Here is a 52,265-nt window from a genome sequence, read left to right as displayed (position 1 = left end):
CTGCCGCCAGCGTTCAATCTGAGCCATGATCAAACTCTTCAATTAAATTTTTTGTAAATCGTTTTTTGTTGTCGACACTCTTAATGAGTGCCCACACAGATTGTCTTGTTTTATATTGTTAAAGAACGTGCTGGCTTCTTTCTATTTCACCAGCGGCTTGAAAGTCACGTTTCGTGCCGTCTCAAGCGGGATGCGTATACTACCTACATCCAATTTATTGTCAAGCCATTTTGCAAATTTATTTGAATTTATTTTTGACCGAAGTCGATGTAAAACCCAACACAAATTGTAAATACACTTGCCGCTTCAACTTAGCTCTAAACTTGCGTTTGGATGTCTCCGTTGAAGTGGCGCGCATTCTACAGGTATTAGTATTGGGGTCAAGCCTCTTTAGCAAAATAAATGCACTTTTAGCGTTGATCGCTCGAGAATCATGCTAAAGGCTTATATTTCGTACTTTTATTCACAAAATAGTTACAATATTGCCTAGTTAAGTACTATAAACGAGAAAGCTATATGCCTGACATTGCAGTCTTGATGGTATTCATTCCAACCTTTCTATTCATTTCAATAACACCCGGTATGTGTATGACTTTAGCAATGACTCTGGGCATGACAATTGGAATACGACGCACGCTTTGGATGATGTTGGGTGAGGTAATTGGTGTAGCAAGCGTTGCAGTGATGGCAGTAGTGGGTATTGCTAGCCTGATGCTGAACTATCCAACTATTTTTTCTATATTTAAGTGGGTCGGCGGTATTTATCTTGCCTATTTGGGTATGCGAATGTGGATGAGTAAAGCTAGCATTGAGTCTTTAGAGGGCAGCACAGCTATTGCTTCTAACTTTCAACTAATATCACAGGGTTTTGTAACGGCTATTGCCAATCCAAAAGGTTGGGCTTTCATGGTCTCAATACTTCCCCCCTTCATCAATATAGAAAAGACCCTGAGTACACAGTTGTTAGTGCTAGTAAGTATTATCATGCTAAGTGAGTTTTTATGCATGATGATTTATGCAAGTGGTGGTAAGGGGCTCAGATTAGCATTAAGTAAGGGTGATAGAATCAAGTGGCTAAACAGAATTGCGGGTTCTCTGCTCAGCTTGGTTGGAGTTTGGCTTATCATGTCATGAATTGATAGCCGAATTCATTGGTGTCTTAACTAACGTTTCACTTGGCTTCAGCTCATCCTCTTCATATTTTCTGCTCATACTACAAACGAGAGCTTAAGTTTCTTATTTAACGCTAAACTGGCTTAACGCTGAACTGGGGTTTTCTGATGCAAGAAAGCTATTAATATATGTTAATATTGTTCAACTCTCACCGCTTAGGAATGAATATGACCATCAGAGCGTATAAAACTATTACTCCTTCTTTTCCCAGCTCAGTTTATATCGACGATAGCGCCATACTCGTTGGGGATATCCAACTTGGCGAAGAGAGTAGCGTTTGGCCTCTTGTTGCGGCGAGGGGCGATGTAAATATTATTCGCATAGGCAAGCGAAGTAATATTCAAGATGGTAGCGTGTTACATGTGAGCAGAAAGTCAGACAAAAACCCAAACGGCTACCCGTTGATTATTGGTGACGATGTTACTGTTGGCCACAAGTGTATGCTGCATGGCTGTACATTGGGCAATCGCATTTTAGTCGGTATGGGGGCTATCGTGATGGATGGCGCAATTGTGGAAGATGATGTTTTTATTGCTGCTGGTGCACTAATCGCACCCAATAAAGTGCTAGAGAGTGGTTTTTTATACGTGGGGAACCCTGCCAAAAAAGCCCGCCCCCTTAAAGATAGTGAATTGGCCTTTTTGAAACAAAGTGCAGTCAACTACGTTAAATTAGGCGCAGAATATTTAACTGAGCGTGCGCTACCTGAGTAAGCAACAATGATTAGTTGCCTGCTCGTAATTCTTCACGCAGGTAACTCAGTACAGGTTCAACATTAGGGCGACGTCCGAACCATAAATAAAAGCTTTCAGCAGCTTGCCCGACCAACATGCCCAAGCCGTCTATCGCATTCTTACAGCCTAACTTTTTTGCGTGGGCAACAAAAACCGTATCTTGACTTTGATACACCATATCGTAAACGTCAGTATGTTTCGCAAATAAGCTATCGTCCAGATTAGGTAAAGCTTGTTGTAAGCTGAGAGATGTAGCGTTAACGATAAGATCATATTGATGTTTGCTGCAGTCACTTTCTGCAATTGCCATCACTCTTTCATCAACAAAAGCATCGACCAAACGTTGCGCATTTGCTTTGGTTCGATTAGTAATGTGAATACACCTAGGCTGCTCCTGCAGTAAAGCCGATATGGCTCCTCGAGCTGCACCACCGGCACCAATAAGCAAGATAGTTTTATTCCTCAACTGCATTTCATTACGCAGTAAATCAGATACTAATCCCTTTCCGTCAGTCGTTTGCGCGAAGAACTCCCTCCCGACTTTTACTAATGTATTTGCAGCACTTGCCTGCTGCACTTCTTTTGATTGATGCTGTGCCCAATTTGCTGCAAGTTCTTTAAATGGCATAGTGACATTTGCACCAATCGCTGTTTCTTGAGCAAAAAAGTTGTCGAGTTGAGCAAGAAAGGTTGATGGTTCACCATGGATTTTTTCATAGGAAATCGTAATATCAAACTGCTCGGCAAACATTTGATGAATAATGGGCGACTTACTCTGCTCTATAGGTTTTCCATATACGGCAAGCTTAGCTATTCTCCCAGACGTAGCGAGGGCTATATTTTGCTCTGCAGTTTTCGTTAGCTTGTGGGTGAGATCATTGGTGTGTATTTGATTTATTGACATTGAATATAGTTATATTGGCTGCGCAGTAATGATGCATAGAGATTACTATAAACTGTCATGAAATGGCGATATGTTCTGTGTATTTTGTAGAAATTTTGATTTTCTATGCGAATAAAAAAGCCCCTACGAATAGAGGCTGAACACACAAATGAATACGCGATAACTAGTGCTTAGCTAGAAAGTGTAGCCAACTGAGACAGTAAATACGATGGGGTCTATTTGAATATCGTTTACTGCACCGTCCGCCTCACCTACTTTAAATGACGCTTCAGTATCAATATCTATCCAACGTAAAGACGCATTAACATGCCATTGATCATCAATAATATAATCAGCACCTACTTGAGCAGTTAGGCCAAACGAACTATCAAGCTCTAAGTCAGACAAACCTGCAGCTCTGTTTGCAGAAGTAAATTCTTCATCAAAAAAAATGGTGAAGTTAAGTCCGGCCCCTACGTAAGGTTGAAATGCAGAAGAAGCATCAGCAAAATAATAGTTAGCGGTAACTGAAGGCGGCAAATGAGTCACTTCGCCCAAAGCATCTCCAGTACCTAATGGATCAGACGCACCAAAATTAACATCGTGAGTGAATGGCGTTGCTGCGAGCACTTCCACATTAACGTTATCACTTAGAAAATAAGCGAAGTTCAAGCCTAATTGCGCATTACTATCAACAGTGATGCCTAAGCCAAGGTCTGCACCACCGGCAAGAATATTAGAAGAATCATCATTTGGTGCAACATTAGTGATACCGCCACGAATAACAAAGTCGCCTTTCTCATGAGCCATTGCTGATGTCGCAAAACCAAGACCTACTAATACAGCTGCACCGACTATTGTTTTTGTTAGAGCATTTTTCATTTATTTTCTCTCTTGAGTGATTATTAAAACTAAAAGCTGATGGCCACGGCCACTTAATGTTAGTAATCCTAATATGAGGGACAACAAAGAAAGTTGATCTGGATTAACTTTGGAGCTTTGCTCGGCTTTTACGAAGAAAGAATTGATCTAACGCAAGTTTTTCATGCATTGAAGCTTGTAGGGAATGAAAAAAGCTGGCTATTCAGCCAGCCAATCTCTAGGTTTAAGGAAAGCTTGAATTTTTCCTTCCGGTGAATCCGCGTTGGGATGATAATTGTATTCCCACCTAGCTAATGGTGGCATCGACATCAAAATAGACTCGGTTCGACCACCTGTTTGCAAGCCAAACAGTGTGCCTCGATCGTAAACTAGATTAAATTCAACATAGCGACCACGTCGATAGAGTTGAAAGTCACGCTCTCGCTGAGTAAACGGCGTATTTTTTCGAGTTTCGAGAATGGGTACATATGCATCTAAAAAGCCATTCCCAACGTCTTTCATAAAACTGAAGCTTTGTTCGAAACCGGCTTCATTTAAGTCATCGAAGAATAAGCCACCTACACCTCGCGTTTCATCACGGTGTTTTAAATAAAAATAATCGTCACACCACTTCTTGTATTTTGGATATACATCGTCGCCATAGGGATCGCATATTGTTTTTGCCACGCTATGCCAATGCACGCAGTCTTCTTTAAATGGAAATGACGGGGTTAAGTCAAAGCCACCACCAAACCACCAGATGGGTTCAGCACCTTCTTTTTCGGCGATGAAGAAGCGGACGTTAGCATGCGATGTGGGCACATAAGGGTTGTGCGGATGAATAACCAGCGACACGCCCATTGCTTGAAAGCGCCGCCCGGCTAACTCGGGTCGTGAAGCCGTTGCAGATGCTGGCATTTGATCGCCAAATACATGTGAGAAATTTACGCCACCTTGTTCAATGGAATGCCCATTTGTAAGCACCCTTGAACGGCCACCTCCCCCCTCTTCACGATGCCATTCGTCTTGGTGAAAAGAACCTCTAGAGTCAGATAGCTCAAGGGTCTGGCAAATATTATCTTGAAGCTTCATTAAAAAAGCTTTTACTTCATCAATTTGTTGCTGACTTACCATGCTGCCTCTTTAAAAGTAGAAGTGTTGCTCTTTAAAGTATCAAAGAGATAACCAAGTTATTCTATGGATGTCCTATGATCGCAATGTTTCTAATGTGAGTCCATTAATAATCGTACTTGGTTGTTGTTGCTCACCTAATGCGCCTTCAACAACAAGCAGTTCAGAACCGAAATAGTCAACAACTTGCTGCTCTGTTCTTGCCGGCTCTTTACCTGCCGGATTAGCACTTGTCGACACCATAGGGCTGTTCACGGCAGCGCACATCTCCTTAACTAAAGGATGATTGGTCACTCGTACTGCAACAAGATCCGAATTACCACTGACCCATGATGGCGTTTTCGCCGACTTAGGCAATAGCCACGTAAAAGGCCCAGGCCACGAGGCAAAGATTTTTTCCTGGTTTGCCTCTGCTATCTTGTCGAGTTCAATAAATGAATCTAATTGCTCAACACTTCCTGCGATCAAAATCACGCCTTTTTCTACTGGTCGAGATTTAAGACTCAGGATATCCATCATTGCTTTTTCAGATAGAGGGTCACAGCCTAAGCCAAAAACGGCTTCGGTAGGATAAGAAAAGCATTGTTGGTGATGGAAAGCGTCGATAAATAACTGCATATTACTGCCCTACTAATAAAATAATGTGAATGTGTATCGGATAGAAGGTATATGGATAACCTGTCTGTTGAACTAATTATAGTGTTTGAATATGCTGACAGTTCACTTGAGGGCAAACTAATTTTTTACTATTGTTCTGACTCTCTACTTTGGTCATCACTTTCCACCCGCAGGCTTCACAGGGCATAGCTTCGGGCTCGGCGTTCAGCATATACTTACACTTTGGGTAGGCATTACAGGCATAAAAGTGCTTTCCAAACTTATTTTGTCGCTTAACTAATTCACCCTTTTCACACTTTGGGCAAGTAACTGCGGCATGTTCACTCTGTTGAGAAAGGCCATCTTTACTTGCAATATAATGGCATTCAGGAAAACCAGTACAGCCGATGAACATGCCATAGCGGCCCTTTTTAACAGCCAGTTCTTGGCCACATTCAGGACAAGAAGACCCCGCCATCACTTTCAGTATGCTGACATCATTCTTATGCAGTTGTTGAGTATGCTTGCAGTCTGGGTAGTTTTGGCACGCAAGAAAAGAAGACTTGTTTGCATGTTTAATTACCAGCTTCGCACTGCATTCGGGGCACTCACCGTAAGCTTGGTCCAACGCATGTTGGTTTGCACTAAACAGCTTGTGATCAATTTTTGCCATGGTCGATATTTACCAAAATGATTGTGCTAGCAATGACACAAGCTAATGCAAGGGCCCTTCCTGCTCTTCAAACAGAAGATCTTCCATTTGCTCGTATGCCCACTCTTTGCCAGGCACGTTAAACAGCACCATCAGCACCACCCATTTTAGGTCTTGTAGGCAAAACTCGTTTGACTCAATTTCCATAGTGCGGTCGATAACCATTTCTCTGGTGCTAATATCCAGCACTTTGACTTGCTCTAAAAACATCAAAAAGCCGCGGCACTGTGTATCAAGGCGAGTATGTTCTTCAGGGGTATAAACGCGAGTACTGCTTGGTACCGCCACACGAGACAGATAGGGTTTTGCCTCTGTTTCTTGCAGTTGAGCAAGCTTTTCGACCCAGGCGAGGGCCTTGTATATCTCGTCGAGATGAAAACCCGCTCTCAATAACTCATCGGTTAACTCATCGTGGTCAACTCGAAATTCACTCTCACTGTGTACTAAGTTTTCAAATAAGTACATGAGGATATCAAACATTGCTAAGCCCTCAATTTAAGGTAACCTCCTGAAGTGGAGGCCACAATTCCGCGCAACTCATATTCTAATAATTTTGTAAGCAAGTTAGGTATACACTCGCCGCTACGCTTCGCAATATCGTCGATAGAAGTAAGGTCGTAATCAATCGCTTGAAGGATTGGGTCGGCAGCCTCGCTTATCATTGCATCGACAGACTCTTTCAGGTCTGTAGATACAGTATCTAACAACGGCGCCATTGCCAAGCTTTGTTTTTGATTAATCGGTAACTCATCTAGAATATCCTGCGCGCATTCTGCAAGCTTCGCGCCTTGTTTGATAAGCCAGTGACAACCTTTAGCTTGAGAGTTGTGAATGTGGCTTGGCATCGCAAACACCTCTCTATTTTGCTCAGATGCATACTTAGCAGTTACCAGTGAACCACTTTTAATTTTTGCCTCGGCAACTAAGGTTCCGCAACTCATTCCACTAATAATTCTATTACGCCGAGGAAAGTGTTTTGGACTGGGTAATACACTTGGTGGAAACTCACTCAATAGCAAGCCTGAGCGTTGGACTTTTGCATATAGCGATTTATGCCGTTGTGGATAAATACGGTCAATACCACAACCCAGAACGCCTATTGTTTTACCTGAGTTCGATAAGCAAGTCTGATGGCATTGAGCATCAATCCCAAGAGCAAGCCCACTGGTAATGACGATATTCGACGTTCTTACTAACTCGGCAACAATGGTGTTTATTGCATTAATACCACCGGCGCTTGGGTGACGTGTACCAACTACGGCAAGTTGTTGCTCAGCAAGCAAATTGATATTGCCGTCTGCGAATAATAGGATCGGAGGCTGAGATATTTCTCTTAGTAATGGGGGATATTCGAGGCAATCATAGCTGATGATAAAACGCCCCTGTGCATCACTCGTCTCAGATAAAGATGAGGTATCGATGTCGTGTAACCAATTATAGGCTTTTTGGGTAAAAGGATTCTGTTCGCTTAAGCAAGCAATTTGCTCATCGGTCCACCCGTAGGCTTGCAAAGACGAGCCAGAAATGTCACCAAGTGCTGCAATGTTTGTTTTAAAGTGGCGTGCAGTTGAAAGCAGACCAGCAATGCCAATTTTAGGTATTGCTGTTAACGCTAGCCAATAGTTAATATCGGCGTTAGATGTGATCATTTTGCCCTTCCTTGGTCAAAAATCAGTGTATAAATATTGCTGCAAGCAGCGCTGAAACCATGCCTATACTAAAGCTCAGTGAGTCAACCCTGCTGCAGCATAAGGGGTTTATGGTTTACCCACAAACTCCCCGCCCATCATGTGCTTATTAGATTTTGTAACCCAAGCGTAACTTGCGTTATCAAAGGTCTTAAATACAACGAGCTCGCCAATCTTGAATGCTGGTTGCTCAATTCTTTCTTCTAAATCGAGAAGTTCTTTCAGTTTACTTCTTGATACTTCATATTTTGGTTGCTCACCATCTATGATAACTGGACCTTGCTTGTAAACCCCCATCACCATGCCTGGACTCACTTCGTCTGAACCTAGGTTGATGACAACAACATCACGCTTACCGATAAGACGACGCTCTTCAATATTTGCGATTAAAACGCCAACTTGATCGGTTGCTGCTGAAAGCACTAAATCAGATGTATCGAATTCCTCAATAGGACTTAACTTGTCGCCGCGGCGAGCTTCACTGTTGCTTTTCACAAGGCGAACTATCTGCTGCTCACCGCCGCCTGCCATAACTTCAACACGGCCTACGTTGCGAACTTGAAAACCAATTAATTCACCATTGAGATCCATAAGCGCTTTTTCTTTGCGAACTATCTCATACTCAGCGTTTTCGTCCGGTAGGCGATGACTCAATACAAAGTCTTTTTCAACATAAGCGGTAACACCGTCATTATCACCTAATAAGTGAGGTAGTTTGTTGTAAGCCATAGCCGACATTATTCTATCGTTTCGAATATATGGGCTAAGTACCTTCCAAGGTAACACACCGATAGGCGAAGGCTTCACTTTTGTAGATGAATCTGGTGTTAGCGAAATAGAGGTTTTGTCGCGCACCAACTCTATTACCGGCTCACCATCGATATAACGCAAACGTAATTCATCCCCCGGATAGATAAGGTGGGGATTTTCTATTTGCGTATTATTTCGCCATAATTCTGGCCATAGCCAAGGCTGATCAAGGAACAAGTTAGAGATATCCCAAAGAGTATCTCCCTTTTTAACCACATAGGTTTGTGGTGCATCCGTCTTAATATTGATGATATCTGCCAATGCTGATTTCATATTCACTAATAAGGTGCCACAAACGATGAGTGCCAGCATTGATAGTTTTTTTATCATAGTCATTCTTATACTACTCTTGATATTCCTGTTGGTCGCCTGTACTTCGGGCTGGTTTTGCCACAGACCATTAAATTAAATGCCCGTAGTAGTTATCGGTTTATTTTTGATAAGATTAACCTATATCTAGACCACAGACTATGCCTTATGCGTTAGAATAGACAATTAAAGCAAGCTTTAAATAACTATTCTACACGAATAGTATATTTTTCAATACTGACAATAAGAGTAAATTTAACAATGGCAGTAAAAACAGTACTTACATTTCCAGACGAGAGACTACGCACAGTCGCGGCTCCCGTAAAGGAAGTTAACGATGAAATACGCAATTTAGTTGACGACATGTTTGATACCATGAAGGACGAGAAAGGTATTGGATTAGCAGCAACACAAATAAATGTGCATCAACGTGTTGTCGTAATGGATGTTTCTGAAGAGCAAGACGAGCCGAAAGTATTCATAAACCCAGAGATCATTGCTCGCGAAGGTTCAACCATTAGCGAAGAAGGCTGCTTGTCAGTACCAAATAACTACGCAAAAGTTGATCGTGCAGAAAAAGTGACGGTAAAAGCACTGGATCGCAATGGTGAGAGCTTTGAGCTGGAGGCAGAAGGCCTACTTGCAGTTTGCATTCAGCACGAACTTGACCATTTAGAGGGTAAGCTCTTCGTGGATTATTTGTCTCCGCTGAAGCGCAATAGAATCAAAAAGAAATTAGAAAAAGAAGCTCGCTTAGCATCTAAAGCATAAACTTAACTACTAATAGGGTTGTGAATAAGCATTGGCCACTTCATTGAAAATCATTTTTGCCGGCACACCTGATTTTGCAGCAAAGCATCTTCAGGCGCTACTAGACTCTGAACATGAGGTTGTTGCGGTGTATTCTCAACCTGACCGCCCCGCTGGGCGCGGCAAAAAACTCAGTCCGAGCGCGGTCAAGGTCTTAGCACAACAGGCCGGCTGCCCCATATACCAACCAGAGAGCCTCAAGACTCAAGCGGCACAGGAAGAATTGGCTGCAATTCAGGCTGATATTATGATCGTGGTAGCCTATGGCCTCATTCTCCCAGCGGCGGTACTGCACACCCCCAGATTAGGTTGTTTGAATGTGCATGGTTCGCTACTCCCCAAATGGCGAGGTGCGGCCCCAATACAACGTGCAATATGGGCCGGTGATAAATTCACTGGGGTAAGTGTAATGCAGATGGATGAAGGCTTAGACACAGGGCCTGTATTACTCGAAAAAAGCATGGTTATTCCTCCATTAGCAACCAGTGCAAGTTTATACGACGATCTCGCTGAACTTGGTCCAGAAGCTTTGATAGAGGCCATCGACAACATTGAAAACCTGACACCGGTAGTCCAAGATGACAGCCTCGCTAGCTATGCAAATAAGCTGTCAAAAGAAGAGGCTAAGGTTAACTGGCAAGAAAGTGCGGCGCAATTAGCTAGAAACGTGCGCGCTTTCAATCCATGGCCAATGGTATGGTTTGAACACAAAGAGCTGGCACTGAAAGTGCACGCAGCACAAGTAGTAGAAGCTTTTGAAGAGTATCCAGTAGGGACCATTGTTTCGGTGAGTAAAGAAGGTATTGAAGTTGCGGCAAGAGAGCACAATCTACTTCTCACTTGTATTCAAATACCCGGTAAAAAGGCACAAGAAGCCAGTGATATCATTAATGGTAAGCCCGATCTTTTCATTGAAGGTGAGCTTATCAGCTCTGCACATCAACCAATATGAAGCCGCATAGACATCAAAAATCAAAACGCCAAGGGCAAAATCTTTACCAGTTAAGCCACAGAGCAAATTTACGAGCAGATGCCGCCTGGGTGTTATTTCAAATATTGGAGCATGGAAAGTCCTCCCGTGACGTGATGCCTAAAGTATTTGCTAGGCATGAGACTAATAATAAAGCTTGGTTGCAGGAAATGGTGTTTGGCTGCTTACGTGAATTACCTAAGTTGCAGTATTGGCTACGTCAGTTACTCGACAAACCATTAAAGGGCGACCATAAGCTCATTGAGCATTTAATTATGCTTGGTTTTTATCAACTACATTTCAGTCGTACATTAGAACACGCTGCCGTTTCTGAAACCGTTGAAGCTAGTACTGTACTTGGCCATCATGGCCTCAAAGGCTTAGTAAACGCTAACTTGCGCAACTTTCAGCGCAAGGACATTGCGTCACAAGCAATCGATCAGCCACACGTGAATATTGGGCTACCGAAATGGCTTTATAAACAACTTCTCGCTCAATACCCCGAGCAAGTGGAGAGTATTGCGACGAATATGAATGAACGTCCGCCACTATGGCTACGGATTAATCATAGAGTAGAAAGCAAAACTAGTTTTTGTGACAAACTTAATAGTGAGGAAATTGACTACGCTGAACCCAACTTTGAGAATTGTGGCTGGGACTTGCACAGCGCCTTCAATGCCAGCGCCGCTATTCGCTTAGAAAGGCGCAGCGACGTTACCCAACTTCCGGGTTTCGACGACGGCGCCTTTGCAGTTCAAGACCTTGCAGCCCAACTTGCAAGTGAGCTACTGAATGTTCAGCCTGGCGACACGGTACTTGATTGCTGCGCTGCACCAGGAGGTAAAACGGCTCATTTACTAGAGAGCCAAAATCAATTAGCACGGCTCGATGCAATTGATAGCGATGGTGAGCGCTTAGAACGTATTGATGAGAATATGACGCGTTTGGGGCACAAAACGCATTTTGGTGATCGCCTTAATTTATACGTCGCTGATGCATCAAGCGAAGAAGTGTTAAAGCGAGTGCTTGGCAATACGACTTACGATAAAATCTTACTTGATGCACCATGCTCAGCCACCGGCGTTATTCGTCGCCACCCTGATATTCGTTGGTTAAGAAAATCAGCCGACATTGAAAACACAGTAGAATTGCAGAAAAAAATCTTGGCCGTAATCTGGGGCCGATTAAAGCCAGGCGGCACTTTGTTATATGCAACATGCTCCATACTCAAGCAAGAAAACACAGAACAAATAGCGAACTTCCTAACAAACAATAAAGATGCCAAGCTTGTGCCTTTGCACAAAAACGAAAGCCCAACTCAACCCGGCTTACAAATTTTACCCGGCGATGCACAAATGGATGGTTTCTATTATGCAAGACTGCTAAAGTCTGAATAGAATTTAGGGAAATACGTAATGAAAATCATCATCATAGGTGCGGGGCAAGTTGGTGGCACATTAGCTGAAAACTTAGTTGGCGAGAAGAACGAAATTACTATTATCGATAACGATATGGACACCCTTCGCAACCTTCAAGACCGGTTAGACCTGCAAGTGGTATGTGGTGTTGGCTCACACCCTGATATTTTGAAAAAGGCAGGTGCCGAAGACGCCGACATGCTCATTGCGGTAACTAACAGCGACGAAAGCAATATGATGGCCTGTCAAGTTGCCCACAGCCTTTATAAAACCCCAACTAAAATAGCGCGCGTTCGCTCCGAACAGTACATTATTTATCAAGACAGTTTATTCAAAAGCCAAGACATTCCGATCGACCACTTGATCGCACCCGAGCAACTAGTTACCAAAGCAATCAAACGCTTAATTGACTACCCAGGGGCACTTCAAGTTGTAGAATTTGCTGACGGAAAGGCCAGTTTGGTTGCTGTTAAGGCCTATTATGGCGGGTTGTTAGTAGGCCATGCCTTGTCGGCATTGAAAGAACATATGCCGAATGTAGATACACGGGTGGCCGCCATCTATCGACGCGGACAACCGATCAGGCCACTAGGGTCAACTGTGATCGAGGCCGATGATGAAGTGTTCTTCATAGCCGACACTAAGCACATTCGCGCAGTGATGAGCGAACTGCAAAAATTGGAATCAAGTTATAAACGGATCATGATCGCGGGTGGCGGTTTGATTGGCGCAGGCCTAGCAAAACGTTTGGAAAACAAACATAACGTCAAGCTCATAGAGTACAGCCAAGAACGCGCCAAACAGTTATCGAGCATGCTAAATAAAACCATCGTGTTCCACGGCGACGCCTCCGACTCTAGCTTGCTCAGCGAAGAAAATGTGGAGCAGGTTGATGCCTTTATTGCTGTAACAAACGATGATGAAGCAAACATTATGTCGGCCATGTTGGCAAAACGCATGGGCGCAGCCAAAGCAATGGTACTGATTCAGCGCAGTGCCTATGTTGATTTAGTGCAAGGCGGCGAAATCGATATCGCCTTCTCTCCTCAACAGGCTACGATATCAGCCCTGTTAACCCACGTACGACGCGGTGACATCGTAAACGTCTATTCTCTTCGTCGCGGTGCGGCTGAGGCAATAGAAGCGATTGCCCATGGTGATGAAAACACATCAAAAGTGGTTGGTAAACAAATCCAAGACATTAAGCTACCGCCGGGAACAACAATTGGAGCAATCGTGCGTGAAGATGAAGTGATCATTGCGCACAGCGATACCACGATTAAGGCAAATGACCACGTCATCTTGTTTTTAGTTGATAAGAAATTCATAAACGACGTTGAAAAGCTGTTCCAGCCTTCAGCCTTGTTCTTTGGCTAACAAAGTAGAATAGGCTTAGCTGCGCCAAAAAGTGGGAGAAAATAGAACCAAAAGCGAAAACACTTCTAATCGCCCGAACAGCATGGCGATAACCAGCAGCCATTTCCCCATATCTGTGACATCCGCGTAAGTACCTGCGACTGAACCCAGGCCAGGGCCTAAGTTATTCAGCGTGGCGGCAGTTGCTGTGAAGGCTGTGATATCGTCCATGCCGGTGGCTATTAAGGCAATCATGATCACTACAAACACTATAGCGTAGGCAGAAAAGAAGCCCCAAACAGCTTCAACAACACGGTCGGGCATTGAGCGGTCGCCAAGTTTAACTGAATACACAGCTTTTGGATGAATCAGTCTATCAACCTCCCGCTTACCTTGTAAAAAAAGTAAGAAGATTCGAATGACTTTTAAACCACCTCCCGTTGAACCAGCACAACCACCAATGAAACTAGAAAATATTAGAATGATTGGTAAAAATGCAGGCCAAGAACTAAAGTCGGTGGTTGCAAATCCGGCGGTGGTGCTGATGGAAACCGCTTGTATAAGTGCTTGGTCGAGCGCCATCTCGGCAGTTTCATATACCGAATGATACACTAAGACACCAAAACACAGAGTTACCAAACTTAGCTGTATGGTAAAAAAGGCCTTACACTCAGGATCACGGAAATAATTGCGAATATTACGCCCCGATACCGCAGCATAATGCAATGAAAAGTTGAGCGCAGCTATCCATAAAAAGATAACGCACACTACGTTCACAGCAACGCTATTAAAATGTCCTAAGCTCGCATCATAAGTAGAAAAGCCACCAATCGCGATAGTCGAGAACGCATGACAAACTGCATCAAACAAATTCATACCAGCTACCCAATAAGCAGCTGAACAAGCAATCGTTAACGACAAATATATATACCAAAGATGCTTTGCTGTGTCGGCAATACGCGGTGTCATTTTAGAATCTTTCACCGGGCCAGGGGTTTCAGCACGATATAACTGCATACCACCTACCCCTAAAATAGGCAGTATCGCCACCGCTAATACAATGATCCCCATACCACCCAACCACTGCAACTGCTGACGGTAATACTGTACGGCCTTAGGTAGGTACTCGATTCCTTCTATCACAGTCGCACCCGTTGTTGTTAGCCCTGAGAAGGATTCAAAAATAGCGTCGGTTATGCTCATTTGTGGCTGTTCTAATAACGCGAAAGGGAGCGCACCAAAACTGGCAAGTACCGTCCAAAACAGGACAACAATCAAGAAACCTTCCTTGGCCCGAAGGTCTGCTTTTTGTCTGCGATTCGGGTACCAAAAAGCCAAGCCAGTAAGGATAGATAATACGAAGGCAAGAATAAAAGCCAAGCCACTGCCGTCACCATAAATAAGCGAAATTAAGGCAGGCGGAATCATCGTCACACTAAACAGTGCAACTAATAAACCTAGAATACGAATAATGGCGCGGTATTGCATTTCCACTATGCCTTTTTTATTGTGGCAAGATATACATAAGCCTTAGTGACAAAAATGGGTGCCCACAGCTCTAAATCAAGGGCAAATGGCATGGTCTTTTTGCTAGGCTGATATGAATTAGTAGAATGGTAAATTGAATTAGCTTGATATTCTACGTATTTCTCTAAAAACATAACTTATTGTTCCCCTTAGAGAAAAAAAATAAGCAAAAATAAAGCTTGGATCTTAGAAAATTTGTGCTAAATTTTAGTGGATAAGTAGAGCAGAGTTTGACGTCGTTCTACTTCTTAATCAGCGATCACTTGGCAAGCTTTTACCAATGCCAATTCTCACAGTGCACGCTGAGCAATAAAATGGAAATAATAAAAATAATATCGGGATTCAGTTTTTCCTCAAACATTATTCTACACATTCCAATATACAATACCTTTCATCAGCGTGGACAGGTACATTTTGTCGTGCCTATCAATAAGTTAATCACAAAGTTATCCACAGGCATGATTGCCTCATTTCCTAGCTACACACCAATAAATATGGCATTCTTAACGCAATTATCGAATACACCGAGCAAATGATGGAAAAACAATCAACAAGCCCTCTCGTCCTAGTTGACGGCTCATCTTATTTATTCAGGGCCTTTCACGGCTTACCCCCATTAACCAATTCCAAAGGACAAGATACTGGGGCAATTTATGGCGTCGTTAATATGTTACGCAGCCTAATGAGCACCTATCAACCCAGTCATATTGCTGTTGTATTTGACGCCAAAGGAAAAACCTTTCGCGACGATATTTACAAAGAATATAAAGCTAACCGTCCACCTATGCCTGATGAGCTTCGTTCACAAATAAAGCCTTTGCATGAAATCATTAAAGCAATGGGCTTTCCCATTATTGTTGAAGACGGTGTTGAAGCCGACGATGTCATAGGTACATTGGCACGCCAAGCCTCAGCACAAGGTATTGATTGCGTGATCAGCACGGGTGACAAAGACATGGCTCAGCTTGTTGATAAACACGTAACACTCATCAATACAATGACGAACACCACCATGGATGTAGCCGGTGTTGTAGAGAAATTTGGGGTTCCTGCTAATTTGATCATCGACTACCTAGCCATGAAAGGCGATAAAGTCGACAACATTCCTGGTATTCCAGGGGTGGGCGATAAAAGCGCTGTTGCGATGTTAAATGGAATTGGCGGAGTCGCTGAGATTTATGACAATCTCGATAAGATAGCAACGCTGGAATTTCGTGGTGCAAAAACCATGGCAGCGAAAATTGAGCAATATAAAGAACAAGCCTTCTTATCATACGAACTTGCCACCATTGTTTGCGACCTTAAGTTAGCATACGAACCCACTACGCTAACCATGGGCGAGCTTGATAAAGCTGCATTAAAAACCTTATTTGCTGAATATGAGTTTAAGCGCTGGTTGGCAGAAGTGAGTGATGATAAAGATGCAGCTAAGAACAAAGCTAGTGACGCTGAAAGTGACCTTACGCCAAGTGAGGGTTCTGGCATTGAATTGGACCGCCAAAAATACGAAGTTGTATATACTGAGGAGGCACTCGATGCTTGGATTAACAAGCTCAACAACGCAAGTTATTATGCCTTTGATACCGAAACCACCAGTATAGATTATATGCAAGCAGAGCTAGTAGGCCTCTCTTTTGCCATTGCCGACAACGACGCATGTTACATTCCACTTGCGCATGACTATCCTGACGCGCCAGATCAACTCGACCGCGATGTCGCACTAAGCAAGCTGAAGGCAATATTTGAAGATGATACTGCGAAGAAAATTGGTCAAAATGTGAAGTATGACAAAAATGTATTGGCCAATTATGACATTCAGGTAAAGGGAATTTTATCCGATACCATGCTTGCTTCATACGTTCTTAATAGTGTAGCGACAAAACACAACATGGATAACTTATCTTTGAAATACCTTGGTCACAAGACCATACACTTCGAAGAAATAGCGGGTAAAGGTGCTAAGCAGCTTACCTTTAATCAAATAGCGATGGATGAAGCTGCGCCATATGCTGCTGAAGACGCCGACGTGACTTTGCGTTTACATAAAGCGCTTGATGAATTAATTCGTTTTAAAGGTGACCTACCCTACATACTCAACGACATCGAAGTGCCATTGGCTTCTGTGCTTGCAAAGATGGAACAAAACGGTGTGCTCATCGACAGTCAACTGCTTAACCAACAAAGCCAGACCTTAGCAGCTCGCATACTCGAGCTAGAAACCGACGTACACGAGCTTGCAGGTGAGAGCTTTAATTTAGGTTCAACCAAGCAGTTGCAACATATCCTTTTTGAAAAAATGGACCTTCCGGTAGTAAAGAAAACACCAAAAGGCGCCCCATCAACCTCCGAAGAAGTGCTGCAAGAGTTAGCATTGGAATATGAACTACCGAAAAAAATCATGGCTTATAGAGGCTTAACTAAGCTCAAGAATACCTACACCGATAAACTACCAAAGATGATTCATCATCGCACTGGACGCGTGCATACTTCCTATCATCAAGCGGTGACAGCCACTGGTAGATTATCGTCCACAGATCCTAATCTACAGAACATTCCGATCAGAACAGCCGAAGGTAGGCAAGTAAGGCAGGCTTTTGTGGCTCGCCCAGGCTACAAGGTGGTAGCAGCTGATTACAGCCAAATAGAACTCAGGATCATGGCACATTTAAGCAAAGACCCTGGCTTAGTTAGCGCCTTTTCATCTGGCAAAGATATCCATAGCGCAACCGCCGCTGAAGTTTTTGACGTCACGCTAGATGCAGTATCGGTGAATGAGCGTAGAAGCGCTAAGGCAATTAACTTTGGGCTAATATACGGTATGTCGGCGTTCGGTTTGTCGAAGCAACTCAATATTCCAAGGCACGATGCGCAAAAGTACATGGACTTATACTTTGAACGCTACCCAGGTGTTTTGACCTACATGGAATCAACTCGTGAGGGAGCTAAACAAACAGGCTATGTAAGCACCGTATTTGGTCGCCGTTTGTATTTGCCTGATATTAAAGCAAGCAATGCCATGCGCCGAAAAGGAGCCGAGCGTGCGGCTATTAACGCCCCCATGCAGGGCACTGCGGCAGACATTATCAAAAAAGCAATGATCGATGTAGATGCTTGGATAAATGACATTAACGATGAAGACATCTTAATGATCATGCAGGTTCACGATGAACTTGTATTTGAAATAAAGGCCGAACGTGTTGATGAATACATTGCCAAGATAAAGGCGCTGATGGAAGATACGGTTGAGCTTGATGTACCCTTGGTTGTCGACGTTGGTATTGGTGATAACTGGGACGAAGCGCACTAGTTTATCGCATGTGCCCGTAAGCCCCCGCAGCACTCGTCGCGCTAAAAGGTAGTTCGGGCTTTTTTGGCCTAAATTACCGCACATCATCGCATCAGTGCATACAAATTGCCTTTGCTGTCATGTAATTAACACATCCTCATTAAGAGGAAGTTAATTAACAGCAAAGGTAACTATGATGAAAAATGCTACTACTAAAGCCACGACGACAAACAGCACATTTACGAAAATCACAACAAATCAAAGCGCCACTATAAAAAGAGTAATCCAAGTCTCTATTGGTTTTATTGGCAGCTTTGCTATTGTCGCCAGCCTACAAGCAAGCCCTACTCCTGTTGACTATATTTCTCCAAGCTTAGAGCGCAAGTTAGTTAAAATTTGTGAAGCAATTCAGTCAAATAATCGTTTTAAACTTAAACTTGCCCTTAAAAAGACTCACATAAAAATACGAGATGTGAAAAAAGGTCTTGTTTGCAACGGCATGAGCGCTCTGGATTTCGCTCTTTCTGAAAATGCATTTGTTGTAGCAAAACACCTTTCGCCGAGTTTGAGTGAAGAATACTTGGCAAAGCTTATGGATAACCAGAGTGACACGAGGAAATAAGGCATCAAACTTTTGTGTTTTTCGCTTGAGTAAACGCAAGCGACTCCCTTGCACAATAAGAGCCTACGGGCTCTTTTTTTATAGTTTGCGTTATAGCTATGCAGACTTAATCAGTGTATGCGCCAAGCATTCAATCGCATTAATACGTTATTCGTCGATAAGCGCTGTTGTTTGAAACAACATGAGTTACTCTTATTATTCAGCATCATTGGAAGGAAAGTAATGCACAGTATTGATAACAAGGCCAACAAAAAGCCCAATTTTTGGACCCTGCACTTGTCGGGTTGGCTTGCATACATCGTGATTTTTTCCTTTGACAATATCCTCTTTACTCACGAAACAGATGCTAGTTGGGCAGTTATTTTTCCATTGTTTTTGAGTGCTTCGATGGCACTCTTACTAACCTTGCCTTTACGTCATATTTACCGCGACTGCTGGAGTTCAACACCAAGCAATCTCATTTTAATTATTGCGTGTGCAAGCCTAGTTGTTGCGCTGATTTGGACACCAAGTAAAAACCTCACTATGTGGTATTTCAACAAAGACATGAGCATTGTGGATTGGTTTGCAGCATTTAATAATGAAGAGCAAAACCCCTGGGCGATACTGACAGGTTTAAGCTACTCATTTTTTATGATTTTAGTGTGGAGCTCATTATATTTTGGCATCAACTATCATTATCGGCTTATGCAAGAAAAGCAACTACACATCGACGCAGTCAGACTGTCGCATCAAGCTCAAATAAAAATGTTGCGCTACCAGATTAACCCACACTTTCTGTTTAATACACTAAACGCAATATCTACACTGGTGCTCAGCGAACATACAGCTAAAGCTAATGGCATGCTCATACGCCTTTCTACCTTCCTACGCTTTTCCTTAGATAACGACCCCGAAAAAAAGGTAGCCCTGTATGAAGAGATAAAAGCAAGCATGCTCTATTTGGAAATTGAAAAAACACGTTTTGAAGAACGTTTAAAGGTTGATATCAGGATCAGTGAAGAAGCAGAGAATGTGCTTGTTCCAAGCCTAATTTTGCAACCCCTCATAGAAAACTCAATTAAATATGCCATCGCAAAGATGACTTCTGATGGGCTAATATGTATCGAGGCGGCGACCAAGCAAGGGCTATTGCATCTGAGTGTTTTTGATAATGGTCCTGGCCAAACTCCGATACCTACAACGACAACAACGACAAGCCCAGAACAAACGAAGCATAAGGGAGTCGGCATCAACAATATAAAAGACAGGCTCAATGTACTTTATCCAGGAGAGCATAAATTTACAATTCATGCAGCACCTGAACAAGGTTTTAAAGTGCACATAATCATTCCGGTAGAACATGCATGAACAACATTCTTACATCAATAATTGTTGACGACGAGGCCCTTGCGAGAGAAGGTCTGCTGCTACGCTTGCAGCACAATGATAAAATAAAGGTGCTCGGCTCTTTCGCCTCAGCCACCGAAGCAAAACTCTCCTTCGATGAACTGCAGCCCGACCTCATTTTTCTAGACATCGAAATGCCCGGTATATCAGGCCTGCAATTCGCACAATGGTTAAAACAGAATAAATATTCTACACGCATCGTTTTTGTGACGGCATTTAAGGAGTTTGCGCTAGACGCGTTTGACTTTGAAGCCTTTGATTACCTGTTGAAGCCCTACGCCGATGATAGGCTTGAATCATGCATAAACAAACTTCACGCAGAGAATGAAAAGCAGCGTTTAGCGCAACAACAACAAGAGCTTAATTCAATGCTAATAAACAAGACCGGGGATTCCCTAAACACCTTTATGGCGAACTTACAACATGCCGAACCTGGTAAGTTAAATGAAGTAAAGAATCATGTTTCTTTTAAAAGTGGCACTGAGTGGATAAAGCTGCAATTAGCCAGCATTTATTGGATTGAGGCAGCCGGCGATTACATGTGTGTGCACACTCAAGATGGCACTCATATTATTAGAAAGACAATGAAAGAGTTGCAGGAACAGCTATGTAATGACATTTTTAAACGGGTGAGTCGCTCGGCAATTATTAATACCGAACTAATGAAAAAACTCACACCAAACTCAAATGGTGAATACATTGCTCAGCTGAGATCTGGTGACAATGTAAAGGTCTCTCGTAAATACAAAAACGATTTATTGCCTGAATAGAAAAATAATTTGAACTTAAGCGAAAGAGCAGCGTCATAAGAAGTACAGAATATGAAGATGTGTGTTTACGTATTGTGTCCCTTGTAGTGGTATTTTCAAGCCTCGTTTTTAACGAGGCTTTCTTTTTTCTGTTCAACAAGCTAATCAGCGTTTTGCGTGCTTTCTTTCTTAAGTGGCTTTTCAATATTAAACCACTGGTAAAGCACGTTTTCTAATTCATTTAGCCCAGTTCCTTTCAGCGAAGAAAAAGCATGTACGGTAACATCCCCCATAAAAGCCAAAGACGCTTCACGTACCATCAAGGTTTGCGCTTTGCGGCGTCCAGCTTTCAATTTATCGGCTTTAGTCAGTAATATGAGCACTGGTAGATTCACTTCCACCGCCCATCGAATGAGGTTTTGATCGAGGTCTTTTAAAGGATGACGAATGTCCATCAGCACTACGAGGCCTTTCAAGCACTCGCGTTTTTGCAAATATTCACCCAAGGACTGTTGCCATTTAAGCTTCATATCTAGCGGCACTTTAGCGTAGCCATAACCAGGTAAATCCACGAGTCTGCGTTGTTCATCAAGTTCAAACATGTTGATTAATTGGGTGCGCCCTGGTGTTTTACTGGTCCGTGCTAAGCCCTTCTGCCTGGTGAGGCGATTTAGTGCGCTAGACTTTCCAGCATTTGAGCGCCCGGCAAACGCGACTTCCATACCATCTGAATTAGTAAGATGTTGAATGTTTGGAGCACTCGTTAAAAATTTAGCTTTTGTAAAATAGGACATGGTCTCGCTTCTAAAATGGCTTGGCGTTCTTCGCTGGTGGGCATTGTAGCAAATTACCTTGGGTTTGAACCTATTTCTACTATGAATTGAGTATAAAAAGTACTTCAGACAAGCGTGAATTTCTCCGATAGGCTATTTAGGAAAGCCAATATGCTGTAAAAACTGTGGTAAATTGTTTACCCATCATTGATTTAAATCCATGCAAAAGATGTGGAATCGTTTTTTTTGCTAATTATTTGTGTACAATACACGGATCTCAAAGATGTTTTGAGTATCAAACAGCTCGTCACCCGTAGAAAGAGATTAAGTATGAAAAAAATAGCGTTGCTTATTTGTTTAACTTTTGGATTGTCATCAGCAACTCTCGCACAAGGCGATGCTGAAGCAGGGAAAGCGAAGTCACTTACATGTTCAGCCTGCCACGGTACCGATGGTAACAGCATGATAGCGATGAACCCGAAGATTGCAGGGCAACATGAAGCATACCTTGCTAAACAGCTTACGGAGTTCCGTCTTGCATCTCGCACAGGTGGCAAAGAAGGTCGTAACAATGCGGTAATGAACGGTATGGCAGCGGCACTTTCTGACCAAGATATCGCTGACCTATCAGCGTATTTTGCAAGCCAAGACATGAAAGCAGGAACCACCCCTGAAGATGTGATTGAAGCAGGTGAAAAACTTTATCGCGGCGGCGATGCTGAGAAAGGACTTACCGCGTGCATTGCATGTCATGGTCCAGATGGAAAAGGTATGGGCTTAGCTGGCTTCCCAGTAATCAGTGGGCAACATGCCGAGTATACAATTTCTCAATTAAAAATGTTCCGTGACGGCACGAGAAACAATGATATGAACGGAATGATGCGTGATATTGCTGCAAAATTGAGCGATGAAGAAATAGAAACTTTAGCTAAGTATCTGGGCGGACTACACTAATTAAAATTTGTTACTTTTTATTTGTAAAAAAGTTGTAAATTAGTTTTTTTAGCGTATTATCTACTCATCTTCAGAGCAACAGCGTGATGCCAAGTTTGTAGCCACTATGATTTAGTCGCTCTGGTAAAGCAAAGTCGCAGTCTGAGTACAGAATAATAAAGCGTCAGGAAGACCTAGAACAAAGTTCGTTATCATATCGTCAATAACAATAAAAAGAGATAGATAACATTATGAACAACAAAAGCACATGAAGTGCTAATACGGGAGAGGTGTCATTAGACACTCATTAAATCAAGGTGATAGCTTGCGCTATCACCTTTTTTCTTTCTAGAACAAAATAATTTAGGGACTAAGTAAATTATTTACGAACTAGATTGCACACTCAACTAGGACACACGTAGATATTTTTTTTTCATCAACTACCTACCCTTATATAGACCGAGCATGTCAAAAATAATTCCCAACATTCACATTATTTTTTTATTAATCGGAAATCCTTAGCCTTCCTCAGGTATAATAAAAGCAAGCGAAGCTTAGGCTTAGCACTTTGTTATTTATTCGAGGAAATCATGGCTAAAAAGAAATCCAGAAAGGTAGGACAGATTGGTATACCTAAATCGTCGATCCCTATCGTTCGAGCTCCATCAGATCGCGTGCGCAAGAAGAAAGGTAATAAACCAGGCACCCGTAATTCAGTTGTTGAAAGCGCACAAGAAAAGACCAGTCGAACTAAAAGCGACCCAAGAATAGGTAGCAAAAAGCCTATAGACTTGCTCCGCCACAAAAATATCAAGTCTAGTCAAGAGACGATAAAGGCAAAATATAATAGCCCTCAAGATGAGCTCAATGCGATTGAGGCTGATACAAAATTGCAAGCGTTACTAGACAAAGCGGAAACCGGTAAGCTTACTAAGCTCGAAAAGGTCTATGTGGATTCGACTCTGGCTCGTCATAAGGTTTTATGCGGTTTACTCGGCATAGCTGTCAGTAATACTGAAGACGAAAATGATCCTCTTTCGGGTTTAGACGCAATTAGTATGGACGACTTCATAGACTAAGCAAAATAATGACTGAAATTATTCTTTGGCTATTGGCAGCAACTATTATAGTTGCTCTAGGTATATATGCTGGCAAGCTATTGTTTTTATTAAAGCAACAAAACCAGCGACAACTTAATGCAAGAAATAAACGCATTACCAGCATGGTTGATAGTATTCAAACTATTGCTTTTGCTATGCAACAGCAACAGTGCGACTACTCCGAGGGAGCGATTCGGATTTGTCGGCTTCTAGAAGCACTGCCAATTGAAAACATTCCTGATTACTCTGAGCATTACCCAGCTATTCATAAGTTGTTCGACGGTGTCAGAAAGTTCCCCACCCATGAAGCAAGGAACGCGCTGAGCAAAAAGGAACGTAGAGCACAAGACAAAGAGCGCCAACAACTAGAGAGTGAAGCCGAATCAGCTATCCAACAAGAGCTTGTATTACTAAGAGAATTCAAGGTTTAAGGGATATCTCATAATCAAGGTCTTTTTACTCAGTACAGGGTTACCATTTCCCCGCGCTAGACGTTATACTACGTATCATCATTGGGTGCTCTGTGCTTTTTAAGCCTGAGTGCTCTCATCACATTCATCAGTAAAGAAAGAAGAAACAAGCACTCATGCAGAAATACGATAGTAAGACTTTTCAAGGCTTAATTTTAGCGTTGCAAGACTACTGGGCATCTAAAGGATGCGTCATTATTCAGCCTCTAGACATGGAAGTAGGAGCAGGTACTTTCCATCCAATGACCTTCCTACGTTCCTTGGGCCCAGAGCCAATCAATAGTGCTTACGTGCAGCCCTGCCGTCGCCCGACCGATGGTCGCTACGGCGAAAACCCTAACAGGCTGCAACACTACTATCAGTTTCAAGTCATGCTTAAGCCCTCTCCGAGTAACATTCAAGAGCTTTATCTAGGCTCTCTTGAGATGTTGGGCTTCGACCCGCTTGTTCATGACATCCGTTTTGTCGAAGACAATTGGGAGTCACCGACTCTCGGCGCATGGGGATTGGGCTGGGAAGTATGGTTAAACGGTATGGAAGTCACGCAGTTTACTTATTTTCAGCAGGTGGGTGGCTTAGAGTGCAAGCCAGTCACAGGAGAAATTACCTATGGGCTAGAACGCTTAGCTATGTATATTCAGGGCGTTGATAGTATTTATGATCTCGTATGGACTGATGGCCCATTGGGTAAAGTTACCTATGGCGACGTATTTTTGCAAAATGAGATTGAGCAGTCTGCTTATAACTTTGAACATGCTGATATTGAGTTTTTATTTAACACTTTCGATGAATGCGAAAAGGCTAGTGCCAAGATGATTGAAGAAAAGCTCGCATTGCCTGCGTATGAGCAGGTGATGAAAGCTTCTCATGCATTTAATTTACTCGATGCTAGGCACGCTATTTCAGTCACAGAACGTCAACGTTACATTTTGCGAGTTAGAACGTTATCGAAAGCTTGTGCCGAAGTGTACTATGCTTCTCGAGAAGCGCTTGGCTTTCCTTTGTGTGTTAATACCAACGCAACGCAGGAGGCTTAATTGTGACTAGTGCTACTAATATTGTTACCGATACTTTGCTCATTGAGTTGGGAACCGAAGAGTTGCCACCAAAAGCATTAAAGAAGCTGTCAGATAGTTTTACTCAAAATATCAGTGATGAGCTGTCTAAAGCGGGTTTCTCATTTAGCAGTGTTAAGTCTTTTGCTGCACCTCGCAGACTTGCTGTGAGCATCGTTGATTGTGAATCACAGCAAGCGGACTCGAAGATTGAAAAGCGCGGGCCATCGGTTTCAGCTGCCTTTGATGCAGATGGTAATCCTACAAAAGCGGCTATGGGTTGGGCTCGTGGAAACGGAATCGATGTTGACCAAGCGCAACGACTAAAGACCGACAAAGGCGAGTGGCTATTGCACGTCGCGGATGTGAAGGGCAAAAAATTAGACGATGTATTGCAAGATGTTATTAATCAGACAATTAAAAAGCTACCAATCCCAAAAGCGATGCGCTGGGGCAGTTCTTCTGCAGAGTTCATTCGCCCTGTGCATACTTTCACCGTCATGTTCGGTGCTCGTATAATAAAGTTAGCGTTACTTGGTCTAAATTCCGGAAATCAGCTCTCTGGTCACCGTTTCCACGGCGATCACCGTTTCACGCTTGGGCATGCTAATGACTATGCATCCGAGCTTCGTAAGCAGTTTGTTATCGCTGACTACAAAGAACGTGTTGATCTTATTCAGGCTGGTTTGAACAAAAGAGCTGCTGAGTTAGGCCTTCAAGCCGACTTTGATCTTGCCCTATTGGAAGAAATTTCGTCATTAGTTGAGTGGCCAGTTATTCTGGATGCTAGATTCGATGTTGATTTCTTAGAAGTACCAAAGGAAGCGCTCATTTATACAATGAAGGACGATCAGAAGTATGTGCCGCTTTTGGATGAGTCCGGCGAACTCTCTAGTCAGTTTTTGTTCGTTTCCAATATTGAAAGCAAAGATCCAAGTCAGGTAATTCATGGAAATGAGAAGGTGATACGCCCTCGCCTTGCAGACGCGAAGTTCTTTTTTGACACCGACAAAAAGACAACTTTAGAGAGCAAGGCTGATAAATTAGGTTCGGTATTATTTCAAAAAGACCTGGGTACTGTTGCAGATAAAACGGAGCGCTTAGTTAAGATAGTGCAGTATCTTGCTGAATCACTTGGCCACAATAGCAAAGATGCTGTGAGAGCTGCGCAACTTGCAAAAGCTGATCTTTTGTCTGATATGGTCATGGAGTTTCCAAGTGTACAAGGTATTATGGGCTATCATTACGCCATTCATGATGGTGAAAACCAACAGGTGGCCAAAGCTATCGAGGAGCAATATTTACCTCGCTTTGCAGGTGACAACCTGCCGAGCACGGAGACGGGTACCATGCTTGCACTAGCAGAAAAGCTCGATACTTTAGTCGGCATATTTGGTATTGGTAAACTTCCTAAGGGTGACAAAGACCCGTTTGCGTTGCGACGTTCCGCGATTGGTATGTTAAGGATCTTAGTAGAAAACAAGCTTTCACTTAATCTTCAAGACCTAATTTCAGCGGTGGTAAATATCTACGGTTCAAAATTATCTAACAGTGACACATCCGAGCAAGTATTTAGCTTTCTGTTAGATCGTTTCAGACCGCTTTATCATGACCAAGGTATCTCAGGAGATGTGGTAAGTGCGGCAATGTCGCAAGGTTGTTCGACCGCAGTTGACGTTGATGCAAGAATTAGAGCAGTAAACGACTTCAAAGCATTGGATAGCGCTTCAGATTTGGTTGCCGCGAACAAACGCGTTGCCAACATACTGAATAAAAACAATATTGAGTTGCATAGGCTACCTGATATAGATAGTAGACTCTTTAGTGAATCGGCAGAGACTGCATTATACGATTGCTTGCGAGACGCTGAGAAGACCGTAGCGCGTTTTTCTCAAACACTCGACTATAGCAAGACACTCGAGTCTTTAAGCGTGCTTAAAACGCCTCTCAATGTTTTCTTTGACGACGTCATGATAATGGCTGAGGATGAGCGCGTTAAGGCAAATAGGGTTGCGTTAGTGGGTAAGGCAAGACAACTTTTCCTATCTGTAGCCGATGTTTCATTGATTTCAGTTTAAAGAGGCAAGAAGGTGCATAGTAGTATGAAGAGGCACGGCGCTAGGGTCGCAAAAATTGCATTGTTCGTAAGTGTAGTCGGTTTGGGCGCTTGCACATCTACGACAGGTTTAGACCTAATTAATTTTGAAGAAACGCGTGATTATCAAGACATGTATTTGCGCGGTACGATAAGTTGGTGGGAAGCTAGCGAGCAATTTAAGTTTGTCAAAGTAGATCCAAGTACTTATGAGCTTACAATTGAACTGATAGCTGATGGCCAGCCCTACGATTTTAAAATTGCCGATGCTGATTGGTCGCCAAGGCTGAGCTGCGGCTTTGAGTATGAATCACAAGCGATTGATTTATATGAAAAAGTCGAATTGGCGTGTGAAGATACCAGTCAGAATGTAAAGTTTGTACCTGCAGAAACTGGCCTATTCACCTTTATTTTTGATATTTCTGACAATAGCGAACCTGAACTCGTTATTAAACGAGCTCAGAACTAGGGCCACTTCCTAAAGTTTACGAAGCTTAAAAATATGCCCGTGAATATATTCTAGGGCGCGACAATATAGATAAAAAAAGGAGCGTTAATAAGCTCCTTTTTTGTTGGTGTAATTATTTCTTTCTAGCTCAAACTAATTACACATCTAAGTTTTCAACGTTTAGTGCATTGGTTTGAATGAAGTCTCTTCTTGGCTCAACATGGTCGCCCATTAAGGTAGTGAAGAGTTGGTCGGCAGTAATAGCGTCTTCGATTTTAACCTGAAGCATACGGCGCGAACTTGGGTCCATGGTTGTTTCCCAGAGTTGTTCTGGGTTCATTTCACCTAGACCTTTATAGCGCTGAATATATTGACCTCTTTGTGCCTCTTTCATCAACCAATCTAAGGCGTCTTCGAAGCTAGTCACGGCTAAGGTTTTTTCGCCACGTTTTACGTAGGCACCTTCTTCCATAAGACCATTAATAGTCTCATTTAGCTCTCTTATTTTTTTGTACTCCGCACTTTCTACAAACGGTAATGCTATGTGGTAGCTATAGTCTATTCCATGCATTTTCATCACTAATTCAAGCTCATTTAGACCGTTTTCGACAGCATTTACGTTGAAGGTAAATGATTGCCCATCGTCTTCTGCAGTCGCAAGTTGAGACACCAAGGCCTCGCCTAATGCGGTTAGTTTTGCTTTGTCTGCTAAAGTCTCTTTGCTCAACACATCGGTATAGATAAACTGTTTCAAGATAGACACAGGCATTCTGCGATGCATTCTCGAAATCATTGTCTGTGTAGTTTGATATAGCTTAACCATATTTTCTAGCGCAAGACCCGTAATAGCCGGTGCATCTTCACTTACATGTAAGCTAGCGCCATCAACTGCAATAGAGGTAAGTAGCGCATCTTTCGCGTCGTCGTCTTTTAAGTATTGCTCTTGTTTACCCTTTTTGATCTTATATAGCGGCGGCTGTGCAATAAAGATATGTCCACGCTCTATCATTTCAGGCATTTGGCGGAAGAAGAAGGTCAACAACAGAGTTCTGATGTGAGAGCCATCTACGTCGGCATCGGTCATTATGATGATACTGTGATAACGCAGCTTCTCTGGGTCATATTCATCGCGCCCTATACCACAGCCTAGAGCAGTTATTAGTGTCGCAACTTCTTGAGATGATAGCATCTTGTCGAAGCGTGCTTTTTCGACGTTCAAGATCTTACCTTTGAGCGGAAGTATTGCTTGATTCTTTCTGTTACGGCCTTGTTTTGCGGAACCGCCAGCAGAATCACCCTCCACTATATACAGTTCAGATAATGCTGGATCTTTCTCTTGGCAATCTGCAAGCTTTCCAGGCAAGCCCGCTAAATCTAAAGCACCTTTTCTTCGTGTCATTTCACGTGCTTTTCGTGCTGCCTCACGCGCTCGAGCCGCATCGATTATCTTACCAACAATAATTCGTGCTTCAGATGGATTTTCTACTAAGTAGTCTGTGAGTTTTTCACCCATTGCACTTTCAACTGCAGATTTTACTTCAGAAGAAACAAGTTTATCTTTTGTTTGCGAAGAGAACTTTGGATCAGGGACTTTTACAGAAACCACGGCAGTCAAACCTTCACGTGCATCATCACCGCTAGCGTTGGTTTTTTGTTTTTTGTTGTGCCCTTCTTTCTCCATATAGTTATTTAGGGTACGTGTTAGTGCGCCTCTAAAACCGGCGAGATGGGTTCCGCCATCTCGCTGAGGAATATTATTGGTAAAACAAAATATATTTTCTTGGAAACCATCATTCCATTGCATAGCAACTTCTACGGCTATGCCATCTTCTCTTTCTAGTTCAAAATAGAATGCTTTTTGGTGAACCACTGTTTTATTTGTGTTTAGATACTCAACGAAGGCTCTGATACCACCCTCATAGTGAAAATGATCACGACGTCCATCACGCTCATCTTCTAGTATGATTGATACACCGGAGTTTAGAAATGAGAGCTCGCGTACGCGTTTTGCCAATAGGTCGTAGTGAAACTGAACATCGCTAAAAGTTTCTTCGCTTGGCCAAAAACGTATAGTCGTGCCTGTTTCCTCGGTAGAACCCGTTTGTACAAGAGGGGCAACGGGAACACCCATATCGTATTCTTGTTCGTGAATCTGGCCATTTCGACGAATATTGATAGTCAGTTTTTTACTTAACGCATTTACAACAGAGACACCCACACCGTGAAGACCGCCAGAAACCTTGTATGAGTTATCATCGAATTTTCCGCCGGCATGAAGAACGGTCATGATGACTTCAGCTGCCGATACACCCTCTTCTGGGTGAATTTCAGTAGGGATTCCCCGACCATCATCACTTACAGATACAGAACCATCAGAATGTATTTTGATAACGATATCTTTACAATGACCAGCTAAGGCCTCGTCAATTGAGTTGTCGACGACTTCGAAAACCATATGGTGTAAACCGGTTCCATCATCAGTGTCGCCAATGTACATACCTGGTCTCTTACGAACTGCATCGAGGCCCTTTAAAACCTTAATACTGGAAGAATCGTAATTCTGTTCTGACATTTGTTACTCCTCGTTCACTTGGTCATGTTCCACGTGAAACACTTTTTTATCATTATATTTATTTGTGAAGTTGAATTGCGAAGGTTCAATAGCGGTCACGAACACTTGAGTTCCAGTTTCCAATATCAAATCCAAAAAATATTCCCGTGTTTTTTCATCGAGTTCAGCGGCAATATCGTCAACCAAATAAATCGTAGACTTATTGCTAAGTTCTGAAAACATTTTCATTTGCGCAATTTGCAATATGGACACTAGTATTCTTAGTTGGCCTCGAGATAAATTTTCAGCGGCACTAAAGCCATTCACTGTGAATTTTATATCTGCTTTGTGGGGCCCGACTGTGGTGTATCCGTATTGCAAATCACGTTTGTATTTATCCTTCAACGCATCATTGAAATTACGTCCCTTTTCCCAACCACTAGTATACCTTAGTTCTACTTTGAACTCAGGCATAAATTGCTTATAAAGTGCAACAACTTGCGAATTAATTGCATCCAAATAGCCCTCTCTTGCTTCAGAAATCATATTACCATACCGGACCAAGGCCTCAGTCCAATAATTCATCTGCTGAGGGTCTGGTGAAGAATTTTCATTTGCGTGTATTCTCAGCAATGCATTTCTTTGACTGAGTGTCTTGGTGTATGCCGAATTAATATTCGCAAAATTTTGTTCCACGTGGAACAAGGCCCAATCGACAAATCGTCTTCGTAACAGAGGAGAACCAATGATCAGATCACTGCTCTGTGGCGTGAAGATCTGCATCGGAATTTTCCGAACAACTTCAGACAACTTCCTAGTGCGGTCTCCATTGAGACTAAACTCAAAACCATCTGATTTATGTCGCGAGCAACCAATACGATTTTCATCACCATTATCGTCTACTAGTTTACTAAATACTGTCGCTGTTACTTTACCGTGTTGAACCACAGAGTTTTGTCTACTAGTACGAAAAGATCGACCGAAACCCAATAGATGGATAGCCTCCAACACAGAGGACTTTCCAGCACCATTAAAACCGTGAATGATATTGAGTGAATTACAAGGAGTGAAAGCAACTTGCTCCAGATTTCTAAAATGAGCAAGTTGCAAAAAAGAGAGGTGCATTAAATATATGCTAAAGCACTATTACCTACAGGCGCATAGGCATGATAACGTACAAAGCAGACTCATCACCTTCAGCATGTATGAGTGCACTAGCGTTTGCATCAGACAAATTAAATACAACGTTTTCGGATTGAAGTACATTCATAACGTCGATCAAATAGGCAACGTTAAAGCCAATTTCCAAATCACCACCGTCGTAGTTAACATCAACGACTTCTTCAGCCTGCTCTTGCTCAGGGTTATTTGCTGTTATCTTTAACTCGCCAGACACTAGGTTAAGTCGCACACCTTTAAACTTCTCATTAGAGAGTATCATGGCGCGAGAGAACGCAGCCTTCAACAGATCGCGGGAAGACCAAACGGCCTTATCTGACTCCTTCGGCAGCACTCGACGATAATCGGGAAAACGACCGTCAACCAACTTGCTAGTGAAGATAAAAGCAGATGAGTAAATCCGTATGTGGTTGCTACCAATTTGCACTTTAACCAATGTATCGTTGTCTTCAATCAAACGGATGATTTCAAGCACACCCTTTCTTGGAATTATCACCTGACGAGCCGGAAGCGATGCCGCCTCATAGGTTAGGGTGGAAAGCGCTAGGCGGTGACCGTCGGTAGCAACTGTACGTACTAAGTGTTCTTCAGTTTCTAAACTCATGCCATTGAGATAGTAGCGTACGTCTTGCTGGGCCATCGAAAAATGAACACGTTCGATTAGATTTTTTAAGTCTGACTGTTTTACCTCAAACTCTACTTCGCCATCCCAATCTTCTAGATTCGGATAATCATTCGCAGACAAGGTTGATAAGGTGTACTTACCTCTCCCTGACTTGATAATCGCTTTGTTCTCTTCTACCTCAAAAATAATACTACTATCGTCGCTAAGACCACGAATGATATCGACTAATTTTTTTGCGGGAACAGTTATCTCGCCATCAGTAAACGACCCTGACAATTTAACACTCGAAATTAACTCAACCTCTAAATCAGTACCAGTCAGCCATAGTGTACCCTCACTCACCTTTATAAGTACGTTGGATAATATCGGTAAAGTATGACGGCGTTCAACTGCACCAGAAACAAGTTGAAGTGGCTGTAGAAAGCCTTCCCGGCTAATAGTAAATTTCATTTTGTCTTCTCGTTAAAATTATTATGAAGAAAGCGTACGAATTAGGTTTTTATAGTCTTCTTTTATATCATGACTTTCATTGCGTAACTGATCAACTTTTCTTACCGCATGAATGACAGTTGTATGGTCACGCCCTCCAAAGGCATTTCCAATCTCTGGTAAGCTGTGATTTGTTAATTCCTTCGCTAATGCCATCGCAACTTGACGCGGCCGAGCAACACTTCTGCTGCGTCTTTTCGAAAGTATATCAGCAACTTTGATTTTATAATAATCGGCAACTGTTTTTTGTATGTTATCAATAGTAACTAACTTGTCCTGTAAGGCAAGTAAATCACGTAGCGCATCGCGAACAAAATCGATAGTGATTGGACGACCCGAAAAATTTGCATTAGCAATGACTCTATTCAATGCACCTTCCAACTCTCGGACGTTTGAACGCAAGCGCTTCGCCATGAAGAACGCAACTTCATTTGGCAAATGAATATTAAACTCAAGCGCCTTTCGCATTAATATTGCTACTCTAGTTTCTAACTCAGGAGGCTCAATTATGACCGTAAGCCCCCAGCCAAAACGAGACTTTAAACGATCTTCTACGCCGTCTATCTCTTTAGGATAGCGATCTGATGTGAGAATAATCTGTTGATTGCCTTCTAATAGAGCGTTAAAAGTGTGGAAAAACTCTTCCTGTGACCTATCTTTATTGGCAAAAAATTGAATGTCGTCAATTAACAAAGCATCGACCGAACGATAAAACCGTTTAAACTCTTCAATGGCATTATTCTGCAGAGCCTTTACCATGTCTTGTACAAAGCGTTCACTGTGCATATATACGATTTTCGCATCAGGCTTGTTCGCGAGAATGCCATTGCCTACCGCTTGAGTAAGATGTGTTTTTCCTAAACCCGTTCCGCCGTACAGAAAAAGAGGGTTGTAGGATTTACCAGGATTATTTGCAACCTGTATTGCAGCAGCACGCGCATATTGGTTTGATTTACCTTCAACAAAATTATCGAAAGTGTAATCAGGATTGACGTTGCTTTTATGATCGTCTGAGAGTGGTATAGGTGCCCTAGCGACACCTTCCTGAAAATGCTGAACACCATTTTGGTTGACCTGATGTTCATGCGAAACATGCTGCTGATTTTGAGAGAAACTAAAATCGCCATTCGGTACACTATTAGTACTTACCTGCCCACTTGTATTCACATTTGAATGATTGCTTTCACGGCCCGCATGATGCTTATTTAAAAAAGGGTTCGACTCAACCTGCATTTCTGCGTGACTATGAGCACCTGAAGAATGTCTATTCCTATTAGTAGCATCATCTACACTTACATTAGGAATACTTCCCTTGTTAATGCCTGAATTGCTGCTCGAAGAAGTAGCATGATTAGCCAAATTTTTCTGATTCGCTGCATGGCCTTGACCATTAGCCTGTGCATTGCCTTGATGATGAGCTGACCCACTAGCAACCTGACCCTGAGGGTTAAGCCTGTTCGTATTGGCATCATGCGACCGGTTGTCGTATTGACCACTGCTAGCGTGCTGCCCACCACTGACTTGTGAGCCGAAAGGTGTATTAGCCTGCCTAGGAGCGCGAACCGTAATGACAAGGCTAGGTGCATCCTCTCCATATAAAGACTTAAGTGTTTCGGTAATAAGACCATGATATTTATCACGCACCCAATCAAGTACAAAATGATTGGTTGCAAACAGGTGCAATGCATCCCCTGTGAATTCGACGCCAAGCGGTTTTAGCCACATGTTGAATTGCTCAGACGGAAGTTCTTCTTTCAAAGCGTCTAAACAATGATCCCAATTGATGCTCAATGTAACTACTCCCTGACGTGCAATAAAATTCTAATCACCTTTCGAAAAAGGGCGACTAGAATATGGCATATGCGCCTATTTATCCACAGCTAAATGCATTTTCTAATAGTTTTTTTGAGTCTAAAATGGCCATTACTACTATCTTGTTGTTATATATAAATTTTATCTGGGGATAACCTGATGAAAATCATCATCTTTATGGATTTTTAGCCCTACCAAAGCAAAATTAACGCATTAATTGTGCCAAGGTGTATAAATTTCAGTCTCGAATTGTGGATAAATCTAGCACTTACTGACAATTTATGCACAATTCGCAATTTGTAATGACCAAATTCAACTGAAAGCCTTATTTTTAATGATCTAGAGCAGATAATCGTTGACAAAGTAAATAATGATCTCTAATATTCCGCGTCCATTTCAGAGCATACTTTACGAATTGCTACGAGCAGTTACTAACTCAGCAATTTCTAAAGCGCTCCATTATTAATTTGAAACAAGTAGAGATCAGGTCATGAAAAGAACTTTTCAACCAAGTAATTTAAAGCGTAAACGCTCACACGGCTTTCGTGCTCGCATGGCCACTAAAAACGGTCGTAAAGTACTAGCTAATCGTAGAGCTAAAGGAAGAGCTAAGCTTTCTGCTTAATACTTGAGCAATCAATATTAACAACTTAAGCAATGCTTTTCCTCGGGAGTCACGTTTGCTGACTCCCAGTAACTATTCCTTCGTTTTCGAAGATGCTATTCCTGCAGTTTCTCCACACATCACCGTTCTTGCACGATTTAACACTATCAACGGCCCAAGGCTAGGTATTACTGTACCCAAAAAGAAAGTAAGAAACGCCGTAGATCGAAATAAAATCAAAAGAATTGTTCGAGAAAGCTTCCGAATACAAAGACATCAGCTACCAAATGTTGATATTATCGTAATAGCTAAGCACGGTATTGGGCAGATGGATAAAAAATCACTTGCTCGGCAACTCGACAAATTATGGCTAAAGATGAGTAAACGATGCGAACAGCAAACTCAAAAGAAGTAAATAGACAGAAAAGTACTCAGTCAGTTGGGTCATCATCTATCGCGACTTTGCCGTTTCGTTCCTTGATAAAGGGCTATCAAGTCCTCATATCTCCTATTCTTGGCCAAAATTGTCGATTTCATCCAACTTGTTCTTGCTATGCCAACCAAGCATTAACCGAACACGGCTTAATAAAAGGCACTTGGCTTTCAATGAAGCGAATTTCGAAGTGTCATCCGCTTCATCCTGGCGGGTTTGACTATGTGCCAAAAACGAAAGATAAAAACCGACGTAATTAAAAATAAACATTCAAATTGAGAATTATATGGAATCGCAAAGACCTTTATTAATTATAGGCCTACTGTTAGTAAGTTACTTATTATGGATTGAATATCAGGAGACTTATGGGCCTCAACCTCTAACTCCTCCTGCGCAAACTGTTGCAGACCAAGGAATACCGAGTGTTCCTTCGGCAACGACCAGCTCAATACCAAGTGCTACTACTGCACCAAGCGCTTCAACCGCTAGCGCGACCGACATTCCGACGAGCCCACAAGCTCAAACAGCTCAAGCTGAAATAAATACTGCGAGCGATCGTTTTATCACAGTCACAACCGATACCTTAGATATTACTATTGACTTAGTCGGCGGTGATATTGTTCGTGCTGACTTAGTAAAATACCCGGTAACACAAGATTCCAACGATTCATACCAACTACTCAAACCAGATTTAGCCCGTTTGCACATTGCACAAAGCGGTCTGGTTGGTGCGCAAGGCCCAGACTCAAATCCAAAAGGTCGTCCACAATATAGTACGTCAAAAACAAACTTTGAATTAAATGGTGAAACATTATTAGTGCCGCTTACTTGGTCATCTGCTGAAGGTCTTAGCATCACTAAAACCTTTGTGTTCACTGCCGACCAACATATCGTGGATGTTAACTACACGATTGAAAACAATACCGGTTCAGTTGCCAGCATGTCGCAGTTTGCACAACTTAAACAAACTACACTCGAACAAGAGGGCGGTAGTATGTTTATGCCTATCTACAGAGGCGGCGCCTACTCTACTGCAGACGATAAATACGTTAAATTTAATTTTGGTGACTTTGAAGATGAGAAGCTAAATGCCACGACTAAAGGCGGATGGACTGGCATGATCGAGCATTACTTCGTTACCGCATGGGTACCACCACAAGACCAAACTAACCTCATTACTAGCCGTATTGTCGACAACAACTTTGCCATCATTGGCTACACAGGCACGCCCATTGCGGTTGAATCAGGCACGCAAGCTCAGGTATCTAGTCGCATCTACATGGGCCCTAAAACCCAAAGCGTACTTGCTGAAATAGCACCTGGCTTAGACCTAACGGTTGACTACGGTATTCTATGGTGGTTATCGCAACCATTATTCTCATTACTCACTTGGATACAAAGCATCGTCATAAACTGGGGCTTAGCAATTATATGCGTCACTATCGTTGTGAAAGGTGCAATGTATTGGCTAACCAAGAAACAATATGAGTCAATGGCTAAAATGCGTAATCTACAACCGAAGATGGCACAATTAAAAGAGCGCTATGGTGACGATAGGCAAAAAATGTCACAGGGTATGATGGAGCTTTATAAAAAAGAAAAGGTCAATCCGATGGGCGGGTGCTTTCCGCTACTATTACAAATGCCAATTTTCTTAGCCTTATATTGGGTACTCTTAGAAAGTGTCGAACTACGCCACGCAGACTTCATCTTTTGGATAACCGACCTATCGGTAGCCGATCCATATTACGTACTACCTATATTAACCGGCGCGAGTATGTGGTTATTGCAGAAGCTACAACCAATGACTATTACCGACCCCTTACAACAAAAGATAATGACTTTCATGCCAGTGGCAATGAGCATATTCTTCTTCTTCTTCCCTGCAGGTCTAGTGCTGTATTGGTTAGTGAGTAACGTGATTACACTGATACAAGCGAAAATCATTTATGCTTCTATGGAAAAGCGCGGAATAAGCGCGAAGGGTTAATTGATAAGTTCATAAACCGTAAGACTAATAACAAGCCCGCATTCGCGGGTTTTGTTTTAAGTGCTAAACAGATAAACCTTAACAAGCTACAATAACGTAAAATAAGAAACTAAAATTCAGGAGATATACCATGCCGTCATTTGATATCGTTTCAGAACTTAACAGTGAAGAGGTTCGCAACGCGACCGAGAATGCAAGCCGAGAATTATCGACACGTTTTGATTTTCGTGGTGTTGAAGCGTCATTCGAATTTAAAGACGACACCGTCATCATGAAAGCCGAAAGCGAATTTCAGCTTAAGCAGATGATGGATATTTTACGTAATGCACTAGTAAAACGCGGTGTGGATACCTCATCTATGGATCGTAATGATTCAGACCATAGCGGCAAAACTCATAAACAAACAATCGGCTTCAAACAAGGGATTGACCAGCCTTTGGGCAAGAAAATAGTGAAGCTTATAAAAGACAAAAAACTCAAAGTACAGACTGCCATTCAGGGCGAACAATTGCGCGTAACAGGCAAGAAACGTGACGATTTGCAAGCTGTTATGGCCTTTCTGAAACAAGAAGACCTTGGCCAGCCGTTACAGTTTACTAACTTTCGCGATTAACTAAATAGGAAGCGTTAATGAGCCAGCACCATGCAAACTTAGCAAAAGAGACCATTGTTGCACAGGCAACTGCACCTGGGCGTGGTGGTGTTGGCATTATTAGAGTATCCGGCCCGAATGCCCGTATTATCGCCGAACAGCTATTAGGAACCTGCCCTGCCCCTCGACAAGCGCAATATCTTCCCTTCAAAGACCAACAGCAGCAGATTATCGATCAAGGTATTGCCCTATTTTTTCAAGCGCCAAACTCATTTACCGGCGAAGACGTGCTTGAACTGCAAGGTCATGGTGGTCAGGTGGTAATGGAGCTCTTATTAGACGCTTGTGTTTCCTCAAATAAGGTTAGACTGGCTCGACCAGGTGAGTTTAGCGAACAAGCTTTCTTAAATGACAAGCTCGACTTAACTCAAGCAGAGGCTATTGCCGACTTAATTAATGCCAGTTCAAAACAGGCTGCAATAAGCGCACTAAAATCACTTCAAGGCGAATTTTCAAAACAAGTGAATTTGCTTGTTGAGCAACTTATACATTTACGAATGTATGTGGAGGCCGCCATTGATTTCCCGGAAGAGGAAATAGACTTTTTAAGTGATGGAAAGGTTCAGGGCGACCTCGACCTTATTTGCAAGCAACTCGATACTATTAAACATCAAGCAAAACAAGGAAGTTTACTGCGTGACGGTATGTCGGTAGTGATTGTTGGCCGCCCCAATGCAGGTAAATCGAGTCTACTTAACGCCTTATCTGGCAAAGATTCTGCTATCGTTACTGATATTGCCGGAACCACTCGTGATGTCCTAAAAGAGCACATTCATATTGATGGCATGCCTTTACATATTATCGACACAGCTGGTTTACGCGACAGCGCAGACGAAGTAGAGCGTATTGGTATAGAAAGAGCATGGCAAGAAATAGAAAAGGCCGATCGAATATTGTTTATGGTCGACAGTAATGTAGAAAAAGCATCGCAACCAAACGAGATCTGGCCAGCGTTTTATAACAAACTACCTGCACATGCAAAAATATCTGTTATTAGGAATAAGTGTGATGAAAGTAAGGAAGCTATTGGTATAGATGACTCAGCTGACTACAGCGTAATTCGATTATCGGCAAAACAACATCAAGGCATCGACTTATTGCGAGATCATTTAAAACAATGCATGGGCTTTGAGCAAGCGGGTGAAGATCAAGTAATCGCTAGGCAACGTCATATTATTGCATTGCAACGAGCCGATGAGCATATTCTACAAGGCAAGTCACAACTTGAAGATAATATGGCTGGCGAGCTCTTAGCGGAAGAACTTAGAATTGCACAACAGTACTTGAATGAAATAACAGGCGAATTTAGTTCTGATGATTTATTAGGAAAGATATTTTCATCTTTCTGTATCGGAAAATAATAAATAAGGTAATAACTATGCATTTTGATATCGTTGTGGGCTCTGTATTGGGTGCCTCTGAGTATGTTGCCGAAGCGCTGCAAGCAACTGCTGAAGAAGCAGGACACAAAGCCACTTGCCATTTTGAACCAACACTTGCAGATATTTCTGCCGAAAGAACTCTCGTTGTTTGCACTTCTACCCATGGTGCTGGTGACTTACCCGACAATATTCAAGCCTTCGCAAACGACTTAAAAAGCCTTGATATGACGAATTTTTCCGTACTCATCGTTGGTTTAGGAGATAGCAGCTACGATACTTATTGTGGCGCAGCTATTCAAATGGAAGAGCTACTCTCTAAACAAAAAGCAACTTTACTTACACCCGCTCTGCATATCGATGTACTTCATCACCCCATTCCTGAAGATACCGCAGTAGAATGGTTTACCAAATTTCTATCCTCATCAGAAAGCTAATTTATGAACAGTTTGGAGTTAGATGCATTACAACTTCCATTGAGCAACCATGCTCGGGCGCTTTATTGCGTCTATTTATCTCCAAAAAGTGATGCTAAAACTGGCGAGATTAACTTGTTATATAAAGATGTGATGGCTTTCCTGAACAGTAAAGAGCCAATTGTAGAACTTGGTCGTCAAGTAAACTCTTTATTAAAAGAGCTAGCAAATGTTGGCCTTGTGAGTATCAAGGAACGTTCCTCATTTAAACTAAGCCTAAACCAACATCTTATTACTTTACCCTTAAAAATAACTGATGAACCCAAAGTGATTATTGATGAACATCATCAAGGTTTCGGCAAGATGACCGTCGACTGGCATCCTGACCCCACACTTTTTAACCAGCTTTGTCAGCTTGTTGGCGTAATTGATAAAGGGTATTCTGCAGATGAATTAGGGGAATACATTGCCTATTGGTTGGGCTATCCAGAAAAACAATTTAGTCAGTACCAATGGACGCAAAAATTTGTACTTAATATAAAACTTCGCAGGCAACGCCAGCCGGTAAGTAAAGAACAAACAAAAGTGGGTCATCAGTGGATTACGCCAGAAGCTGGTTTAGAAGTAGATGACAACGTAAAAAAACTTGTAGAAAAATACAGCGGAAAACAATGAAAGCACTCAATGACAGAATCAATGAATTAGCAAAATCATTGGGCAAAGATCCTGAACCCGAAGCCATGTTTGACTATAAACAGCGACGTGAAGAATTCGATCGTCTGGCCAACCAAGACGTGAAGAAGCTACAAGTAGAAACCCGTCAACAACGTGTACAAGAGATTCATGGGAAATCAGAACTGAACCCTAAATGGACCTTCCATAACCTTGTAGAAGACGCACAGGACGTTGTTGAAGCCATCAACATCGCCAAATCTTTCATCGCTGCCCACGCCGACCCGAGTTGGCGAAACACGAGTGCTCATATGATGATCTTTTATGGTGACTATGGACGAGGTAAATCACACATTGCGGGTGCCATCGCTCACCAACTTATTGATCAGTATGAAACCACCGTGCTGTATAGACAGCTTCAAACCCTATTGGAAATGAGATTCTCCTCTTACGATTTTCAATCTGGCGATAACGCCCCAGAGAAATTCAGAGAAATCAATAAACAACTTCAAGACGTAGATCTCCTGATACTTGACGAAGTATGCGTAAACCAGAGTATGTTAAAGAAGAATACGCAGAGTTGGTTAGGAAATTTGTTACGCCAACGATTAGTAAATAACAAAAACTGTATATTGATCACCAATCACAACCTCAAGGAACTTGAAACTGCACTTGGCCCTTATTGCTTTGAGTCAATAAAGGAATATGATACTTACAAAGTGCGCTTCCAAGGCCCTAGTAGACGAAAACAAGTGGTGCCAGACCAAGCAGAGCCTAGTAGTGCATCGAATCAATATCAACCTAATCAAGTTCGTTAAGAACACTTTACCCACAATAAAATGACAACTTAATCAGTATTGTGGATAAGATCGATCCAAAGATGTGTTAAAGCTATGTTCATCCACTGAATCAAATTTTGACTATTTTCAGTTGTGGATAAAAGAGCTAGTTATACCGATCATATACCGACTCTACACCTTCTTACTCACATGCTTATACTTGTTGTAAGTACATGTATATTAAAAGTAAAATTGGCTTATACACAGAAAAAGGCTTGCTTAATAATAGTAATAATAATCTATATATCTAAGATCTCTATATTTAATAAGCGAAGCGCTTTCGCCTTTGTAGGCTTAATTTCATAAGCAAAAACTTATACAAGCGTCTATTTAATAATCATTTAAAAACAGGCTAAACTCATATAATATATGCGCCCCAATTTTTGGGCTTTAAATTTTTATATGTTTCTCAATATCGAGGCAATATCTCATGTTTTACCAACAAGATTTTGATGTCATTGTTGTAGGTGGTGGACACGCAGGTACAGAGGCAGCTACAGCCGCTGCGCGCATGGGTGCTAAAACTCTATTACTCACTCACAGTATCGAGACCTTAGGTCAAATGTCGTGCAATCCTGCAATTGGTGGTATTGGTAAAGGTCACTTGGTAAAAGAAATTGATGCTTTGGGCGGTGTTATGGCGAAAGCTACCGACAAAGCAGGTATTCAGTTTAGAACACTGAATTCTAGTAAAGGCCCTGCAGTGCGAGCAACACGAGCTCAGGCTGATAGAAGTTTATACCGTATGGCTGTGCGTGAAGTATTAGAAAAACAAGAGAATCTCACCTTATTTCAACAGTCTTGCGATGATTTAATTGTTGAGAACGATCGAGTTACCGGTGTTGTAACTCAAATGGGATTGAAATTTAAAGCCAAAACGGTTGTGGTTACGGTAGGAACTTTTCTTGGTGGCACCATACATATCGGCATGGAAAATTATAAAGGTGGACGCGCTGGCGATCCGCCCTCCATTGCCTTGGCTGAGCGCCTTCGTGCGTTGCCTTTCAGAGTTGAGCGTTTAAAAACCGGCACACCAGCTCGTTTAGATACTCGAACACTCGATTATTCTAAGATGCAGGCACAACCGGGTGACACGCCATTACCGGTATTTTCATTCATGGGTAGCGTTGAAGATCATCCAAGGCAAATACCTTGTTACATCACCCATACCAATGAAAAAACACACGATATTATTCGTTCAGGTTTAGACCGTTCACCTATGTATACTGGTGTGATCGAAGGTGTTGGGCCGCGGTATTGTCCGTCTATTGAAGATAAGATAATGCGATTCTCGGAGAAAAATTCTCATCAAATATTTGTTGAACCAGAAGGGTTAAACAGCGTTGAAGTATACCCGAATGGTATTTCTACCAGTCTGCCATTCGATATTCAAATGGCTTTAGTCCGCTCAATTAACGGTTTTGAAAACGCACATATTATTCGTCCCGGTTATGCTATTGAGTATGATTTCTTTGACCCTCGAGACCTAAAACAAAGCCTCGAAACAAAATATATCAGCGGTCTATTTTTCGCCGGACAAATAAACGGTACTACGGGCTATGAAGAAGCTGGCGCTCAAGGATTGATTGCTGGGGCAAATGCTGCGCTTCAATGTCAGGGTAAAGAAGCCTTTGAATTACGTCGTGATGAAGCTTACATTGGCGTATTGATTGACGATTTAGCCACTATGGGAACCAAAGAGCCCTATCGGATGTTTACCAGTCGTGCTGAGTATAGGCTGTTATTGCGTGAGGATAACGCTGATGTTCGCTTGACTGAAAAAGGCCGAGAGATTGGACTCGTTGGTGATGAACAATGGGCCTATTTTCAAGAGAAAATGAATAGTATTGAGCTTGAAAAGCAGCGTTTAAAGTCTCAGTGGGTGCATCTTAAACATGATTCATTAGATGAACTTAACGCCTTACTTAAATCTCCCATTAGCCGCGAACATTCTTTAGAAGAATTAATACGCAGACCAGAAATGACCTATGAAAAATTAACGAATATCGCTAATTTTGGGCCAAGCATAAGCGACCCTAAAGCCGCCGAGCAAGTCGAAATTCAAATTAAGTATGCTGGTTACATTGAACGTCAAAAGGACGAAATAGCGAAATCCTTAAAGCATGAAAATACCCTGCTTCCAATTGATTTTGATTTTTCGCAAATATCAGGATTGTCGAATGAAGTTGTCGCAAAATTAAAAGAAGCTCGGCCAGAAACAATAGGTAAAGCATCGCGAATATCGGGTATTACCCCAGCAGCAATATCCTTGCTCTTGGTTTACTTGAAGAAGCACAACATGTTGTTTAAATCAGAGCAAAAGACTGCATAATGGACGCATTGTATTCAACGCTTAGCGCTTCATTTAAGAGGATATCCAAAAACCTAAACTTCGATATTACTGACGATCAACAAGACAAGTTAATACGTTATGTGTTGATGATTAATAAGTGGAATAAGGCCTATAATCTTACCTCGGTTCGCGACCCGGAAGAGATGTTGGTAAAACACATTTTCGACTCCATTGTGGTGTCTCCGTATTTAGAAGGTCAATACTTTGCTGACGTTGGCACGGGCCCAGGTTTACCAGGTATTCCCTTGGCAATAATGAATCCAGATAAAGACTTTTTGTTAGTCGATAGTTTAGGTAAACGTATACGGTTTATAAAACAAAGTTTATATGAACTTCAGATTGATAACGTAAAGGCAGTGCAAAGTCGGGTTGAAGAACTTGAACTTGATAAAGCTCTTGACGGCGTGCTGAGCAGAGCCTTTGCATCGCTTAAAGATATGTTGTTTTGGTGTCAGAACTTAACTGATGCCCAAGGTCAGTTTTTGGCCTTAAAAGGACAACTAAATCAACTTGAGCTTGACGAAATCCCCACAGGCTTTAAAGTGGTGAATTCGATAAACCTTTCGGTGCCAACATTACAAGGTGAACGACACCTTCTTGTGGTGCAAAAAGTACAATAGAGAAAGTGTGAGCTGATTAGTCACACAGGTAGTTAACTCATAACAAACGGAATTTATTGTGGCGAGAGTCATTTCAATAGCAAATCAAAAAGGTGGTGTTGGTAAAACCACCACAGCAGTTAACGTGGCAGCGTCTATGGCTGCTACCAAGCGTAAGGTGCTGTTGATAGATCTTGACCCTCAAGGCAACGCTACCATGGGCAGTGGTGTCGACAAGTATGACGTTGAAAATACCTGCTATGAGCTTCTAATTGAAGATATACCGATAGACGACATCATCATTACCGAAACAAGCGGCAAATATCATCTTATTGCCGGTAATGCTGATATTACTGCGGCTGAAATAAAACTCATGGAAGTGTTTGCGCGGGAGCTGCGTCTTCGTAATGCAATAGAGTCGATACAAGATAAATACGACTACATTTTCATTGATTGCCCACCTTCACTTAACCAACTTACTGTGAATGCCCTAGCGGCTTCCGATTCAGTATTAGTGCCGATGCAGTGCGAATATTACGCCCTCGAGGGTGTTACTGCATTAATGGATACGATTGAAAAATTAGCCTCGGTGGTAAATCCTGAATTGAAAATAGAGGGCGTACTTCGCACAATGTACGACCCAAGAAACCGGTTAGCTAATGATGTTTCTGAACAACTCAAACGCCATTTTGGCGACCAAGTGTATCGAACTGTCATTCCTCGGAATGTGCGTTTAGCAGAAGCGCCCAGTCATGGTGTACCTGCAATGTATTACGATAAATCGTCTACCGGTGCGAAGTCTTACTTGGCATTGGCCGGTGAAATATTGCGCCGACGTAAAAAAGAATCGACATAAATTTAATATAAGGTTGAGCCTAGGATGTCTCCAAAAAGTAAAGGTCTTGGTCGTGGTTTAGATGCATTGCTTGCTACAAGTAGAAGCCACGCCGACAAACAAAAACAAGACGATAGACCTGATAGTGTTGAAGAAAACGAACTTAAGAATATTCCTATTGAGTTCATGCAACCGGGTAAATACCAACCTCGCAAAGATATGTCGCCTGAAGCCTTAGAAGAGCTTGCCGCTTCAATTCGGTCTCAGGGTATTATTCAGCCGATTGTTGTGCGTCAAATTGGTGAAAACAAGTACGAAATTATCGCCGGTGAACGCCGGTGGCGCGCTGCGCAGTTAGCAAAGTTAGACACCATTCCATGTTTAGTTAAACCCGTACCAGATGAAGCAGCTGTGGCGATTGCACTTATTGAGAACATCCAACGGGAAGATCTCAATGCCATGGAAGAAGCTCAAGCTCTCGACCGTTTAATGATTGAATTTAACTTAACTCATCAGCAAGTTGCTGAGGCTGTTGGTAAATCAAGAACCACAGTAACTAATCTGTTGCGTCTTAATTCCCTACAAGACGATGTAAAACGTTTACTTGAGTACGGCGATATTGACATGGGCCATGCCAGAGCACTTCTTGCATTGGACGGTGAGCTTCAATCAGATACTGCCAAAATGGTTGCCGATAAAGGCCTAACCGTTCGCGAGACTGAAAACTTGGTGAAGAAAACTCAACAGGATATCGACACTCCCACCACTGAAAAACAAGACCAAAAAGACAGCATTGATCCTGATGTAAAACGCCTTGAGACTAGCTTATCTGAGAACTTTGGTACTCAAGTACAAATTGCCCATAACAAAAAGGGTAAAGGCAAGTTGGTAATCAATTTCGGTGATTTAGACCAGCTGGAAGGCATTTTAAGCAAAATGAGTGTGAGTGAAAGATAAAACTGATAAAAAGTTCGGTAAATTTTTAGTATTGAACTAGGCTTGTTCTTGATCGTGGCATAACTGCACCAACAAAGGGAAAAAAGCCGGAAAAAGTTGAATTTTTCTCGTTTAACAGTATACTTTGCGCGCCTTAAGTTAGGTATGAATTTTAGGAAAGTATAATGCCTGTGAATTTGGCCAATAACGGAAAAGAATTAGCCAAAAAAGGGATTATTGCGCAATGTTTGTCATCACTTGCGTTAATAGTGATCGTTTTGTTTATAAAACCAGAACATACTATTGCTGTAATAATTGGCTCGCTATCTTTCATCATACCTCATAGTTTTTTTGCATATTGGTCATTTCGATATGCGGGTGCGACCAAAAGTCACTTGGTTGTGCAAAGTTTTAGTCAAGGCTTAAAAATAAAGCTTGCTTTAACTACGTTATTTTTTGTCATTGCATTTTCTCAGCTAAATGCAGCGCCTCTTCCATTCTTCGGCGCTTATGTTTTGACAATCGCAAGTCAATGGCTTGCTATGTTCCGACTACGACACATGTCGTAGTAATACTTAAACGGTACACTGAAACAATTTTTAATTTAAACAATTTGGGTTTATCAATGGCTTCTGAATATTCTACTGCAGACTATATCCAACACCATTTAACAAATGCGAAGATGTGTAATACTGAATCTGGTATTGCCTTCAACAAAGCATGTGCTGATGCTGGTTTTTGGACTATTCACATTGACACTATGGCATGGTCTATAGGGTTAGGTATTTTGTTTCTCGCTATCTTTAGAAGCGTTGGCAAAAAAGCAACGACGGGTGTGCCAGGGAAGTTACAGGCACTCGTTGAGATCGTAGTTGATTTCGTAGATACAAACGTTAAAAGCACCTACCACGGAAAAAGCTCATTAATTGCTCCCCTAGCACTCACTATTTTTGTATGGGTGTTGTTAATGAACTTTATGGACTTAGTACCAGTTGATGTTCTGCCACGCATAGCAGCCTTAATAGGCGAACATGCATTTGGCATGGATCCACATGACGTTTATATCAAATCTGTACCAACAACCGACCTCAATCTAACAGCCGCACTAGCTATTGGTGTGTTTATCCTCATGATCGGCTACGCTATAAAAATGAAGGGTATTACTGGTTTTACCAAAGAGCTCACTATGCAGCCTTTCAATCACCCAGCGTTCATTCCGGCCAACTTTATATTAGAGACAGTAACCTTAATTGCTCGTCCTTTCTCTTTAGCTTTGCGTTTATTCGGCAACCTGTACGCAAGTGAGCTAATCTTTATTCTTATTGCAACGGTTGGTTTATTCCAGCTACCGTTACATTTTGCATGGGCTGTTTTCCACTTGTTGGTACTTCCCTTACAGGCGTTTTTATTTATGACTCTTACCATCGTTTATTTGAGTTTGGCGAGTCAAGATCACTAGTTCTAATTTTTAACTTTAAATAACTATCGGAGAAACACATGTTATACATCGCAGTTGCAATTATCCTTGGTTTAGGTGCACTCGGAACCGCTCTAGGTTTCGGTATGCTAGGTGGTAAGTTCCTAGAGTCCACTGCTCGTCAACCAGAGTTAGGTCCACAGCTACAAACAAAAATGTTTATCGTAGCGGGTCTTATCGATGCTATCGCTATGATCGGTGTTGGTATCTCGTTCTACCTATTATTCGCAATTTAATTTAGTCACGTATTTTTGAAAGCGAAATAATGAGGAGGAGCGGTTTATGAACATGAATGCCACTCTAATTGGTCAATTAATTGCCTTTACGGTCTTTGTACTCTTTTGTATGAAATACGTTTGGCCTCCATTAATGGCCGCAATAGAAGAGCGCCAAAAGACGATCGCAGACGGGCTTGAAGCTTCAAAACGAGGTGAAAAAGATCTCGAACTTGCACAGGCGAAAGCGACTGAGCAGTTAAGAGAAGCAAAAGCACAAGCTGCTGAGATTATTGAGCAAGCCAAACGCAGAGCTACGCAACTTGTTGATCAAGAAACGCAGCGCGGCAATGAAGAGAGAGAGAAAATTATCTCTCAAGGCTATGCTGAAATCGAAGCTGAGCGAAATCGTGTGAAAGAAGATCTACGCAAACAAGTTGCTGTTCTTGCAGTAACCGGCGCGTCGAGAATTCTTGAACGTGAAATTGATGCTCAAGCACAAAATGACATTGTTGAAAAACTTGTCGCTGAACTGTAAGGGGACTGAGCCATGTCTGAATTGACCACTGTCGCTCGCCCTTATGCAAAAGCAGCATTTGATTTCGCGGTTGAGCAAGGCGATATTGCCAATTGGCAGCAAATGTTAGCCTTTGCGTCAGAAGTTACTAACAATGAAACAATGAAAGATATACTCACGAGCGCAATGTCGCCCGAATATCTTGCCGATTTGTTTAACAAAGTCTGTGCAGATCAACTAAATACTCATGGTCAAAACTTTATAAGTGTTTTGGCTGAAAATAGTCGTTTGGCAGTAATCCCACACATATCTATTCTGTTTGATGAATTAAAATCAGACTATGACAAAGAAGTGAATGTTGATGTTACATCAGCTACGTCACTTTCCGAAGATCAAAAGGTAGCAATGAGTGCGGCGCTAGAAAAACGATTAGCACGTAAAGTGAAGCTTATTTGTAGCGTGGATCCAACATTGGTCGCAGGTGTCATTATAAAGGCCGGCGATACAGTGATAGATGGTTCCGTAAATTCTAAATTGAACCGTCTTTCAGACGCGTTACAAGCATAACGGGGATAAAGAGCATGCAACTTAATTCCACTGAAATTGCAGAACTGATCAAGAAAAGAATTGAACAGTTTGACGTAGTAAGTGAAGCTCGAAATGAAGGAACTATCGTTGGTGTGACCGACGGTATTATTCGCATACACGGCCTAGCCGATGTAATGCAAGGTGAAATGATCGAGCTTCCTGGAAGCCGTTACGCCATCGCATTGAACCTCGAACGAGATTCAGTTGGTGCTGTTGTAATGGGTCCTTATGCCGACCTTCAAGAAGGCATGAAAGTACAATCAACTGGTCGTATTCTAGAAGTACCAGTAGGCCCAGGCCTGCTTGGTCGTGTTGTAAACACGCTAGGTGAGCCTATCGATGGTAAAGGCGCAGTTGAAGCAGCCGGTTTTGAACCAGTTGAAAAAATTGCACCGGGCGTAATTGAACGTCAATCGGTAGATCAACCAGTACAAACGGGTTATAAGTCAGTTGACGCTATGATCCCAATCGGTCGTGGCCAGCGTGAGTTGGTAATTGGTGACCGTCAAACAGGTAAAACAGCCCTTGCGATTGATGCCATCATCAACCAGAAAGGCACAGGCATTAAATGTGTTTACGTAGCAATCGGTCAGAAAGCATCGACTATTGCTAACGTGGTTCGAAAGTTAGAAGAGCACGGAGCGATGGGTCACACCATCATCGTTGCTGCATCTGCTTCTGAATCTGCTGCACTTCAATACCTAGCACCTTACTCAGGTTGTACAATGGGTGAATACTTCCGTGACCGCGGTGAAGATGCACTTATCGTATACGATGACTTGTCAAAACAAGCTGTAGCATACCGTCAGGTATCACTACTATTGAAACGTCCTCCAGGTCGTGAAGCTTATCCAGGTGACGTTTTCTATTTGCACTCAAGATTGCTAGAGCGTGCTGCTCGTGTAAACAACATTTATGTTGAGAAATACACCAATGGTGAAGTGAAAGGTAAAACAGGTTCATTAACTGCACTGCCAATCATTGAAACACAAGCAGGCGACGTATCAGCTTTCGTACCAACAAACGTTATCTCAATTACCGATGGTCAAATCTTCCTAGAGAGTGATTTGTTTAACGCGGGCATACGCCCAGCGGTTAATGCCGGTATTTCTGTATCTCGTGTTGGTGGTGCTGCACAAACTAAGATTGTTAAAAAGTTAGGCGGTGGTATTCGTCTAGCACTTGCACAATATCGTGAATTAGCAGCGTTTTCTCAGTTTGCATCCGACCTAGATGATGCAACGCGTGAGCAGCTAGAGCACGGTGAGCGTGTAATGGAGCTTATGAAACAGAACCAGTACGCACCGTTATCGGTAGCGGAAACCGCTGTTTCCTTGTTCTCGGCTGAAAAAGGCTATTTGAAAGACATTGAACTTAATAAAGTTCTGGATTTCGAAGCGGCTCTTCATTCGTACATGAACAATGAAAAAACCGAGCTCATGAACACAATCAATGAAACTGGTAACTACAACGATGATATCGAGTCACAGTTGAAAGAAGCGTTTGATACGTTTAAAGCAACCCAGACTTGGTAATCAATCTGCCTCAACGTGCTTAGCTTGTTGGGGCAAATCGTTTAGTAATTGGAGAGAGTGTCATGGCTAGCGGAAAAGAGATAAAAGGTAAGATTGGGAGTATCAAAAATACTCAAAAAATTACCAGTGCTATGGAAATGGTTGCCGCTTCGAAAATGAAGAAGGCGCAAGACCGTATGGCCTCTGGCCGTCCGTATGCACAAAATATGCTAAAAGTGATTGGTAATATGGCAAGCGGTTCTTTGGAGTACCGTCATCCTTATCTGGAAGAACGTCCTGTAAAGAACGTAGGTTACATCGTTGTATCTACTGACAGAGGTTTATGTGGCGGCTTGAATACAAACGAATTCAAGTTAGTTACTCGTCAAATCAAAAAAGAGCAAGAACAAGGTGTCAACGTACACTTTGCCGCTTTAGGTTCTAAAGCGTGTGCCTTTTTTGGGCGATTTGGCGGAAACGTAATGGCAGCGGAATCTGGCATGGGCGACAAGCCCTCTGCTCAAGATGTAATTGGTCTAGTTAGCGTGATGTTACAAGCTTACGAAGAAGCAAAGATTGATAAGATTTATTTGGTTTTTAATAAGTTTGTAAATACGATGACGCAAGAACCGGTCATCAATCAATTGTTACCTTTGCCTAAATCAGAGACTGAAGAGCGTAAACATAGCTGGGATTACATATACGAGGGCGATCCAAAGCTTATTTTGGAAAGAGTAATGGCTCGATATATCGAATCTCAAGTTTATCAGGGTGTTGTTGAAAATGTGGCTTCAGAGCAAGCTGCTAGAATGGTAGCGATGAAAGCTGCAACAGACAATGCAGGAAACCTGATAGACGATCTACAACTTGTATACAACAAAGCGCGCCAAGCAGCAATTACACAAGAAATAAGTGAAATTGTTGGCGGTGCAGCTGCGGTATAGGCAAAGAATTTTAAAGTTTAAGAGGACAAATTATGAGTCAAGGTAAGGTCGTCCAAATTATTGGTGCTGTTGTGGATATTGAATTTCCACAGGATTCAGTTCCAAGAGTGTATGACGCACTAAAAGTGACCGAAGGTGACTTAGCAGGCTTAACTCTAGAAGTACAACAACAATTGGGTGGCGGCGTAGTACGTTCAATTGCTTTGGGTACTACAGATGGCTTACGTCGTAATCTTGCGGTAGAAAATACCGGTGAAGCAATCCAAGTACCTGTTGGTACAGCTACTTTGGGTCGTATCATGGATGTTTTGGGTAACCCAATCGACGAAGCAGGCCCTATCGGTGAAGAAGAGAAAATGTCTATTCACCGTGAAGCGCCAAGCTATGAAGACCAATCAAGTTCTGTAGAACTACTAGAAACTGGTATCAAAGTAATCGACCTTGTTTGCCCATTCGCTAAGGGTGGTAAAGTAGGTTTGTTTGGTGGTGCCGGTGTTGGTAAAACAGTAAACATGATGGAGCTTATCCGTAACATCGCCATCGAGCACAGCGGCTACTCAGTATTCGCAGGTGTTGGTGAGCGTACTCGTGAGGGTAACGATTTCTATCATGAAATGAACGAATCAAACGTACTTGATAAAGTATCGCTTGTTTACGGTCAGATGAATGAGCCTCCTGGTAACCGTTTACGTGTTGCTTTGACAGGTTTGACTATGGCTGAGAAGTTCCGTGACGAAGGTCGTGACG

Annotated in this window: 51 protein-coding genes and 1 pseudogene (1 of these 52 cut by a window edge); 37 read left to right on the top strand and 15 right to left on the bottom strand. The window is 42.3% G+C overall.

The window, feature by feature from the left end:
• Positions 1–516: 516 nt before the first annotated feature.
• Complete coding sequence (locus ISG33_RS14865; protein WP_195734380.1) at positions 517–1,134, top strand: LysE family translocator; 618 nt, start codon at positions 517–519, stop codon at positions 1,132–1,134.
• A 206-nt stretch (positions 1,135–1,340) separates the two neighbouring features.
• Positions 1,341–1,886 (top strand): gamma carbonic anhydrase family protein, encoded by a 546-nt coding sequence (locus ISG33_RS14860; RefSeq protein WP_195734379.1) that lies wholly within the window; start codon positions 1,341–1,343, stop codon positions 1,884–1,886.
• Between the two features lie 10 nt (positions 1,887–1,896).
• Here the strand turns inward: ISG33_RS14860 and aroE are convergent, their stop codons facing one another.
• The 8 genes from aroE to ISG33_RS14820 all read right to left on the bottom strand — a co-directional run bounded on the left by aroE (position 1,897) and on the right by ISG33_RS14820 (position 8,919).
• A complete protein-coding gene (gene aroE / locus ISG33_RS14855) occupies positions 1,897–2,811 on the bottom strand; it encodes a shikimate dehydrogenase (protein ID WP_195734378.1) in 915 nt (304 codons plus the stop codon).
• A gap of 174 nt (positions 2,812–2,985) precedes the next feature.
• Positions 2,986–3,672, bottom strand: coding sequence for an OmpW family outer membrane protein (locus ISG33_RS14850; RefSeq protein WP_195734377.1), 687 nt, complete (start codon positions 3,670–3,672; stop codon positions 2,986–2,988).
• A 198-nt stretch (positions 3,673–3,870) separates the two neighbouring features.
• Complete coding sequence (gene hemF / locus ISG33_RS14845) at positions 3,871–4,785, bottom strand: oxygen-dependent coproporphyrinogen oxidase (protein WP_195734376.1); 915 nt, start codon at positions 4,783–4,785, stop codon at positions 3,871–3,873.
• A 72-nt stretch (positions 4,786–4,857) separates the two neighbouring features.
• A complete protein-coding gene (gene tsaC / locus ISG33_RS14840) occupies positions 4,858–5,400 on the bottom strand; it encodes an L-threonylcarbamoyladenylate synthase type 1 TsaC (RefSeq protein ID WP_195734375.1) in 543 nt (180 codons plus the stop codon).
• 76 nt (positions 5,401–5,476) lie between these two features.
• Entirely contained in the window at positions 5,477–6,052 is a 576-nt protein-coding gene (locus ISG33_RS14835; RefSeq protein WP_195734374.1) for a DNA topoisomerase family protein, read from the bottom strand.
• Positions 6,053–6,094: 42 nt separating this feature from the next.
• Entirely contained in the window at positions 6,095–6,571 is a 477-nt protein-coding gene (locus ISG33_RS14830) for a DUF494 family protein (protein ID WP_195734373.1), read from the bottom strand.
• Positions 6,572–6,573: 2 nt separating this feature from the next.
• Positions 6,574–7,740 carry a DNA-processing protein DprA gene (gene dprA / locus ISG33_RS14825; RefSeq protein WP_195734372.1) on the bottom strand — a complete coding sequence of 389 codons (1,167 nt, stop codon included), beginning with the start codon at positions 7,738–7,740 and terminating at the stop codon, positions 6,574–6,576.
• 108 nt (positions 7,741–7,848) lie between these two features.
• Entirely contained in the window at positions 7,849–8,919 is a 1,071-nt protein-coding gene (locus tag ISG33_RS14820) for a LysM peptidoglycan-binding domain-containing protein (protein ID WP_229333615.1), read from the bottom strand.
• Positions 8,920–9,159: 240 nt separating this feature from the next.
• On the opposite strand from ISG33_RS14820, the gene def reads away from it, so the two are divergent.
• Genes def through trkA form a run of 4 tightly spaced genes read left to right on the top strand, consistent with a single transcriptional unit; the run spans position 9,160 to position 13,473 of the window.
• Positions 9,160–9,669, top strand: a complete 510-nt coding sequence (gene def, locus ISG33_RS14815; protein WP_195734370.1) for a peptide deformylase — start codon at positions 9,160–9,162, stop codon at positions 9,667–9,669.
• A 31-nt stretch (positions 9,670–9,700) separates the two neighbouring features.
• Positions 9,701–10,660 (top strand): methionyl-tRNA formyltransferase, encoded by a 960-nt coding sequence (gene fmt / locus ISG33_RS14810; protein ID WP_195734369.1) that lies wholly within the window; start codon positions 9,701–9,703, stop codon positions 10,658–10,660.
• Complete coding sequence (gene rsmB, locus ISG33_RS14805; protein WP_195734368.1) at positions 10,657–12,075, top strand: 16S rRNA (cytosine(967)-C(5))-methyltransferase RsmB; 1,419 nt, start codon at positions 10,657–10,659, stop codon at positions 12,073–12,075. Before fmt ends, rsmB begins: the two co-directional genes overlap by 4 nt.
• Positions 12,076–12,093: 18 nt before the next feature.
• Positions 12,094–13,473, top strand: a complete 1,380-nt coding sequence (trkA, locus tag ISG33_RS14800; protein WP_195734367.1) for a Trk system potassium transporter TrkA — start codon at positions 12,094–12,096, stop codon at positions 13,471–13,473.
• 15 nt (positions 13,474–13,488) lie between these two features.
• On the opposite strand, the gene ISG33_RS14795 is transcribed toward trkA, so the two are convergent.
• Positions 13,489–14,940, bottom strand: coding sequence for a TrkH family potassium uptake protein (locus ISG33_RS14795; RefSeq protein ID WP_195734366.1), 1,452 nt, complete (start codon positions 14,938–14,940; stop codon positions 13,489–13,491).
• Positions 14,941–15,514: 574 nt separating this feature from the next.
• Here ISG33_RS14795 and polA point away from each other — a divergent pair.
• The 4 genes from polA (at position 15,515) to ISG33_RS14775 (ending at position 21,046) form a co-directional block, all read left to right on the top strand.
• Positions 15,515–18,286, top strand: coding sequence for a DNA polymerase I (gene polA / locus ISG33_RS14790; protein ID WP_195734439.1), 2,772 nt, complete (start codon positions 15,515–15,517; stop codon positions 18,284–18,286).
• A gap of 172 nt (positions 18,287–18,458) precedes the next feature.
• Positions 18,459–18,887 carry a DUF3718 domain-containing protein gene (locus ISG33_RS14785; protein ID WP_195734365.1) on the top strand — a complete coding sequence of 143 codons (429 nt, stop codon included), beginning with the start codon at positions 18,459–18,461 and terminating at the stop codon, positions 18,885–18,887.
• A gap of 222 nt (positions 18,888–19,109) precedes the next feature.
• Entirely contained in the window at positions 19,110–20,237 is a 1,128-nt protein-coding gene (locus ISG33_RS14780; protein ID WP_195734364.1) for a sensor histidine kinase, read from the top strand.
• Complete coding sequence (locus ISG33_RS14775; RefSeq protein ID WP_195734363.1) at positions 20,234–21,046, top strand: LytR/AlgR family response regulator transcription factor; 813 nt, start codon at positions 20,234–20,236, stop codon at positions 21,044–21,046. The genes ISG33_RS14780 and ISG33_RS14775 overlap by 4 nt, the downstream gene beginning before the upstream one ends.
• A 140-nt stretch (positions 21,047–21,186) precedes the next feature.
• Here the strand turns inward: ISG33_RS14775 and yihA are convergent, their stop codons facing one another.
• On the bottom strand, positions 21,187–21,819 hold the full coding sequence (gene yihA / locus ISG33_RS14770; protein ID WP_195734362.1) for a ribosome biogenesis GTP-binding protein YihA/YsxC: 633 nt from the start codon (positions 21,817–21,819) through the stop codon (positions 21,187–21,189).
• Positions 21,820–22,128: 309 nt separating this feature from the next.
• On the opposite strand from yihA, the gene ISG33_RS14765 reads away from it, so the two are divergent.
• The 6 genes from ISG33_RS14765 (at position 22,129) to ISG33_RS14740 (ending at position 27,920) form a co-directional block, all read left to right on the top strand.
• Entirely contained in the window at positions 22,129–22,752 is a 624-nt protein-coding gene (locus tag ISG33_RS14765; protein ID WP_195734361.1) for a c-type cytochrome, read from the top strand.
• A gap of 569 nt (positions 22,753–23,321) precedes the next feature.
• Positions 23,322–23,810: a Der GTPase-activating protein YihI gene (gene yihI / locus ISG33_RS14760; RefSeq protein ID WP_195734360.1), complete on the top strand. Its 489-nt coding sequence runs from the start codon at positions 23,322–23,324 to the stop codon at positions 23,808–23,810.
• Between the two features lie 8 nt (positions 23,811–23,818).
• Positions 23,819–24,262 (top strand): DUF2489 domain-containing protein, encoded by a 444-nt coding sequence (locus ISG33_RS14755; protein ID WP_195734359.1) that lies wholly within the window; start codon positions 23,819–23,821, stop codon positions 24,260–24,262.
• Positions 24,263–24,417: 155 nt separating this feature from the next.
• The gene (gene glyQ, locus ISG33_RS14750) at positions 24,418–25,338 is read left to right on the top strand and encodes a glycine--tRNA ligase subunit alpha (RefSeq protein ID WP_195734358.1); all 921 of its coding nucleotides are present in this window, start codon (positions 24,418–24,420) and stop codon (positions 25,336–25,338) included.
• Between the two features lie 20 nt (positions 25,339–25,358).
• Positions 25,359–27,434, top strand: coding sequence for a glycine--tRNA ligase subunit beta (glyS, locus tag ISG33_RS14745; RefSeq protein ID WP_195734438.1), 2,076 nt, complete (start codon positions 25,359–25,361; stop codon positions 27,432–27,434).
• 24 nt (positions 27,435–27,458) lie between these two features.
• Entirely contained in the window at positions 27,459–27,920 is a 462-nt protein-coding gene (locus ISG33_RS14740) for an early set domain-containing protein (protein WP_195734357.1), read from the top strand.
• 136 nt (positions 27,921–28,056) lie between these two features.
• On the opposite strand, the gene gyrB is transcribed toward ISG33_RS14740, so the two are convergent.
• From gyrB to ISG33_RS17375, 5 genes and pseudogenes are all read right to left on the bottom strand, one after another.
• Positions 28,057–30,471, bottom strand: a complete 2,415-nt coding sequence (gene gyrB, locus ISG33_RS14735) for a DNA topoisomerase (ATP-hydrolyzing) subunit B (protein WP_195734356.1) — start codon at positions 30,469–30,471, stop codon at positions 28,057–28,059.
• A gap of 3 nt (positions 30,472–30,474) precedes the next feature.
• The gene (gene recF, locus ISG33_RS14730) at positions 30,475–31,575 is read right to left on the bottom strand and encodes a DNA replication/repair protein RecF (RefSeq protein ID WP_195734355.1); all 1,101 of its coding nucleotides are present in this window, start codon (positions 31,573–31,575) and stop codon (positions 30,475–30,477) included.
• A 25-nt stretch (positions 31,576–31,600) separates the two neighbouring features.
• Positions 31,601–32,704: a DNA polymerase III subunit beta gene (gene dnaN, locus ISG33_RS14725; protein WP_195734354.1), complete on the bottom strand. Its 1,104-nt coding sequence runs from the start codon at positions 32,702–32,704 to the stop codon at positions 31,601–31,603.
• 21 nt (positions 32,705–32,725) lie between these two features.
• Positions 32,726–34,102 carry a chromosomal replication initiator protein DnaA gene (gene dnaA, locus ISG33_RS14720; RefSeq protein WP_498043316.1) on the bottom strand — a complete coding sequence of 459 codons (1,377 nt, stop codon included), beginning with the start codon at positions 34,100–34,102 and terminating at the stop codon, positions 32,726–32,728.
• A gap of 255 nt (positions 34,103–34,357) precedes the next feature.
• Positions 34,358–34,534 (bottom strand): annotated as a pseudogene (locus ISG33_RS17375) (DnaA N-terminal domain-containing protein); the annotation flags it as partial.
• A gap of 511 nt (positions 34,535–35,045) precedes the next feature.
• Here ISG33_RS17375 and rpmH point away from each other — a divergent pair.
• The 21 genes from rpmH to atpD form a co-directional block, all read left to right on the top strand.
• Positions 35,046–35,180 (top strand): 50S ribosomal protein L34, encoded by a 135-nt coding sequence (gene rpmH, locus ISG33_RS14715; RefSeq protein WP_014110684.1) that lies wholly within the window; start codon positions 35,046–35,048, stop codon positions 35,178–35,180.
• 16 nt (positions 35,181–35,196) lie between these two features.
• Positions 35,197–35,574 (top strand): ribonuclease P protein component, encoded by a 378-nt coding sequence (gene rnpA, locus ISG33_RS14710; protein WP_195734437.1) that lies wholly within the window; start codon positions 35,197–35,199, stop codon positions 35,572–35,574.
• Positions 35,575–35,636: 62 nt separating this feature from the next.
• Complete coding sequence (yidD, locus tag ISG33_RS17205) at positions 35,637–35,852, top strand: membrane protein insertion efficiency factor YidD (RefSeq protein ID WP_370545339.1); 216 nt, start codon at positions 35,637–35,639, stop codon at positions 35,850–35,852.
• Between the two features lie 26 nt (positions 35,853–35,878).
• Positions 35,879–37,582 carry a membrane protein insertase YidC gene (yidC, locus tag ISG33_RS14700; RefSeq protein ID WP_195734351.1) on the top strand — a complete coding sequence of 568 codons (1,704 nt, stop codon included), beginning with the start codon at positions 35,879–35,881 and terminating at the stop codon, positions 37,580–37,582.
• 130 nt (positions 37,583–37,712) lie between these two features.
• Positions 37,713–38,195 (top strand): YajQ family cyclic di-GMP-binding protein, encoded by a 483-nt coding sequence (locus ISG33_RS14695; protein ID WP_195734350.1) that lies wholly within the window; start codon positions 37,713–37,715, stop codon positions 38,193–38,195.
• Between the two features lie 17 nt (positions 38,196–38,212).
• A complete protein-coding gene (mnmE, locus tag ISG33_RS14690; RefSeq protein WP_195734349.1) occupies positions 38,213–39,595 on the top strand; it encodes a tRNA uridine-5-carboxymethylaminomethyl(34) synthesis GTPase MnmE in 1,383 nt (460 codons plus the stop codon).
• Between the two features lie 17 nt (positions 39,596–39,612).
• Entirely contained in the window at positions 39,613–40,050 is a 438-nt protein-coding gene (locus ISG33_RS14685) for a flavodoxin domain-containing protein (protein ID WP_195734348.1), read from the top strand.
• Between the two features lie 3 nt (positions 40,051–40,053).
• Positions 40,054–40,704 carry a DnaT-like ssDNA-binding domain-containing protein gene (locus ISG33_RS14680; protein ID WP_195734347.1) on the top strand — a complete coding sequence of 217 codons (651 nt, stop codon included), beginning with the start codon at positions 40,054–40,056 and terminating at the stop codon, positions 40,702–40,704.
• Complete coding sequence (locus ISG33_RS14675; protein WP_195734346.1) at positions 40,701–41,519, top strand: DnaA ATPase domain-containing protein; 819 nt, start codon at positions 40,701–40,703, stop codon at positions 41,517–41,519. Before ISG33_RS14680 ends, ISG33_RS14675 begins: the two co-directional genes overlap by 4 nt.
• A 451-nt stretch (positions 41,520–41,970) precedes the next feature.
• On the top strand, positions 41,971–43,872 hold the full coding sequence (gene mnmG / locus ISG33_RS14670; RefSeq protein WP_195734345.1) for a tRNA uridine-5-carboxymethylaminomethyl(34) synthesis enzyme MnmG: 1,902 nt from the start codon (positions 41,971–41,973) through the stop codon (positions 43,870–43,872).
• Positions 43,872–44,513: a 16S rRNA (guanine(527)-N(7))-methyltransferase RsmG gene (gene rsmG / locus ISG33_RS14665; protein ID WP_195734344.1), complete on the top strand. Its 642-nt coding sequence runs from the start codon at positions 43,872–43,874 to the stop codon at positions 44,511–44,513. Before mnmG ends, rsmG begins: the two co-directional genes overlap by 1 nt.
• Before the next feature lie 58 nt (positions 44,514–44,571).
• On the top strand, positions 44,572–45,348 hold the full coding sequence (locus tag ISG33_RS14660; protein WP_195734343.1) for a ParA family protein: 777 nt from the start codon (positions 44,572–44,574) through the stop codon (positions 45,346–45,348).
• Between the two features lie 24 nt (positions 45,349–45,372).
• Positions 45,373–46,284: a ParB/RepB/Spo0J family partition protein gene (locus tag ISG33_RS14655; RefSeq protein WP_195734342.1), complete on the top strand. Its 912-nt coding sequence runs from the start codon at positions 45,373–45,375 to the stop codon at positions 46,282–46,284.
• A 164-nt stretch (positions 46,285–46,448) separates the two neighbouring features.
• Positions 46,449–46,832 (top strand): ATP synthase subunit I, encoded by a 384-nt coding sequence (locus tag ISG33_RS14650; RefSeq protein ID WP_195734341.1) that lies wholly within the window; start codon positions 46,449–46,451, stop codon positions 46,830–46,832.
• A 56-nt stretch (positions 46,833–46,888) separates the two neighbouring features.
• Positions 46,889–47,722 (top strand): F0F1 ATP synthase subunit A, encoded by an 834-nt coding sequence (gene atpB, locus ISG33_RS14645; protein ID WP_195734340.1) that lies wholly within the window; start codon positions 46,889–46,891, stop codon positions 47,720–47,722.
• A gap of 38 nt (positions 47,723–47,760) precedes the next feature.
• A complete protein-coding gene (gene atpE, locus ISG33_RS14640) occupies positions 47,761–47,976 on the top strand; it encodes a F0F1 ATP synthase subunit C (RefSeq protein ID WP_195734339.1) in 216 nt (71 codons plus the stop codon).
• A gap of 46 nt (positions 47,977–48,022) precedes the next feature.
• The gene (atpF, locus tag ISG33_RS14635; protein ID WP_195734338.1) at positions 48,023–48,493 is read left to right on the top strand and encodes a F0F1 ATP synthase subunit B; all 471 of its coding nucleotides are present in this window, start codon (positions 48,023–48,025) and stop codon (positions 48,491–48,493) included.
• A 12-nt stretch (positions 48,494–48,505) separates the two neighbouring features.
• Entirely contained in the window at positions 48,506–49,039 is a 534-nt protein-coding gene (gene atpH / locus ISG33_RS14630; protein ID WP_195734337.1) for a F0F1 ATP synthase subunit delta, read from the top strand.
• 14 nt (positions 49,040–49,053) lie between these two features.
• Positions 49,054–50,595, top strand: coding sequence for a F0F1 ATP synthase subunit alpha (gene atpA, locus ISG33_RS14625; protein ID WP_195734336.1), 1,542 nt, complete (start codon positions 49,054–49,056; stop codon positions 50,593–50,595).
• A gap of 62 nt (positions 50,596–50,657) precedes the next feature.
• Positions 50,658–51,518 carry a F0F1 ATP synthase subunit gamma gene (gene atpG / locus ISG33_RS14620; RefSeq protein ID WP_195734335.1) on the top strand — a complete coding sequence of 287 codons (861 nt, stop codon included), beginning with the start codon at positions 50,658–50,660 and terminating at the stop codon, positions 51,516–51,518.
• Between the two features lie 32 nt (positions 51,519–51,550).
• Positions 51,551–52,265, top strand: the 5' portion of a protein-coding gene (gene atpD, locus ISG33_RS14615) for a F0F1 ATP synthase subunit beta (protein WP_195734334.1). The gene runs 668 nt beyond the window's last position; 715 of the gene's 1,383 nt are visible here — the first part of the coding sequence; the start codon lies at positions 51,551–51,553; its stop codon lies beyond the right edge, outside the window.

This window comes from Marinibium conchae, assembly GCF_015595035.1.
Classification (GTDB): Bacteria; Pseudomonadota; Gammaproteobacteria; order Enterobacterales; family Alteromonadaceae; genus Glaciecola.
The sequence above is the reverse complement of the archived record's forward strand: the minus strand, read 5'-3'. Positions and strand labels throughout refer to the sequence as shown.

Excerpts from the sequence above, each read along its gene's own strand:
- yihA (WP_195734362.1), bottom strand. The coding sequence starts at position 21,819 with ATGTCCTATTTTACAAAAGCTAAATTTTTAACGAGTGCTCCAAACATT.
- ISG33_RS14820 (WP_229333615.1), bottom strand. The coding sequence starts at position 8,919 with ATGATAAAAAAACTATCAATGCTGGCACTCATCGTTTGTGGCACCTTA.
- ISG33_RS14695 (WP_195734350.1), top strand. The coding sequence starts at position 37,713 with ATGCCGTCATTTGATATCGTTTCAGAACTTAACAGTGAAGAGGTTCGC.
- ISG33_RS14650 (WP_195734341.1), top strand. The coding sequence starts at position 46,449 with ATGCCTGTGAATTTGGCCAATAACGGAAAAGAATTAGCCAAAAAAGGG.
- glyQ (WP_195734358.1), top strand. The coding sequence starts at position 24,418 with ATGCAGAAATACGATAGTAAGACTTTTCAAGGCTTAATTTTAGCGTTG.
- recF (WP_195734355.1), bottom strand. The coding sequence starts at position 31,575 with ATGCACCTCTCTTTTTTGCAACTTGCTCATTTTAGAAATCTGGAGCAA.
- rsmG (WP_195734344.1), top strand. The coding sequence starts at position 43,872 with ATGGACGCATTGTATTCAACGCTTAGCGCTTCATTTAAGAGGATATCC.
- atpA (WP_195734336.1), top strand. The coding sequence starts at position 49,054 with ATGCAACTTAATTCCACTGAAATTGCAGAACTGATCAAGAAAAGAATT.
- hemF (WP_195734376.1), bottom strand. The coding sequence starts at position 4,785 with ATGGTAAGTCAGCAACAAATTGATGAAGTAAAAGCTTTTTTAATGAAG.
- yihI (WP_195734360.1), top strand. The coding sequence starts at position 23,322 with ATGGCTAAAAAGAAATCCAGAAAGGTAGGACAGATTGGTATACCTAAA.
- polA (WP_195734439.1), top strand. The coding sequence starts at position 15,515 with ATGGAAAAACAATCAACAAGCCCTCTCGTCCTAGTTGACGGCTCATCT.
- atpF (WP_195734338.1), top strand. The coding sequence starts at position 48,023 with ATGAACATGAATGCCACTCTAATTGGTCAATTAATTGCCTTTACGGTC.
- ISG33_RS14740 (WP_195734357.1), top strand. The coding sequence starts at position 27,459 with ATGAAGAGGCACGGCGCTAGGGTCGCAAAAATTGCATTGTTCGTAAGT.
- ISG33_RS14685 (WP_195734348.1), top strand. The coding sequence starts at position 39,613 with ATGCATTTTGATATCGTTGTGGGCTCTGTATTGGGTGCCTCTGAGTAT.
- ISG33_RS14865 (WP_195734380.1), top strand. The coding sequence starts at position 517 with ATGCCTGACATTGCAGTCTTGATGGTATTCATTCCAACCTTTCTATTC.
- ISG33_RS14655 (WP_195734342.1), top strand. The coding sequence starts at position 45,373 with ATGTCTCCAAAAAGTAAAGGTCTTGGTCGTGGTTTAGATGCATTGCTT.
- ISG33_RS14775 (WP_195734363.1), top strand. The coding sequence starts at position 20,234 with ATGAACAACATTCTTACATCAATAATTGTTGACGACGAGGCCCTTGCG.
- ISG33_RS14830 (WP_195734373.1), bottom strand. The coding sequence starts at position 6,571 with ATGTTTGATATCCTCATGTACTTATTTGAAAACTTAGTACACAGTGAG.
- def (WP_195734370.1), top strand. The coding sequence starts at position 9,160 with ATGGCAGTAAAAACAGTACTTACATTTCCAGACGAGAGACTACGCACA.
- ISG33_RS14860 (WP_195734379.1), top strand. The coding sequence starts at position 1,341 with ATGACCATCAGAGCGTATAAAACTATTACTCCTTCTTTTCCCAGCTCA.
- atpE (WP_195734339.1), top strand. The coding sequence starts at position 47,761 with ATGTTATACATCGCAGTTGCAATTATCCTTGGTTTAGGTGCACTCGGA.
- atpB (WP_195734340.1), top strand. The coding sequence starts at position 46,889 with ATGGCTTCTGAATATTCTACTGCAGACTATATCCAACACCATTTAACA.
- aroE (WP_195734378.1), bottom strand. The coding sequence starts at position 2,811 with ATGTCAATAAATCAAATACACACCAATGATCTCACCCACAAGCTAACG.
- gyrB (WP_195734356.1), bottom strand. The coding sequence starts at position 30,471 with ATGTCAGAACAGAATTACGATTCTTCCAGTATTAAGGTTTTAAAGGGC.
- atpH (WP_195734337.1), top strand. The coding sequence starts at position 48,506 with ATGTCTGAATTGACCACTGTCGCTCGCCCTTATGCAAAAGCAGCATTT.
- yidC (WP_195734351.1), top strand. The coding sequence starts at position 35,879 with ATGGAATCGCAAAGACCTTTATTAATTATAGGCCTACTGTTAGTAAGT.
- ISG33_RS14680 (WP_195734347.1), top strand. The coding sequence starts at position 40,054 with ATGAACAGTTTGGAGTTAGATGCATTACAACTTCCATTGAGCAACCAT.
- ISG33_RS14780 (WP_195734364.1), top strand. The coding sequence starts at position 19,110 with ATGCACAGTATTGATAACAAGGCCAACAAAAAGCCCAATTTTTGGACC.
- trkA (WP_195734367.1), top strand. The coding sequence starts at position 12,094 with ATGAAAATCATCATCATAGGTGCGGGGCAAGTTGGTGGCACATTAGCT.
- tsaC (WP_195734375.1), bottom strand. The coding sequence starts at position 5,400 with ATGCAGTTATTTATCGACGCTTTCCATCACCAACAATGCTTTTCTTAT.
- atpG (WP_195734335.1), top strand. The coding sequence starts at position 50,658 with ATGGCTAGCGGAAAAGAGATAAAAGGTAAGATTGGGAGTATCAAAAAT.
- rpmH (WP_014110684.1), top strand. The coding sequence starts at position 35,046 with ATGAAAAGAACTTTTCAACCAAGTAATTTAAAGCGTAAACGCTCACAC.
- ISG33_RS14795 (WP_195734366.1), bottom strand. The coding sequence starts at position 14,940 with ATGCAATACCGCGCCATTATTCGTATTCTAGGTTTATTAGTTGCACTG.
- dprA (WP_195734372.1), bottom strand. The coding sequence starts at position 7,740 with ATGATCACATCTAACGCCGATATTAACTATTGGCTAGCGTTAACAGCA.
- ISG33_RS14785 (WP_195734365.1), top strand. The coding sequence starts at position 18,459 with ATGATGAAAAATGCTACTACTAAAGCCACGACGACAAACAGCACATTT.
- rsmB (WP_195734368.1), top strand. The coding sequence starts at position 10,657 with ATGAAGCCGCATAGACATCAAAAATCAAAACGCCAAGGGCAAAATCTT.
- dnaN (WP_195734354.1), bottom strand. The coding sequence starts at position 32,704 with ATGAAATTTACTATTAGCCGGGAAGGCTTTCTACAGCCACTTCAACTT.
- ISG33_RS14675 (WP_195734346.1), top strand. The coding sequence starts at position 40,701 with ATGAAAGCACTCAATGACAGAATCAATGAATTAGCAAAATCATTGGGC.
- mnmE (WP_195734349.1), top strand. The coding sequence starts at position 38,213 with ATGAGCCAGCACCATGCAAACTTAGCAAAAGAGACCATTGTTGCACAG.
- ISG33_RS14850 (WP_195734377.1), bottom strand. The coding sequence starts at position 3,672 with ATGAAAAATGCTCTAACAAAAACAATAGTCGGTGCAGCTGTATTAGTA.
- ISG33_RS14835 (WP_195734374.1), bottom strand. The coding sequence starts at position 6,052 with ATGGCAAAAATTGATCACAAGCTGTTTAGTGCAAACCAACATGCGTTG.
- mnmG (WP_195734345.1), top strand. The coding sequence starts at position 41,971 with ATGTTTTACCAACAAGATTTTGATGTCATTGTTGTAGGTGGTGGACAC.
- ISG33_RS14755 (WP_195734359.1), top strand. The coding sequence starts at position 23,819 with ATGACTGAAATTATTCTTTGGCTATTGGCAGCAACTATTATAGTTGCT.
- ISG33_RS14765 (WP_195734361.1), top strand. The coding sequence starts at position 22,129 with ATGAAAAAAATAGCGTTGCTTATTTGTTTAACTTTTGGATTGTCATCA.